The sequence below is a fragment of the Shewanella mangrovi genome (assembly GCF_000753795.1).
GTDB classification, from domain to species: Bacteria; Pseudomonadota; Gammaproteobacteria; order Enterobacterales; family Shewanellaceae; genus Shewanella; species Shewanella mangrovi.
In genome coordinates this window covers 1-54,810 of sequence record NZ_JPEO01000024.1, presented here as the reverse complement: position 1 = coordinate 54,810, position 54,810 = coordinate 1, and the positions used below count along the sequence as shown (strand labels likewise).

Here is a 54,810-nt window from a genome sequence, read left to right as displayed (position 1 = left end):
CTGTGGTTGATGGCACACCGTCAGTCACCGGCCAGCTCAGTGCTACCGATGTTGACCTGAATGATGCACAGAACTGGAGTGTTGAGGTGCAAGATCCGGCCAACATCTACGGCACCTTTGGTGTGGATGCAAATGGTCTGTGGACCTACGCCCTCGATAACTCGCTGGCCGCCACCCAAGCTTTGAATGAAGGTGACACCATCAATTTAACCTTTACTGTACGGGTGACGGATAACTATGGTGCCTATGTGGACCAAGATGTAATCGTCACTATTACGGGAACTGATGATGCAACGATAGTAGAGTCTGCTCGTCAGGTATGGGTTCCAGCTGATAGTACTTATGCGAATCCTGACTACACTGACGGCTACCCGCTCTATATCACCGCACCTACGGACATAGATAATGCGCTGCACATACAGGTAACAGGGGTACCAGCCTCGGGGACCGTAGGTTACTACGATGGAGGCGTTTTTGTTGAACTTCAGCCAAATGATATTCTGACGACGGAGCAATTAACGACCGTTGTGTATATTCCTGCTGACGGGCAGAATTCTGATGCTGACTATTCATTTACATACAATGTGTTGAATGAAAATGATGAAGTTACAGGTCAAAGCACCGTCACAATCAACACTGTCGATAATGTTAGCGAGCCATCACAGTCTGAACAGATAGGAGATGGTTCATCACCGTTAACATCAGGAAATGATCAAACTCAAGACATTGTTGTAAGCCAAACTTTAGCACAAGATTTAGCCCTACATTCAGATGCCTATATACATCTGCTCACTGATTTTAATCAGCGAAGTAACCAAGGCAATCCGCAACGAGCCAACGATATTGCCGCGTTAGAAGCTGAAGTGTCAGCCAAACTTAGAATTGCAGTGAAGGATGCACAGGGAAATATCACTTCCTACGTTACCTTCATGATCCTTGCCGCCAATAACGGAGTTAACGATTGGACCTATGCAGGCAGTGATTTAATGGAAACCACTGTAAGTTATAGCAACATCTATATGCTAGATAGCAATGGCAATCAGACCTCAACGACATTAGAAGCCTATTTGTTGAGCAATCCAGCTGTTGCTGGTGATTCTTGGACAATTGTTTACGAAGATAACAACGGCGGTAACTATCAAGCGCGTTTCGTTCAATTTGAATTCTCTACAAACGTTCCAGGCGATCCATCAGTATACGTGGTAGGTAATGATGCCACTGTCAACACCATATTTGGTTCCGAATACAACGACACCCTGTTTGGTGGCAGCCAAGACGATATTATCTATGCTCGAGAAGGCAATGATACGATCAATGGCGGTAGTGGTAACGATGAAATCCATGCTGGTAGTGGTGATGACACGGTTTATGGTGGAGATGGAGACGATACCATATACGGTGAAGACGGTAACGACACCATTTATGCCGGTAATGGCAACGATACTATCTACGGTGGTAGCGGTGCAGACACGATAGATGGTGGTGATGGTGATGATACGATCTATGGTGGGGATGGGAACGACACTCTTATTGGAGGAATCGGCAACGACCTCTTGATTGGTGGAGCGGGTAATGACCTGCTAACCGGTGGTGCTGGCATTGACACCTTTATCTGGCAGGCTGGAGATACGGGAACAGATATAATAGCTGACTTCTCCGCTTCCGATGGCGATAAACTTGATATCAGTGAGTTGCTATCAGGATGGGATAGCACAACTACTACGCTGGATAGCTACTTAAGTTTTAGCGTGGATCAAGTTGACGGTACAGTCACTATCAGCATTGACACAGATGCCAATGGCACGGTTGAGCAAGAAATCGTGTTGAATGGTGTTGATATGAGCAGTGGTAATGACAATCAAATCATTAACAGTCTATTGGGAACCGATGGCCCACTCATAGTCCAAACAGATGCCTCAGATGGTTCAGCATCTGCGACGGCTGGTGATTTCAGCCTGGCGTACCAACAAAATGACTTTCATCCATAATAGGTAAGCTACTAAAACTTCAAAGATTCTCCGGTTGCAGCTTTGCTACCGGGGCGTCTTTGTACAATACTTTACCTATCAATTCATGTTTAAGGGATTAATCATTTCGTGAGTAGTAACTCTGCTTCGCCGAAAACAGAGCAATGGACTATACCCGCGTCTCAGCGCGTCACTGTCGATCCGTTACTTGACTGCCTAGTACTGATGACAGAGTACTACGGGAGCCCATGCTCTGTTGAATCTTTGGTAGCGGGTCTGCCTCTATCAACGGCATTATTGTCTCCAGAACTTCTGCCACAGGCTGCATCACGAGCCGGCTTAACCGCGAAATTAATACGCAAAGGGCTAGATCAAGTATCTGCAATTCAGCTTCCGTGCATTCTGTTACTTAAAGATAAAAAAGCCTGCATTTTGCGAGAGTTAGACTTCGATAAGCAAACGGCAGTGATTCAACTTCCCGAAACTGGTGGAGAACAACGACTCTCTATCGAAGAGTTAGAAGCAAGTTATGTGGGTTATCTGTTCTTAGTGAAACAGCAATATCGTGGTGATATGGGCTTTGACGTCTATCAACACGACCACAGCACACACTGGCTAATGCAGACCTTGAAAGACGCAGCGCCTATCTACCGCGATGCCTTAATCGCCTCGGTGTTGGTGAATATTTTTGCGCTTGTTTCTCCGCTGTTTGTCATGAACGTGTATGACAAAGTTGTGCCTAATCTCGCGTTTGAATCTTTATGGGTGCTGGCTGCGGGTGCAGGCATTGCCTATATTTTTGACTTTGTAATGCGCCACCTACGAGCTTACTTGATTGATATTGCAGGTAAAAAAGTCGATATCATCGTATCGTCGCGGCTGTTTTATAAAGCGATTGGGCTACCACTAGAAAAACGTTCCAGTAGTGTCGGCGGTATGGCGCGGCAGCTTGGAGAGTTTGATAGCATTCGTGATTTTCTTACCTCTGCGACGGTCACAGCGCTGATCGATTTACCGTTCGCACTGCTCTTTATTGTGATCATCTATTTGGTCTCTGGAGATCTGGCCATTATTCCTGTGCTAGCTGGCGTTGCAATTTTGCTATTTACCTTAAGTGTGCAACCGCGTTTAAAGCTCGCGATTGAAGAGAGCAATAAGTTTTCCAGCCTCAAGCATGGCCATCTTGTTGAAAGTTTGGCCGCATTAGAATCGATCAAAGCCTATGGTGCCGAAGGTCTGGTACAGAAATCATGGCAACAAATGATTGGCCATACGGCTAACTGGCAGTTGAAGACTAAGAAATTGTCTAATGCGGTATCGCACTTTGCTACTTTTATCGTGCAATTAACGACTGTATGCGTAGTTATTCTTGGTGTTTATCGGGTTTCTGATAACGCGATTTCAATGGGCGGAATTATCGCTGCAGTGATGCTGTCAAGCCGCGCGGTTTCACCTATGGCACAGCTTGCAAACTTGATGACACGAGCCAATCAAATGATCAGCGCTTTGCGTCAGCTCGATGGCATCATGACTCAAGAAGATGAATTTGAAAACAAAGGTCATCTGGTGACTAAGCAGCGCCTGATGGGCAAGATTGAAGCCGACAACATCACCTTTAGTTACCCTGGAACTGAGCAACCAGTGTTGCATCCGCTCTCTGCACGTATTCAACCCGGCGAAAAGATTGCCATCATTGGCCGCAATGGCAGTGGCAAGAGTACCTTGGCGAAGATGTTAGTAGGCTTGTACCAACCAGCCAATGGCAGCTTACGTTATGACGGCGTCGATTCCGCACAAATACATCCCAGCGATTTGCGCCGTAATTTCGGTTATTTACCGCAAGACGTCACCCTGTTTCATGGCACCATTCGTGACAATATTCTCTTTGGTACACGTTCGGTTACTGAGCATCAGCTTATGCGCGCTGTGCAGTTAGCCGGGGTCAGTCTTTTTACCGATATGGAAGCTGAAGGCCTTGATCGCCAGGTCGGTGAAAAAGGCGAATCCCTCTCCAGAGGTCAGAGGCAGACCGTTGCGCTTGCACGGGCCATCTTAAATGATCCGCCAGTGTTATTGATGGACGAACCTACCGCCAGTCTCGACGCTCGTGCCGAAAAGCAATTTATGCGCTCGATGGGGCATGTCAGTAAGGACCGCACATTAATTATCATCACACATAAAATGGATCTTCTGCGCTTAGTCGATCGCATTATCGTCCTCGACCGTGGCCGCATTCTTGCCGATGGCCCGAAAAATAAGGTGTTAGAGCTACTCAACCAAGGGCTTATGGCAGGAGGTAACCGTGGCTAAGAATCTCACCGCACAAGATCTGGAAATGGTCGATGACGTTTATGGCGCTATGCTGACCGAAGCGCCCACTAGCCACAAACTGATTATTTGGGCAATGGCGGCAATGTTGCTGTGCTTCTTGGGCTGGGCTGCGTTAGCCAAGCTCGATCGCGTCACTACGGGAATGGGTAAAGTCATTCCCTCAAGTCAGGTACAGGTGATTCAGAGTCTCGATGGCGGCATCTTAAAAGAGATGTACGTACAAGAAGGTATGTTAGTCCGCAAAGGCCAACCATTAGTTCGCATCGATGATACACGTTTCCGCTCTGATGCCGCACAACAGCAGCAAGAAGTTGATTCTCTTAATGCCAACGTTATCCGTTTAAAGGCTGAACTGAACAGTATTCAGATCTCCGACACATCACAAGATTGGCGTGAACAAATCAAAATCGTCAAACATTCGCCAGTGTTTCCCGACAAATTACATCAGACTCAGCCTGAGTTAGTTAGGCGCCAGCAAGAGGAGTTTGACGGTCGGCTTGATAACCTCACAAACCAGCTTGAAATTCTTGCGCGACAAATTACGCAACGTCAGCAGGAAAATGAAGAATTAGCGTCTAAAATTAATACGTTAACAACGAGTTTCCAATTGGTCACTCGCGAGCTCGAACTGACACGACCATTGGCAACAAAAGGCATTGTACCGGAAGTCGAACTGTTGAAGCTGGAACGCAACGTTAATGACATCAAAGGTGAGTTGTCAGGGTTGCGCGTCAACCGGCCAAAAGTGAAAGCTGCAATGGATGAAGCCATTTTGAAACGTCGAGATGCTTTATTGAGTTACGCAGCAGATGCTCGAGCGCAGCTTAACGATATGCAAGCCAAACTTTCGCGCATGAACGAAGCACAAGTCGGCGCAATGGATAAAGTGGATAAAGCCATTATCACCTCGCCAGTGAACGGCACAGTAAAGTCCATCGAAATCAATACCCTTGGCGGTGTGGTTCAACCTGCGATCAATATTATGGAAATTGTGCCATCTGAAGACCAATTACTGGTAGAGACTAAAATCCTGCCAAAAGATATCGCCTTTCTCCACCCTGGCTTGCCAGCGGTGGTCAAAGTCACTGCTTACGATTTCACTCGGTATGGTGGACTGCACGGTACCGTGGAACAGATTAGCGCTGATACCACTCAGGATGAGGAAGGTAATAGTTTTTATCTGGTGAAAGTCAGGACCGACGAATCCAGTTTAAGTAAGAAAGATGGCACAAAGATGCCGATAATACCCGGTATGCTGACCAGCGTAGATGTAATAACTGGGAAACGCACAGTCCTTGAGTACATTCTTAATCCGATACTGCGAGCCAAAGAAAATGCGTTAAGGGAACGCTAGGCTTTAAGTGATTGAACCTTGGAGGGGTTTAATATGAAAACACTAACTAATCGGCGTATGAAAACCAGTGCTCTGGCATTGGTTGTTTCAGCGTTGATGTTTCCAGGCGCTGCTTTAGCTCAAACACTGGAGCAAGCAGTGGCTTCTACTCTGGACACAAATCCCGATATTAGAGTCGCTTTTAATCGTTTCAAGCAACGCGAAGAACAAGTTAACCAAGCGTTTGCTGGTTACCTGCCGTCTACCTCGCTCACCGCTGGCTATGGCTATGAAAAAACGGACTCACCGACAACCCGTCGCAGAGGCGTTAATGACATGGAATTGGGACGCGGAGAGTTCGGTGTCAGCATTCGCCAAATGTTGTTTGATGGCTTCTATACGTCCAGCGAAGTTGCGCGTACCAAGTATGAAGCAAGTGCCGATCAATGGACGCTGTTTGCAACGGCAGAAGACACAGCCCTTGATGTAGCGCGTGTTTATATTGGCTATATTCGCGCCGAGCAAGTGCTGACATTGGCCGAAAAAAATCTGAAAACACACCAAGATATTTTCGATCAGATTAAACAACGAACTGATTCTGGTTTAGGGTCTACTGCAGATTTATCACAAATTAGTGGTCGTTTGGCGCGAGCCAACGCTAACGTTGTTTCTGCCCGTAATAACTTTATGGATGCGAAGAGCCAGTTCTTCCGTATCACCCACCAGCAACCTGATAGCCTGATTATTCCAGTACCTGACGCCGACATGCTACCTAAAGATCTGCCTGAAGGTATCGAAATGGCGAAAAAGAACCATCCAGTACTGAAGTCTGCTGGCAGCGATATTCTGGCGGCTGAATCAGAACGTTCCACCGCACAATCGACTTACTATCCAACGTTCACGCTGGAGCTATCAGCCAACTGGAACAACGACCTCAATGGTGAAGATGGATTTAGCGCTATTGCTAATCAAGATGTAGGCGGTTACTACAATGACGTGCAAGCCATGGTGCGTATGCGCTACAACATCGCTAATGGCGGTCGTGATTTAGCGCGTGAAAAAGAAACCGCTTATAAGCTCAGTGAAGCAAAAGAGATCCGTGAGCGCGCTTACCGCGAGGTAGTGGAAGGGGTCGATTTGGCTTGGCATGCCTATCAATATCTCGAGCCACAAAAGCAGTACATTCGCGAACATGTGGTAGCAGCAAAAGAAACCCAGGTAGCTTATTCACAACAGTTCAATTTAGGACAGCGCACCTTGCTCGACTTATTGGATACTGAAAATGAACTGTTTGAAGCAAGAAGAGATTATCTCACTGCCGAGTTTGATGAAATTATCGCAAAATACCGCGTGCTCAATGCAACAGGGAAATTGCTCGATTCACTAAGGGTTACTCGTCCTGCCGTTTGGCAAGGTGAAATGGACCATAATGAGGAAGGAGTAGAATAATGAAACTCTTACTGACCCTACTGCCTATTGTCCTGCTCGCAGGCTGTTCAATGCGGGATACTGTGTCTATGGATGGCGACACACAGCAAGTGTATAACCTGAACGATGAAGATCGTGATGGTGTTATCGAAGCCCGTGAAAAATGTTCCGGCACCGTCACCGGCGCAAACATTGACAATTATGGCTGCGGTACAGTCAAGCCTATTAAGGAACGTTCTGAACTTAAGGTATTGTTCCCGAACGATTCTTACTATATTGACCCACAGTACTATAGCCAAATCCAAACCATCGCTGACTTTATGAAGCAGTACCCTCATACCAAGGTAACCATTGAAGGCCACTGTAGTCGTACAGGTTCTTACGATCACAACTTGGAATTGTCACAAAATCGCGCTAATGCGGTGACCGATGTGCTCAATAAAGAGTTTGGTATCGAAAAAGACCGGTTAACAGCAGTAGGTTATAGCTTTGATCGTCCGGTAGATCTCAGCGGTACAAAAGAAGCGCAGCGTCGAAATCGTCGTGTGATTGCAGAAGTTACTGGCGAAGATACAATGGCTGACATGAAGTGGAACATTTACACAGTAGATGAAGTTGTTAAATAGGAAATGCTTTGACCACCTTGGCTTTTGGCAAACGACCGCTGCGCGCTTTTTTTAGGCGGGTTTGCCATTGCGCCATTGTAACGGCTTTAGTGGTGGTAATCGCCCCACAAGCTGACAATGTTAAACCATTGGATGAAGGCCATATTGTCTCTGTACTGTCAGATAAATATGGCCCACGCGCGGGCTTACGCGCGAAGGCTTGGTTTAAGATTTTGGACAATAGCCAACAGCTTAGCGAGCTGGATAAGCTAAAAGCGGTCAATAATTTTTTTAACCTATTTAGATTTGTTGATGACATTAAACTCTGGGGTGACAGCAACTATTGGGCGACACCGCTGGAGTTTATTGGTGTCAACGGTGGCGATTGTGAAGACTTTTCTATCGCCAAATATTTCACGTTGCTGCAGCTCGGCATCGCAGACGAGAAAATGCGGATCACTATGGTAAAGGCCACCAGCGTAAACCAATACCATATGGTATTAGCCTATTATGCAAAGCCCTCCTCCATCCCGCTTATTCTGGATAATCTCGACCCCATGCTCAAACCTGCAACCCAACGTGGCGACTTGATTCCTGTCTACAGTTTCAACGGTCAACAGTTGTGGCTGAACAAAGAACGCGGCCGAGGTGAACTTGCGGGCTCATCGTCTCGGCTCGAAAAATGGAATGATCTTAAATACAGACTCGGGGTAGACCGTTTGCGTAAACCTCGATTGGTACTGGAGTAGCGATAACAATGACCTTGTTCAGACAGTTATATTCATTGCTCTTTGGGCTGTTTTTGCTAGTTGTCGCTAGCTTGGGCTATGTGCAATTTAATGAAACCCGCAGCTTTCTGACCAAACAAATGGAGTCTGATTTAAATAACACTAGTCACTCATTAGGTTTGATGCTCGTTCCTGCGCTCGAAGCTGGTGATATGGCCACCGTAGAAACGATGGTCAACGTCATCTTTGAAGGTGGCTACTATCAACAGGTGCAACTCACCTGGATGGTTGATGGTAAACAGCAAACTTGGAACAACGCCATTCGCGTTCAGGGCGTACCGCAGTGGTTTATCGATCTCCAATTATTTCCTACCATCGCTAAAGAAAGCACCATTACCTCGGGCTGGATCCAACTGGCACAGCTAAAAATTACAGCTCATCCCGGCTACGGATATAACGAGTTGTGGCGCATTATGAGCAACACCATCATCGTGTTCTCTATTCTGTTTTTGGTCGCCATTCTGACCGCGAGATTTGGGCTCAGCTGGATCTTAAAACCGCTGCACGACATTGCCGAGCATGCCAAAAGTGTTGCCAAACGGGAATTCGGCCCGGATATGGTGCCGCCCAAAACGCGTGAACTTAAAGATGTGGTCGAGGCGTTCAACAGCATGTCGGCGCAATTGAAGCAAATCTTTAATTCGCTCGATCAGGAAGTGTCTGAACTACGTAAAAAGAATCTGGTCGACGCAGTTTCCAATTTGCCTAACCGCCAATACATGACTGGCCGCCTTAATAGCTGGTTGAGTGAGCCTGACAGCGGTGCACTCTTAATGGCACGTTTGTCTTGGTTAGAAGAGGTTCATAGTAAATATGGCTATCAGGTACGTGATGAAACCATCAAGCTGCTCGCAGAAAAACTGCAGCAACAACTCAAAGACGTCGCCGACTCGGTTATTGCCCGTATTTCTGCCTACGAATTTGCATTTTTAATTACCAATGTCGAACGCGAACAGACCAGTAAATACCTGCAAACGTTAATTCGCACCATTAACCAAGAGATGATCAAAGCTGGCAGTAAGCCAAACGAGGATTACGCTATCGGTATTGCCGAGCGCATTGGCCAGTCGTCAGTTTCCAGTATCTTGGCGCAAGCGGACAATGCCCTGCAGCACGCCTTGCAGCAAGGTCGAATTTTCCATTGGTATGAATCACAGCAACAGCAGTTATTCACGCGTGAACAGTGGCGTGTGAAACTGACCGAAGCGATTAACAGCAAGCAATTCCGCTTCCGTTGGCAACCAATTCAACAAGTCGGCAGCAGCAAACTGCTGCAACGTGAGATTTTCTGTCAGCTGCAAATGGAAGATAAGGTAGTGCATGCGGGACAGTTTATGCCGTATGTGGAGTTGTTGTCCTTGGGGAGTCTGATGGATCGCTGCCTAATCGAGAAAATTTTCGAGGACGGCATTATTGAACGTATCGAGCAGCCACTCGCAGTCAACTTAACCCATCAGAGTATTACGGATGTAAACTTCCATGATTGGCTCGCTAAATTCCTCAAAGACAATAATCATCAAGGCTTGCTCACCTTTGAAATTCAGGAAGCCACAATCTACGGCGATACTGAGGCCTGTGAATCATTGTGCCGAATCATTAAGGAATATGGCGCCAGCTTTGGCATTGACCACTTCGGTCGTCAATTTGGTTCCATGACCTACCTTCAGAGCTTCCGCCCGGCCTACGTGAAACTCGATCAGTCCTTCGCCCAGTTTGAAGACAACCTGCATAATGCCGAGCTGTGTCGTGCGCTGGTTAACGTCGCCAAAGGGCTGGATATCAGCGTAATTGTTACGGGTATTCAAGAGCAAACGCAGCTCGCTCGCTTTGATAGTTTCAAAGTACAAGGCTACCAAGGCTTTATCGCACCGCCGGAGAATATTGACTAAGCCAAACAACTCGACATGTCGCGTCCGCTGCAGCATCGGCGCTAGCGGGCGCTGACGTGCTAAGTATGGTGACAAAGACGTCGAATGAGATTAATCGTTCAGAAAGCAGAAAAGCCTCTGCATTGCAGAGGCTTTTCTAGAATTTGGTCGGTGATAAAGGATTCGAACCTTTGACCCTCTGGTCCCAAACCAGATGCGCTACCGGGCTGCGCTAATCACCGAAGGGGTTGTCTTGCGACATGACGTTATACGTTCGTCAACGTTGAAAAGTTCAAAAGTGGTCGGTGATAAAGGATTCGAACCTTTGACCCTCTGGTCCCAAACCAGATGCGCTACCGGGCTGCGCTAATCACCGACATTTTTGACTTTCTTACATTTCGCCATCATTGTATAACGATGGAAAAATGGGGTGGCTGATGGGGCTCGAACCCACGACAACTGGAATCACAATCCAGGGCTCTACCAACTGAGCTACAGCCACCACTGAATTTTGCTAACATTGACTGAGCTACCCTAAACCTAGATGGTGCGCCCAGAAGGATTCGAACCCTCGGCCTCACCCTCCGGAGGGGTGCGCTCTATCCAACTGAGCTATGGGCGCCCTGCCGTGTCAGCGCCGCATATAGTAGGAGTATTTCATCGCCGCGTCTACGGTTATTTTGAATTTTTTGGTTTAGTTGTTCAACTTTTAGCTTAATAGCAATAAACAGATTACTGACGCTCGCCAACAATTTGGCTTGGCACTAAGATGCATTAATGATATTACTAATCAGTTTAGTCAATAAATCAACAATTCCTTTACAAGACGTTACCGCTAAATTGTTCAATGGAATGGCAATATGTCGAACACAGAAGTTCAGAGAGGTAATGTCCGGACGTTAAACTCGGGCATAAAATTGAATAACAAAGATCAATTAGAAGCTGAATTTAAACGCATCGAGTCTGCCCAACAGGCATTGCTCGGTATTTCCGATCTTGCTAACACAGTCAATACTATGCAGGAGTTTTACTACGGCCTGCATCGTCACCTTAAACAATTGATCCCTGCCGATAACTTCTATATTGCGCTGAAAAATCAAGATCGACTGGAATTGCCTTTTTTTGCTGATGAGAAGGACGCTCATCCATCCGAACTCTATCCTGATGAAAGTTTGTCAGACACCTTGAAACGTGGTCTTACAGGCTATGTCATCCGCTCGCAAAAGCCACTGTTGTGCGACGAAGAAATGGCGGAGCACTTAGAAGAACTAGGTGAAATAGATAATCTAGGCTCACCCAGCCACCAGTGGTTTGGCGTTCCGATTACTCACCATGAGATTGTCGTGGGTGTGCTGGTCGTTCAAAGTTACCGGACTGAAATCTCTTATGGCAGCCGCGACCAAGAGTTGATGGTGTTTATCAGCCACCATATTGCCGGGGTGCTCGAACGCCTACGTCACCAGCAACAACTCGAATTAGCAATCGATCAACGCACGCAAGAACTCAGCCATGCCTATGAAAAGCTCAAGCTGGAAGTTTACGAACGCCGCCGCGCCGAAAGATTGCAACGTTCGCTGTTTGAGATTGCCGATTTAGCCACCTCCAACTTGGAAGGCTCTGAATTCTACGCCGAACTCCATCGCGTTATCGGCCATCTGCTACCTGCACAAAACTGCTATATCGCACTGTTGTCAGAAGACAATACGCAGCTAGAGTTTCCGTTCTACGTTTCTCAGCTCAGCAAAGTCCCACCTAAGCCACGGGCGTTAAAAGATGGCTTGGTGGAGTATTTGATCCGCAGCCAACGGCCAATGTTGTTAGATCAAAACGGCCTGCAGAAACTGATCCATCAGGGGGAAATCTACAGTCGCGCGCCAGATCTTAACCAAACCCAGCAGATGAAGCAGTGGATTGGTATTCCGTTGATGATCCAAGGCAGCGTAGGCGGTGCGCTGGCGGTCTATTCGTTCAGTAATGACCAGAAATACCAGTTTAAGGATATGGATCTGCTGACTTTTGTGTCACAGCATATCGCTACCGCCATCGAGCGTAAGTACGCCACTGAAACCTTGAAACGTTCTAATGAAGAGTTGGAAGAAAAGGTTATCGAGCGCACCCGCGAGCTCGCAAGAGCCAACAAAGATTTACAACGGGAAATTTCGCAGCGGCGAAAAGTAGAACTGCAGCTGAAACATGATGCCAGCCACGATGCGCTCACGGGCTTACCAAACCGCATGATGTTTATGGCGCGCTTGCAAGACACGCTGTCCATTCACCAGCGAAGCACCGTCGGCCAGTTCGCCTTACTCTTTATTGACCTCGATCGCTTTAAGCTGGTCAATGACACCTTAGGTCACTTAGAAGGTGATCACTTTCTGGTCGAGACCTCTAAACGACTCGGTTTATGCATTCGCGAACAAGATACACTCGCGCGCCTAGGTGGCGATGAATTCGTAATCCTACTCGATCACCTGCATAGCATTGATGATGCGAAGGATGTAGCCGAACGCATTCTGGCAGAGCTGGCGAAACCCTTTAATCTCAATGGCAAAATGTTCAATTCCGGTGCCAGTATCGGTATCGCCATGAGTGGTCGCCACAACAATGAAACCAGCGAGTCGCTGCTGCGCGACGCCGACACGGCGATGTATATGGCGAAAACCCGCGGCAAAGGCTGTTATGTGGTATTTGATGAGCAATCGCATCAACAGTTACTGCGCAATATTTCCTTAGAAAACGAACTGCGCGCCGCCTTAGAAAACTGTCAAATTCAGTTGAGTTTTGCCAAAGTTGAGTCGCTGCACAACAGCAAAGAAATCGCCCGCGATGTAAAACTCTACTGGCAACATGCGGAATACGGCTTGATTAGTCATGAACATCTGCTCAATCTGGCCGAGCAAGCCAACATGTTGCTCGATTTAGATCGCTATACCATTGAGATGCTTAGTAGCCAATTTAGCTCACTGGCACTGCCGAGCTACACCAGCTTGCATTTGACTATCTCCAGCCAACATCTAACCCACAAACATGCGCTACGTAGCCTGAAAAACTGCCTGCGTAATTGCCAGTTCCCTCTGGATAAATTGTGCCTGTTCTTTAGTGAATTAGCGTTGGCGCGTGATAACGAAAACCATGCCAATGGCTTTGAAGAGTTACGCGAGCTAGATGTGAACTTGGGGATCAGCAGTTTTGGTAGTGGCTATAGCTCTATGGTAACGCTGAGCTTTTTGCCAATTAGTCAGCTGAAACTTGAGCCTGAGTTAGCGCATGGCATTCGTAGCACACGTCACCAGCGGCTGCTTAATGCACTGCGCTTGAGTGCAGAATCGCTCAAGATTGAACTCATCGTCGATGGTGTCAACAGCCAAACACAGGTGAACACTCTGAAGCAGATGGGCTTTGTGGCAGTGCAACACCAGTTGCAGCTCGAACACTTCATCGCCGCAGAACCGCAACTAAACTAAGCGCTATTTCTTAAACATCGCCCGCAGATTGGCAATATTGGCTTTGCCAGTCTGCATCCGTTCTTGCTCGGTTTTCTTCTCCGGTTTGCGATTATCCCAGTGCAGATCGTCTTGTGGCAGTTCGTCGACAAAGCGGCTCACTTGGCTCTGAATCGTTTCACCAAACTGGCGCCGCTCGCGGCATACCACAAAAAAGAGTTCCTGCTGTGCACGGGTAATGCCGACATATGCCAGACGGCGCTCTTCTTCAATATTGTCTTCATCAATGCTGCTTTGATGCGGCAATAAGCCCTCTTCCATGCCGACGATGAACACATAAGGAAACTCCAATCCCTTGGAGGCATGCAGCGTCATCAACTGCACTTGATCGCCAGCTTCATCTTCGTTGTTACGCTCCATCATGTCGCGCAATGTTAACCGGGTCACCACTTCTGGCAGCGTCATTGGCTCGTCGAGATCATCGCCCGCCAGCATTTCAGTCACCCAACGATACAGCTCAGAGATGTTTTTCATGCGCATCTCGGCAGCTTTGGCACTAGGGCTAGATTCGTAGAGATAATCTTCGTAGTTAATGTTACGGATCAGTTGCTTAATGGCATCCACGCCTTCACCGCGCTCAGCAATTTCGCCAGTATCGACAATAAAACGGCCAAATTTAAACAGGCTTTCAATCGCGCCCGGCGCCAAATGCTGCTGCAAACCGGCATCAAAAATCGCCTCAAACATGGAGATATGTTTGCTGTTGGCAAAGTTACCCAGTTTCTCAAGCGTTGCAGGGCCAATACCGCGTTTTGGCAGATTCACCACACGCAGAAATGCATTATCGTCATCCGGGTTCACCACCAAACGTAGGTAAGCCATGATGTCTTTGATTTCCGCTCGCGCAAAAAACGAGGTGCCGCCACTTAAACGATAAGGAATACGGTTGGTCATCAAGGCCCGCTCTAATAAGCGCGACTGATGGTTACCGCGGTACAAAATGGCGTAATCACCAAAGTTAGTTTTGCCCATAAACTTGTGGCGAATAATCTCGGCCACTACCCGCTCGGCTTCCTGCTCTTCGTTGGCGGCATTCAAAATCCGCAGCGGTTCACCGTAAGGTAACTCACTGAACAGCGACTTATCGTAAACGTGTGGATTATTGGCAATGAGAATATTGGCCGCGTGCAAAATCCGCTGACTAGAGCGATAGTTTTGCTCCAGCTTGATCAGCTTCAATTCGGGGAAATCTTTACCCAGCAGCACCAAGTTTTGTGGTTTGGCACCACGCCATGAGTAGATCGATTGGTCATCATCACCCACGACAGTAAATCTTGCACGTTCACCCACCAGCAGTTTTACCAGCTCGTATTGGCTGGTATTGGTGTCTTGGTATTCGTCCACCAGCAGATATTGGATCCGCTTTTGCCAGCGTTTACGCACCTCTTCGTTGAACTGCAGCAGCAAGGTTGGCAGCAAAATCAGGTCGTCAAAATCCAGCGCGTTATAGGCTTTCATATGCTGGGCGTAGCGTTGATACAGCAGCGCAAACAGCTGCTCTTGCTCACCTTTGGCTATTTTACGGGCGCGGTCAGGAATGATCAGTCCGCCTTTCCAGTTGGAAATCGCAGTGGCTAACGCCCGCAGCAAGTCTTTATCTTCTTGCAGCTCTTTCTCGGTTAGCTCTTTCAGCAGTGCCATTGAGTCTTGGTCATCGAACAGCGAAAAGCCCGGCTTTAACCCCAACGCTTTGTGTTCACGCTTGATGATTTCCAGCCCTAGAGTATGAAAGGTAGAAATCCACAGCCCGCGCGCTTCTTTGCGACCAATCGATTGCGATACCCGCTCTTTCATCTCCCGCGCCGCTTTATTGGTAAAGGTCACCGCCGCAATATGGCGCGCCTTATAGCCACAAGTTTGGATCAGATAACCAATCTTGTTGACGATAACGCGCGTTTTGCCACTACCTGCACCAGCAAGTACCAAGCAAGGACCAGAAATGTAATGAACGGCTTCGTTCTGTGCGGGGTTTAACTTCATCAATAACACAAGGCGACAACTATCAGACCGGCAATCATAGCAGACAACCTACCGCCGCGGCGATATCAGCAATGCCTGGCCAGCATCAGTTCGTCACCTGCGCATAACCCCACAACAAAAGCGCGGCAATTATTGGGAGAACCGCAAGGCTTGGGTTACAATTCACCCAAATGGCGTCAACGATGGAAGTATCACTATGATTAACGCGAAAAAGATTGAAGATCTCGCTAAGCAATTGAGCGACAACCTGCCTGCTGGAGTTAAACAGTTTGCCGGTGAATTTGAAGAACGCAGCAAGAGCGTACTGCAGCAGCAACTGCTGAAACTGGATATGGTCTCTCGTGAAGAGTTTGAAGTGCAGCAGCACGTATTGCTGAAAACCCGCGAAAAGCTGGAAGCATTACAAGCCAAAGTGGCTGAACTGGAAGCAAAGTTGAGCCAAGATGCATAAGCATCTGCGCTAACGAAAAAGGCCGCATCAGCGGCCTTTTCTATTTCCAACAATCGCGTTACACATGTGCCACGGGTGTTGGATGCTGTTCCGCTTTACGCAGCAACATCAACAGATACACCAAGGACACACTGGCAATCATAATAAACAGCAGACCGTCGGAAAAACTCTCCATCAAGGCGCCTGTCAAGGTGGGGCCAACTAAGCTGCCCACAGTATAACTGAGTAACAGCGCTTGGTTCATTGGCACCAGTTGATGGTGTTCAACTTTCTCACAAGCCCACGCCATGGCAACGGGATACAAGGTAAAACCGGCCGCCCCCAGGATAAACAAGGCCGGGGTAAGCGCCGCATGCGCCAACATCGCAATACAACCGACAATGACCACAAACACTTGCACACGCAGCACCAGCAAACGCCCAAAACGATCAGCTAATTTGCCGACCGGCCACTGCCCAAAAATACCCGCACTGACCAATAACGCCATCCAAAAGCCCACTGTCGCGTCATCCATCTCTAAATGGTTGAGATACAGTGGCATCAAGCCGTACATGGAGCCGAGCACAATGCCAGAAATCACACAGCCATGAATGCCCAAACGCGCCTTGCGTAATCTCAGCATCGACCATAAATGGGTTTGCTGCTGAGGTGCTGGCTCGCTATTTACAATGCGGGTAAACAGCAGTGGCAACATCGAACTCAACACTAAGGCCACCGCCCATGGTAAAACGTTCATCAGCTCAGTCGACAGCTCGGTCAGTAGCAGTTGTCCGGCGACAGTGCCGAAGTAATACACCATCATATAGGCTGCCAACAGACGGCCACGGTTGCGTGAATGACCACTACACATCAGTGCGCTTTCGACGACCACCCAGATCATGGCGCAGCCAACACCTGCAACAAAGCGCCACAAACACCAGCTGTAAAAACCGATCATAAATCCGAGCCCAATACAGCCCACGGCAAACAGCAGTGACGCCACATAATAACTGCGGTTAAATCCAAGTCGCGTAATCATGCGTCCAGCCAGTAACGTGCCAAGCAAATTACCCGCAAAGTAAGCCGAACTCACCATGCCAACCTGCCAGGTTGCCATGCTTTCACGCGCCAGCCACAGCGGCACTAACGTATTTAAAACTGCGATCGACAGGGTCAACAGCAGTAGACCGCTGAGCAGTAATAGCACCGGTCGAGTGTAAGTAGACATCGATAAATAGGGGTAGGTACATCGAAAAGTGAGCGCATTATTCCACCGGAATAAAGACAGTCAATTGGGGCAAAATAGCCGTTGTGCGCCAACGCAAGCTGATGGTTTAAAAATCTCGCCGATGTTTCGCTAGACAAAAGACATCATATTGAAAAATAAAAATTATTCATTATTCACAATAACTGATTTAGTCATTACGTGATAAAAAAATTCACCAATACTATTTTTTATGTGAAACCGATAAAACGCTGTTAACTCAGACAGATGTCGTCTTTTGGGCTGAGATTGGTAATAACACCACTGACTGCACTCTTCACCCCATCTCGCCGTCCAGTTCCCTTTGAGCAAAAGCTTTACAGCTGATTACCGAGTCTGCGACCATTAACACAGCCAAATTATCTTCGTGTGGAGTGCAATGCCGATTAACCGTGCCAACAAAATCTATTGGTTGTGCAGTTGGCTGTTATTGCTACTGCCACCGCTGCTGATCACCCTTTCGGGCAGACAGCTGTTTCCCTTGCTGGATCTCTCCAGTGGCTTTGCCGAACTTAATTACGCGCTGACAATGACCGGCACCCGCCCTTGGGGCGCCGTCACTAGCGCTATAGTACTGATGCTGGTACTCAGCCAACTGCCAAGACGACAGCGACTACAGATCGGCTGCACCATATTGCTCGCATTGGGGCTGAATATGCTGGTCAGTCACGGCCTGAAACAACTATTCGCCGAACCTCGCCCTTATGTAGAATATCTGGCACAACGCGGTTTACTCAATCTTGAGCAGTTTTATCACACCGATGGCGCCGGGCGAGCGGCCATCTTAGCTGCGCTCTCCAGCAATCAACTCCCCATGCCAATTTCTGCCAACGTCTGGAGCCAATGGCAGTTTGAAACGGGCTACTCCTTTCCTTCAGGTCATACGCTGTTCAGCTGTACGCTGGCGCTCAGTAGCTGCGTGGCCCTCATTCCTCGTAAACGCATAGGGTTACCCTTGCTGTTAGTTTGCTGGGCGTGCTGGGTCAGTCTCAGCCGGCTACTACTTGGTATGCACTGGCCGATTGATGTTTTAGCATCGGCGTTGTTGTCAGGCATCATCTGCGGTGTAAGTTACATGGCAGTGGCCTGCATTACACAGCGTCTCACGCCCGATTCGCCGACGAAATAGCCAGCCAGCTGCTATTGCCATAATTTCGCCACAATTGATCGCCAGATTGCCACAGCACTTGGCCGTCACTCTGCGCTAAGTTATCTCTTCAATGAAACACCGATGAGCCGCGTAACACTCAACGTCAGTAATCAACGCGGCGAAATCGCCTGACTCAGTACCTTGGTAACCCACATTGGACAGGGACGTCCTTATTTTTTAAGAGCAACAATACGTGAAACAAGCAACACATCTATACGCCCATACCAACAGCCTCATTTATGGCAATGCCAGCTACTGGTCACTCTCAGGCGAACACAGTGCGGCGCCAACGAGCCAACGCCACATCGATCTCGACATTATTGGTGATACTGAGCAGGGCTATTTGCTGCTGATCAGCCCCAAAGGGCTCTATACTGCCGAGATGTGGTGCGCCAGCCTGGAAGAAGCCAAACAACACGCTCAACAATGGTTTGCCATTCAAACTGCAGACTGGCGTGACGCCCACCCACTCGCCGCAGCCAGCTAATCGTTAAGAACCTTTGTATCTGACTGATACCCCATGCAACTTTGCAAAATTTGCGACAAAGCGCACAATATGTGGCATATCGCTTAATAAGGAGGTTATCCATGTCGCGTAAGTCTAATCTGAGTCATTATTTGGTTGCCGCAGCATGTACTGCCGCATTACTGCAAGCTCCGCTGAGCTTTGCTAAAAACACCCCACAATACGCACCTCAATTGGTGACCCAACAAGCAGGCGGTTACACCATAAAAGTGGGTGATGTGCGTGTCACTGCATTGAACGATGGCACCGTACCGCAAGATGCCAAAAACTTACTGCGCAATATCAGCCAAGCGCAAATTGATAAGCAACTGGCACACAACTTTCAAAGCAATCCTGTAGAAGGTTCCATCAACGCCTATCTGATCCAACTGCCAGATCACACAGTGTTAGTCGACACCGGTGCTGGCCATATGTTCGGCCCAGATAAAGGCGGCAATGTTGTACCAGATTTGGCAGCATTGGGTATTCAACCAAGTGACATCACCGATATTTTGATCACCCATTCGCACGCAGACCACACCGGCGGTTTACTCAGCGATGGTAAACGCACCTTCCCCAACGCCACAGTGTATGTGGGCAAAGCGGATATCGACTTCTTCTTTGATGACGCCAAAATGAAGGCTTCAAAATACGGCCAAGGCTACTTTGATGGTGCCCGCAACACGCTGAAACCTTATCTGGATGCCAACAAAGTCAAAACCTTTAGCGGCAGTGAACAGGTTCTGCCGGGCATTACTGCCACCGTGCATCCGGGGCATACTCCTGGAGCCGCGTTTTATCGCTTAGACAGCCAAGGCGAAAGCATCACCTTTATCGGCGACATTATTCACATTGCTGCCGTGCAATTTGCCAACCCGAAAGTCACCATCATTTATGACCAAGACCAGAACAAAGCCCAAGCGGTACGCGAACAGGCTTTCGCTGAGTTTGCTAAAGAAGGCGAGCTAGTTGCTGGGCCACACTTGTCATTCCCGGGGATTGGTCATCTACGCCAGAATGGTAGTGGCTATGATTGGGTGCCAGTGGATTATGTGAACCGTGCGGCTAACGGTAAATAGCGTTTACTGAAGAGTGAAGCCGAAAATTGGCTTCACTCTTTATAGATAGGTGGTGTTGCTTAACACAGTGCTTTTCTGCATGTTTCTACTGTGCTGAGAAATTACTTGGTGTTAATCGCCTGCAGCGGGCTTATGCACACGCATCCCAGTGGCACGCTGTAAACTCATCCCTGAGCGCTCGGCCTCGGCATCCATGCCTCGGACGGCCACTCGTCTGCATGTGCTAGGTATTTTGAAGTTGCCTAACAGATATACGCTTTTTAATCGGAGATAACTTTGCTTATGAAAACTACGTATTAATAGTTCATATTATGTCTTTGCTAACTTATTCAAAACCTTCTTATATTTTTGAATAAACTCATCTGGAGGAGTTTCAGTTCCATAAAATAGTGCAGAATCGACACCATCACTATAAGTAAGGTTTGCCTGTTTTCTGATAGATTTTACCAAATTCTTACCGACAGTCCGTCCTGGCCAATATGGGATATGAGCAACTTTGTGGGCAACTCTAACAGTCTCAAAATGGAAAAAGTTTCTTCTTCTGATTTCTTCAACATATTTAACTACATCAACATAATTATTATTATGATTCTCAAAATAAACATTATGTGCTCTTAGAATTCTTTCCAGTTCAGTATATGAAACATTCCTCTCTCCTTTTTCGATTTTTCTAGTCCTTTTCCGTATCCATTCAGTCATCACTTCCACTTCAATATCAGATTGATCATGTCTGATATGTTTATCTTTACGTGCTTTCTTACTACTAACTAAACGATGAGAAGCAACTTTTAACATAAAAGAATAAAGACTGTCCTGATCTGTTCGGTTATTAAATGTAAATCCATTTTTATCTAGATGACATAAAAGAGACACTAGAGCAGTGCGTTTATTTCCATTATGCAATGGATGATTACTACAGATTCCATAACATAAAGAAGCTGCATTACTAATAGGCTCACTATATTTCAACTTCCCGCTAAATCCAGATTGTTGTCTTGCTACCGCAGACTCTAATAACCCCTCATTTTTTATCCCCGGAGGACAAATTGGATCATCAGATTCAGCAGCATCGATTACCAATCTATTGTGAATTTCAATCACATCATCTTTAGTTAAGGTTTCTATTCCCATACATTTATATTCCTTTATTTTGACAGGCCTATGTAAAAATATAGAAAATGCTTAACAGCTGAGTAGATATTGATCAAAAAGCTAGGAGATATACACTTGAAATAGTAAGCAACACCAGCCCCTCGGCGCGGCGGAGAAGCGATGGTGAGGAATGGATTCCGAATCAGAGCGATTTGCGAAGATGGCAAACCAGAAGCGCCGTAGCGTTTCGCGACGTCGGGGCGGCAGGGGGATTGATAAGGGCGAATACTCATCAACGATGAGTATATTCATGAGCGCGAGCCAAGGATGGCGAGCTGGCCGTTAGACATGGATGTCATTCGAAGCCGTCTAGCCCCCTTATCCTCTGGTGTGGAGCGAGTAGCTCCACGACGTTCGCAAGCGCAGCTTGCTATGGCTGCAGAGCCAAACACAAGCCATGCTTCGTACTCAAAAAGATGACAGTGCACATATGTCACCGCGTTAAATAATCCAGCAGGCTTGCGGGCTACCATGACCCTTCAAAAAAATCCAAACTTCAGTTTGGATTTTTCATTTACAACCCCATGTTATAGATGCGAACATCAAACCATCAGCGGCCAAAGGGATAGTGAATGTTGACAGCAAACGAACTTGAGCACGTACTGCGAGTATTACACGCCAACTCGTCAAAGGGCTTGAGCCTACAACAGCTTGCCGACACCACCGAGATTAGCGTTACTCACCTGCAAGAGTTCATCAAACGCCATCGCGAGTACTTTGTCATTATGCCGGATAGCGACTGCTATCAAATCAACCGCTTTGGCCAGCTTAAAGGCGATATTGCCGCTATGGTACAACACTATCAGCAACGTAGCCTGAAGGGCAAAACCAAACCAAGCAATTGGCTATGGCTGGCGCTGATTTTTACCACTAGCATGACCTTATTTACCGCACTGCATAATCAATAATTGCCAGCGACGGTAGGTGTTTTGCCATTAAAAAAGCAGCTCAATGAGCTGCTTTTTCAGTTTTCAGGGTACAAGCAAATTAGCTCAGCACCTCTTCTAACGCGCGTAAACACAGTGCGACATTCTCACGACGGGCGCCATAGCCCATCAAACCGATGCGCCATGCTTTGCCTGCTAAGTCACCAAGACCTGCACCGATTTCAAGATTGTAGTCATTCAGTAAGCGGCTACGTACCGCAGCGTCGTCAACACCTTCCGGAATATACACAGCGTTCAATTGCGGCAGGCGCGAGGCTTCATCCACCACAAACTTGATGCCGAGTTTTTCCAAGCCGGCTTTCAGCAGTTGGTGCATCTGTTGGTGACGCTGCCAAGCGTTTTCTAAACCTTCATCGGCCAGTTTGCGCAGTGATTCATGTAGCGCGTACAAGGCATTCACTGGCGCAGTATGGTGATAGCTGCGTTTGCCGTTACCGCTCCAATAACCCATCACCAAAGATTGGTCGAGGAACCAGCTTTGTACTGCAGTTTTCCGCGCTTTGAGTTTTTCCACTGCCGCCTCAGAGAACGACACTGGCGACAAGCCCGGCACACATGACAAACATTTTTGGCTACCAGAATAGATGGCATCAATGCCCCACTCGTCTACTAGCAGTTCAACGCCACCGAGCGAAGTTACTGAGTCAACAATACTGAGGCAACCGTGTTGTTTCGCCAGCGCGCACAGGGTTTTGGCATCTGACAGCGCACCAGTAGAAGTTTCGGCATGCACGAAGGCGAGGAACTTGGCATCAGGGTTGGCTTCGAGTGCTTGCTTAACGTCTTCGACATTTACTGGCTCACCCCATGGGGTATCGACCACTACTGCCGTGGCACCAATGCGCTCAACGTTTTGGCGCATACGTTCACCAAACACGCCGTTGCGACACACAATCACCTTCTCGCCCGGCTCCACCAAGTTAACAAAGCACGTTTCCATACCTGCGCTACCGGGCGCTGATACCGCAATCGTCATTTGGTTTTTGGTTTGAAACGCATATTGGATCAGCGCTTTTAGCTCATCCATCATGCCGATAAACAGTGGATCTAGGTGGCCAACCGTTGGCCGCGATTGCGCCGCAAGCACTTCAGGATAGATGTCTGAAGGGCCAGGTCCCATCAAAATACGACGAGGTGGATTAAACGCGTTAGTTTGCGGTGCGGCAATCATGCTGAGTCTCCTTGCTGCGTTATCGATACGGATGCTCATGTTTGAGCGAAAAACTGAATTGACCTTATCACAGTTAGCACGCTGACTCTGCTCGGCTTTTGGCTAACGCTGCACTTTTATTGGTAATGACAGCGTGCAGAAAACAAATCCCCCACGCCAGTGAAAACCGTCCGCGGGGGATATGGAGCGCGCCAGTTATGCGTCGCTATTTATGGGCAACTATTTATGCGCCATTACTAGTGAGCAGCTACTTATGTGCTAAAAACAGCTGATACGCCGGGCTGTTGGTTTCATCTTGGTAGGCAAAACCTAATTCATCTAGGAAAGTCGCAAATGCCGCGTCATCGGCTTCTGGCACTTCAAAGCCTGCTAGCACTTGTCCAAAGGCCGCACCGTGGTTGCGATAGTGGAACAAACTGATATTCCACTTACTTTGCAGCGTTTGCAGAAACTTCAGCAGTGCACCGGGATGCTCAGGGAATTCAAAACTGAACAAGCGCTCCTGCAGGGATTCAGGCGGCAAACCGCCGACCATATAGCGCACGTGCAACTTGGCGGTCTCATCTTCAGTCAGATCTTGCACTGCAAAACCGTTGCTGACCAAAGAGCTGATCAATTCATCGAGCTCCGGCTGGCCTTGATTCACTCGAATACCGGCAAACACCACAGCACGGTCGCGACCACTGAAGCGATAGTTGAATTCTGTAATTGCCCGTTTGCCCAAGGTTTCACAGAACTGCAAAAACGCGCCCGGACGTTCCGGAATGGTGACTGCCAAAACCGCTTCTTTGTGCTCACCTAATTCGCAGCGCTCAGACACATAACGCAGGCTGTGGAAATTCACATTAGCGCCACTGAGAATGGCCGCCACTTTGCGCTCTTCGCCTTGGTGCTGCGTCATGTACTTTTTCAGTCCTGCCAATGACAGCGCACCGGCGGGCTCGGCAATCGCACGAGTGTCTTCAAAGATGTCTTTGATGGCAGCGCAGATTTCATCTGAAGTCACCGTAATCACTTCATCGACATAATCTTTTGCCAGACGGAATGGTTCAGCGCCAATACGCTTTACCGCCACACCATCAGCAAACAGGCCGACCTGATCCAAGGTTACCGCTTCACCCGCTTCCATCGCGGCTTTTAAGCAGGCGGCGTCGACAGGTTCGACACCGACGATGGTGACTTCCGGTTTCACGGCTTTGTAGTAAGCGGCGATACCCGCAATTAATCCACCACCGCCAACAGGAACGAACACCACATCGAGATCGCGTTGCTGCTGCAACATCTCTTGGGCGATCGTACCCTGTCCAGCGATAACGGCTTCATCGTCAAATGGCGCGATATACACACGACCTTCATCGCGCGCCAATGACATAGCATATTCGTTAGCTTGGTCAAAAGCCTGACCGTGCAGTACCACGTTGCCGCCGAGGCGGCGCACCGCATCGACTTTAATATCGGGTGTGGTACTCGGCATGACAATCACGGCGCTGATACCACGGCTGGCCGCCGACATCGCAACACCTTGGGCATGGTTACCAGCCGAAGCACAGACCACACCGCATTCAGCTTCTTCAACGCTAAGCTCAGCGATGCGGTTATAGGCGCCACGCAGCTTGAACGAGTGCACTGGCTGCATATCTTCCCGCTTGAGGAACACATCACAGCCGAGCCGTGCCGACAGTTTTTTGAGGTTAGACAGCGGCGTCACCTTAGCAACGTCATAGACGCTAGACAGCAAAATCCGCTGTAAATAATAGTTGGCCAGTGACAGTTGCGACTGGGACGCGAGCGCTAACATATTAATCCTCCAGCATGCTGCGATCGCGTACGGCACCTTTGTCAGCGCTAGTCGCCATCAGGGCGTAGGCTTTCAGCGCCATCGATACTGGGCGTTGACGTGCTACTGGTTTCCACGCTTGGGCGCCTTTGGCTTCCATGGCGGCACGGCGGCTCGCCAATTCCTCAGCGCTAACTTGCAGTGAGATACCGCGTGTTGGAATATCGATTTCGATGATGTCGCCGGTTTCAATCAAGCCAATATCACCGCCAGCGGCTGCTTCTGGAGACACGTGACCGATAGATAAACCTGAAGTACCACCAGAGAAACGACCATCGGTGATCAGCGCACAGGCTTTACCTAAGCCACGTGATTTCAGGTAGCTGGTTGGGTACAACATCTCTTGCATGCCGGGGCCGCCTTTCGGACCTTCGTAGCGAATCACCACCACGTCGCCTGCAACCACTTCGCCGCCGAGAATGCCCGCCACCGAATCTTCTTGGCTTTCATACACACGGGCTTTACCGGTGAATTTCAAAATCGATTCATCCACGCCGGCAGTTTTCACAATACAGCCATTGGCAGCGATGTTACCGAACAGTACCGCCAAACCACCTTCTTGACTGAAAGCGTGTTCACGGCTGCGAATACAACCACTTTCGCGGTTATCGTCCAGCGATTCCCAACGGCAATCTTGGCTAAACGCTACTGTGGTAGGAATACCGGCAGGGCCTGCACGGAAGAACTGTTTGACCGCTTCATCTTGCGTCACGACCACATCGTATTTAGCCAATACTTCAGCCAGGGTGCCGCCGTTGGCCGCAACATGTGGCACGTCAGTATGCAGCAAACCAGCGCGCGCTAACTCACCCAAAATACCCATCACACCACCGGCGCGGTGCACATCTTCCATGTGGTACAGTGGCGTCGATGGCGCCACTTTACACAGGTGTGGCACTTTACGGCTCAGCTGGTCGATGTTTTCCATGGTGAAGTCGACTTCCGCTTCCTGCGCAGCTGCTAATAAGTGCAGTACGGTGTTGGATGAACCGCCCATGGCGATATCCAGCGTCATGGCATTTTCAAACGCTTTGAATGAAGCAATATTGCGCGGCAGTACGCTAGCGTCATCTTGTTGATAGTAACGTTGCGCCAACGCCATTACGCGACGGCCGGCTTCTAGGAACAACTCGCGACGATCGGCGTGAGTCGCTACCAGTGAACCGTTACCCGGCAGTGACAGCCCCAAAGCTTCAGTCAGGCAGTTCATCGAGTTGGCAGTAAACATACCAGAACAAGAACCACAGGTTGGGCAGGCGCTACGTTCAATTTTTTCACTGTCTTCATCTGATACGCGATCATCGGCGGCTGCGACCATGGCATCCACCAAGTCGAGCTTGATGATTTTATCCGACAGCTTGGTTTTACCCGCTTCCATCGGGCCGCCGGAGACAAACACCACGGGGATATTGAGGCGCAACGCGGCCATCAGCATCCCTGGGGTGATTTTGTCGCAGTTGGAGATACACACCAGAGCGTCGGCGCAGTGGGCGTTCACCATATATTCGACGCTATCGGCGATCAGCTCACGTGATGGCAGCGAATAGAGCATGCCGCCATGGCCCATGGCGATACCATCATCCACGGCGATGGTGTTGAATTCTTTGGCGATACCGCCTGCTTCTTCAATGGCAGAAGCCACCAGTGCGCCCATGTCTTTCAGGTGCACGTGGCCTGGCACAAATTGGGTAAAAGAGTTAGCGATGGCGATGATCGGCTTACCAAAATCATTGTCTTTAACTCCGGTGGCACGCCATAAGGCGCGGGCTCCAGCCATATTGCGGCCTTCGGTACTGGTGGCAGAACGTAACTTTGGCATTGCTAACTTCCTTTCTTTCTTAATACGTTTGCGTCACGGCGGCGCTTACTTGCGTCTCAGCCATTGACTGTTTGTGACATGGCGGATGGCGTGGTCACCACGCATTGCGTCACATCTAATAATTTGTCCAGTTGGCGGCTCAGTAACTCTACTGCTTTATCACTATCGACCGCCATATTCAGTTGCAGGAATTTGTCATCCTGCTCGGTCATATTCATGTTGCAGATACGGAAACCACGATGCCGCACTACGCGTAACACACGCTCTAATACTTCTGGGCGTTGTTCTAAGGTCAGGGCCAGATGATGGATCATGGTTACGCCTCCAAATCTTCAATCATGTCACTGTTGGCGGCGCCCGGTGGTACCAGCGGCCAAACGTTAAACGCTTCATCGATGCGCACATGCAGCAGATACGCGCCCGGCGCGTTAAGCATCTCGTCCAGCGCGCCTTCGACTTCGGCGCTTTGAGTGATAGTGCGCCCCGGAATATCAAACGCCGATGCTAGGGTAACGAAGTCAGGATTATCTGACAGGTTGGTTTCACTATAGCGCTCATCAAAGAATAGCTGTTGCCATTGCTTCACCATTCCCAGCCGTTGGTTATCGATCAGCAGGATTTTCACCGGTAGCTTACGGCGCTTAATAGTAGTCAGCTCTTGCACATTCATCATAAATGAGCCATCGCCTGACACGGTCACAACGGTAGCTTCTGGGCGTGAAATCTGAGCGCCAATCGCCGCTGGCAGACCAAAGCCCATTGTGCCAAAGCCTGCACTCGACAGGTGATCTTCAGGTTTGCGGAACCACATATGTTGTGCCACCCACATCTGGTGTTGGCCAACATCGCAGCTCACTACGCTGTCGTTAGGTAACTTGTCTGCCAGTTGCTTGAGCATTCTGGGCGCATAAATCAATTCACCGGGGCGGTCATAACGCCAGGCGTATTGTTCCGCTAACTCAGCAACATGCTGCTGCCAAGGCGCGATATCGAGCATCTGACCTAATTGCGGTAGCAGTTGTTGCAGTTCGCCAGTCAATGCCACTTCGGGCTGGCGCAGTTTACCTTGCTCCGCCGCGTCGATATCTAAGTGAATCACTTTGGCATTTGGGGCAAAGGTATTGAGTTTACCGGTGACGCGGTCATCAAAGCGGGCACCGACCACCAGCAGTAAATCACATTCTTGTACCGCGTGGTTGGCGGCTTGGTTACCGTGCATACCCAGCATGCCCAAGTAACCTGCAGTGGTTGGCTCTACCGCGCCCAAAGCTTTTAGGGTGCATACCGAAGGCATGCCAGTACGGGCGATAAAGTCGCGTAGCTCCGACACCGCACCCGCCATGCCGACACCGCCGCCAGCGTATAACATTGGTTGTTTAGCGTTGCGGATAAGCGTGTTAGCGGCGGCAACAGCGTCGCTGTCTATAGCCATTTCTACCGCCACTGCTTGCAGCGGCGTTTTGTATTCTAACTGGCCCACTTGAATATCTTTGGGAATATCCACCAGCACAGGGCCTGGACGACCCGATGCTGCGATTTCAAAGGCACGATACAAGGTCGGGATCAGTTCATCTAAACTGCCGACCATAAAGCTATGTTTAGTACAGGAAAGGCTCAGCCCCAGCACATCCATTTCTTGGAACGCGTCGGTCCCGATAACGGCAGAGGAGACTTGCCCTGTGATGGCAACGACAGGAATGGAGTCCATCATGGCATCAGCGAGGCCAGTGATCAGGTTAGTCGCACCGGGGCCAGAAGTAGCAAAACAAACACCGACTTTACCGCTTGCGCGCGCATAACCCACGGCGGCAAAAGCAGCGCCTTGTTCGTGACGACAGAGGAGGTGCTTGACCGAACTGCCATAGATTGCATCGTAAATCGGCATGATGGCACCACCTGGATAACCAAATACCGTATCAACTCCGTGGGCTGCCAGAACTTCAATTACCGCCTGACTACCGCTGATTGTCTGCCCTTGTTCCATTGTTTACGTTCTCGTTTTGCCCGTTACTCGCCCCAGAAATGAAAAACCCCCGGTCCTTGCGGAGCGGGGGTTTCGATGATTCTCAGGACCTTTAGGTCATCTTTCGCGCCATGAGCCACCCCCGCTGTGACCCAATAATCACTGCGATAATAATCACGAGGAGGAGGTTGAGGCTGAAGTTCATCGTTAGAAGACCGATTCCTGTCGATATAAAAATTGTTTATTTGCTCGCGCTCAGCATGCCCAGCGCGGTTCAGTAAATAAGCAATATCACAAAGGCTTTTATGATCACAATAAAAAATTTGCGAATTTATTAAATTTTTTATTGCTATGACTCCCCGTTCACAAAAAAATCGTCAACGGGTGCCGCGAACGGCACCGCGTTGACCTAAACGTCAAGAGTCCAAGCTAATGCGTTTCATATCAGTCATATAGCCACGCAGTTCTTCACCGATATATTCCACATCGGTATTGCGGATGGCACCGTTAACTTCAATCAGACGTTGGTTGTCGACTTCGTTAGAAGTTTCTTTCAAACCCGCACCCAAGAATTCTGGTGACATTGCATTGACATAGTCACGCAGCATTGGGATAGCAGCATGGTTAAACAGATAGCAACCGTATTCTGCGGTATCAGAAATCACCACATTCATTTCGTACAGACGCTTACGGGCGATAGTATTGGCGATCAGCGGTGTTTCATGCAGTGATTCGTAATAAGCAGACTCTTCAATGATGCCTGATGCCACCATGGTATCGAATGCCAGTTCAACACCCGCTTTGATCATCGCTACCAAGAAGATGGCTTTGTCGAAGTATTCTTGCTCGTCGATATGCTCATCTGACTCAGGCGCTTTTTCAAAACCTGCGTTATTGGTGTCTTCACGCCAGCCCAACAGGTTCTTATCATCGTTAGCCCAGTCTTCCATCATTACGCGTGAGAATTCACCGCTGATGATGTCGTCCATATGTTTTTCAAACAGTGGTTGCAGAATGCCTTTCAGCTCTTCAGCAATTTCAAATGCTTTGATTTTCGCAGGGTTGCTCAGGCGATCCATCATGTTGGTGATACCACCGTGCTTCAGCGCTTCGGTGATAGTCTCGTAACCTTGTTGGATCAATTTCGCGGCATAACCTGACTCAACACCGTCTGCTACCATTTTGTCGTAACCCAAGATTGCGCCAGTCTGCAGCATGCCGCACAGAATGGTTTGCTCGCCCATCAGGTCAGACTTAACTTCGGCGATGAATGATGATTGCAGTACGCCGGCACGGTCACCACCAGTAGCGCTTGCGTAGGCTTTAGCGATTTCCCAGCCATCACCGTTCGGGTCATTTTCTGGATGAACGGCGATCAGTGTTGGTACGCCGAAACCACGCTTGTACTCTTCACGTACTTCAGTGCCTGGACACTTAGGCGCCACCATCACTACTGTGATATCTGGACGTACTTGCATACCTTCTTCAACGATGTTGAAACCGTGTGAGTATGACAATACTGAGCCTTGTTTCATCAGTGGCATTACAGTGCCAACAACCTTGCTGTGTTGCTTGTCTGGCGTCAGGTTCAAAACCATATCCGCCGTTGGGATCAGTTCTTCAAAAGTGCCCACTTTAAAACCGTTTTCAGATGCGCGCTTGAATGAAGCACGCTTTTCTGCAATCGCTTCTGGACGCAGGGCATAAGAGATATTCAGCCCTGAATCGCGCATGTTCAGACCTTGGTTCAGACCTTGAGCACCACAACCGAGAATGACGATGTTCCAGTCCTTGATATATTCACAGCCATTAACGAACTCGCTGCGATCCATAAAACGACATTGTCCCAATTGCGCCAATTTTTCGCGCAAACTCAGTGTATTAAAGTAATTTGCCATTGTGCTCACCTGTCTTGCTAAATTCTGTGGCCGTATCCCCCAAGGACACAGCGATGGAGCTAATATAGACGATGATTATGATTGCGAAAATTGATATATTCGGCATACTACGTTGCAAAATATGCAACATAATACCTAGGTCTTAGGAACGAGTTTCGATGGATATTCGTGCGATACGGCTTTACCTCGATCTGTGTGAAACCCTGCATTTTGGTCAAACAGCGGCAAATCTGCATGTGAGTCCATCAACCTTGAGCCGTGTATTGCAGCGCCTAGAGGAGGAAGTGGGCAGCAAACTACTGGAGCGCGACAACCGCACAGTATCGCTCACCCACGCCGGTAAACTGTTTCGCCAGTACGCGCAGGATACGCAAAACCGCTGGTACCAGCTTAAGCAAGAACTCGATTCCGACAAAAACCTACTACGCGGTACCCTGCAGCTCTATTGCTCGGTGACTGCGGCTTATAGTCATCTGCCAGCGCTGATCGATAAGTTTCGGCGCCAACAGCCATTGGTGGATATCAGCCTCACCACCGGCGATGCCGCCAATGCGGTGCGGGTGGTGCAAAATCAGCAAGCAGATATTGCCATTACCGCATTACCGGAAGACTTTCCTAGCCACATGTTTTTTTCGCCGATTGGCAAGGTATCGCTCTCGGTTATCGCGCCGGCAATCCAATGTCAGCTGCAGAGCTTGTTAGATCAGACGCCGATCCCGTGGGAGAAACTACCCTACATTGTGCCGGATCACGGCCCAGGACGACTGCGGATGGAGCGCTGGTTTCGCGCCATGGGAATTAACGCCAATATCTATGCTCAGGTGGGCGGGCATGAGGCCATTTTGCCAATGGTGGCCTTGGGCTGTGGCGTCAGCATTACGCCGCATGTTGTGGTAAGTAACAGCCCGATGATGGACAGGATCCGCCTATTGGAATCACCAGTGGCGATTTCGCCGTTTGAGTTGGGCTGTTGCTGTAAGAAAAAACGTCTGGAAGACCCGTTAATTAAGGCCTTCCTCGACGTTTTATAACTGACGATTACAGTTTCTGTTCGATTTTTACTGGCACAATGTCATCGGCATTGATGCGCGTGACCAGCAGTTGGTCGACTTTGTAACTATCAACATCCACCACCTCAAACTTGTAACCCGCAAAGTTAACCGAGTCGGTGCGCTTGGGAAATTTACGCAGCATATACATCATAAAGCCAGCGACAGTTTCATAGTTCTGGCTTTGCGGAAATTCATCGATATTAAAGGCGCGCATCACATCGCTAATGGGCGTTACGCCCTCCACCAGCCACGAATTGGCATCACGCGCTACAATCTGTTCTTCAATTTCATGTAGCGACCAAGCGCCCATCACTGCACTTTGCAAGTCGTTGGAGGTGACGATACCGACCACCAGCGCATATTCGTTCATCACAATGGCGAAGTCAGTGCGTTGTTGACGGAAATACTCCATTGCTTCCGAGATGCTCAGGGTATCGGGCACAATTAAACAAGGGTGCACTAATGAGGTATCGCTGAGATCGATCGGCTTACCATTAATGACCCGTACCAACAGCTCTTTAGCATCGACATAGCCTTTGATGTTATCAAGTGGACCATCACAGACTAAAAACTTGCTGTACGGGTGCTCACTGATCTTGGCTTTAATATCTTGTTCAGTTTCTTGCAGACGAAAGAAAATCAACCCCTCGCGCGCCGTCATGGCAGAGGTGACACTGAGCGATTGCATCTCAAACACGTTCTCAATCATCTGCTGCTCTTCTTTATCGAGCACGCCGGCCTCAGCACCTGCATCCATAATGGCATAGATGTCGTCAGAGGTGATTTCATCATTACGCACCATAGGCACATGCAGCAGTTTCATGACCCCGCTTGCGAGACTATTAAAGGCCCACACAAAGGGACGTAGCAACTTAATACACACCAACATAGGTCCGACTAAGTTGACCGCAATACGCTCCGGCATCACCATTGCCACTCGTTTTGGCATTAAATCCGCCAGCAGAATAAACAGACTGGTGACCATCACAAACGACAGGGTAAAGCTCACTTGGTGCAGCCATGCCGCTGGCACAATAGCGTCGAGCAGATTTTTAAAATAAGGCGTAAACGCAGATTCACCGACGATACCGCCCATGATGGCGACCGCATTGAGCCCAATCTGCACCGCAGTGAAAAAGCTCCCCGGCATCGCCTGCAAACTCAATACTTTTTCGGCACGCGTATCACCTTCATCGGCGAGTTGCCTGAGCCGAATTTTTCGCGAGGCGGCCAGTGCAATTTCCGACATCGAAAAAAAGCAGCTCACTGCGATTAACACAATGACGACTAAAAGATTTTCAAACACACTCATACATCACCCGAAACAGCGCAGACTCCGTTTGGTGGAAGTTGCGCTGCTCTTATTCGAAACTGGCACAGGTTCTTGCAGTCCTAACCCATCGCAATGAACAGGCCTTGCTTACTATTGAAGGAGGGAAACAATTAAAAAACGTACATATTATAATCGGTTACTCACCAAAAGACAGCATCCAATCATGTACGCAGTAAGCATAAAGGTGAAAGATGAAGCTGAAATGTCAAAACCTTATGGTTAGGATTTTGGTAAGGACTCAAGTCGACGGTAGCCCATTTCATTCAGCTGATCATTAACACAATCAAGCAGATACTCTGGAAGCTCTTCTTTGAGGATCTCATCTTCCACCGCCATCTGTTTGCAGACTTGCAGCAGTTGCTTCACGTCCGCAGCGCTTGCCTCTGGCAGCGGCTCATCATCAGCCAATACCAGCGGGGAAGCCAGCAACAACACACTTAACAGCGCCAACGCTTTCATATTTTCTCCTTGCATCGACACACACATTAGCTGACGCTCAAGGTCAGCCCTCATTTGCGCACAATCTATCACTGCCCTAAGCGCAGCGATAACGAAAAATTTTCACCGTCAGTGACAGCAAATTTGCTCGTCAGCATCACCACTAATCAACTGAATTACCGATAGAATTTACTGTGAACGTCGAACGCATATCAGTCATAAAATTGATTGTGGTCAGCGCCATTATTCGCTCCAGAAAAACGCTGTGCAGAATTTACTGCTACACTGAATCGATAAGGAAAATCTCTAAGAATCATAGACAAAGGGAATTGTCATGGCGATAGCTCGTGTCGCAACCCGCGCAGCCAAAGGTGTAGATGCCCCGCAAGTGTGGGTGGAAGCTCATCTATCAAACGGCTTACCAGCATTCACGCTGGTGGGCTTACCTGAAACCTCAGTCCGAGAAGCGCGCGAACGGGTCCGCAGTGCCATTATTAATGCCGGCTTTGAATTCCCAATGCGCCGCATCACCATTAACCTCGCCCCAGCTGATCTGCCTAAACAGGGTGGCCGCTACGATCTACCTATCGCCATCGGAATATTAGCGGCCTCTGGCCAATTGCCGATCAAGTCATTAGCAGGCGTTGAATTTGTCGGCGAACTGGCGCTAAGTGGCGAAATACGCGGTTGCAGTGGCCTGTTGCCCGTGATTATTGAGGCGCGCAAGTTAGGCACTCAACTGATCATGCCGCAAGATAACCGCACCGATGCGGAGCTGGTCGGCTATCCGCAAGTGCAATTGGCTGCCCATCTGCAGCATATCGTCGCCTTTTTGCATGGACAGCAACAACTACCAGGTATTAATGCGTCCCCCGAGTGGATTACACCGCCACCCGCAGGCGTGGGTTGCCTCAGTGAGGTCATTGGCCAGTTCCAAGCTAAGCAAGCGCTAGAAATCGCGGCTGCGGGTAATCACAATCTGCTGTTTTTGGGTCCTCCCGGCACGGGCAAATCAATGCTCGCCAGTCGCATTCTTTCTTTGCTGCCAACATTGGATTACGAAGAAGCACTACAGGTGTCGGCCATTCATTCGGTAGCGGGCATGCCATTGGTGCCGCAACAGTTCTTCCAACGTCCGTTTCGTTCGCCACACCATACCAGCTCTGCCATTTCGTTAGTGGGCGGTGGCAGCGTGCCCAAACCGGGGGAAATTTCATTGGCCCATTTAGGCGTATTATTTTTAGATGAAGTGGCGGAGTTTCCCCGCAAGGTACTTGACTGCTTGCGTGAACCAATGGAAACCGGTGAAGTGGTGATTTCACGCGCTGCTGCAAAACTCAGCTTTAACGCTAAATTTCAATTGATTGCGGCAATGAACCCCAGTCCATGCGGCGATTCAGGGCCAGAAAGCCGCGCTACGCCAGAGCAAATCCGCCGCTACTTATCGCGTTTATCGGGACCATTTATCGACCGCTTCGATCTCACCGTTGAAGTGCCGAAGCTACCACCGGGTACGCTTACCGCCGACAGCGGTGATGGTGAAACCAGTCAAACCATTGCAGCCCGCGTTGCTGATGCAAGGCTACAACAGTTACAGCGCGCTGGCAAACTCAATAGTGAATTGTCTGGTAGTGACTTAAAACAGGCAGGATTTGCAGCAGCAGACTTAGTGTTTTTAGAGCAGAGCGTGACTAAATTAGGATTGTCGGTACGTAGCTTTCATCGACTGCAACGGGTCGCGCGCACGATTGCGGACCTTGCTCAATCGCCAGTGGTGGAACGACGCCATATCGCGCAAGCCTTAGGATATCGCGCCATGGACAGGTTGCTCACCAACCTGTCCCGGCAATAAGCTTATGCCGTTAGCAACTTACGCGCGGCTTCCACCACCACGGTAACCGCTTTTTGCTCAGTGGCTTTAATCACCGCGTCGTCAGGGATCTCTTGCTGAGTCCGGTTCACAATCACCCCGGCAACACAGGCCGCACGCCAACCTTGGCTGGCACACATAGTAAACAGGGTGGCCGATTCCATCTCATAGTTGAGTACACCTAACTCTTGCCAATGCTTAAGTGAACCTTGGAAGCGCTGAGTCACGCGACCGGATACAGTGTCATAGCGCTCCTGACCAGGATAAAAAGTATCTGACGAGGCAGTAATACCGACGTGCGGCTCAACGCCTTGCTCACGGGCTGCAGCCACCAGCGCAGAGGTACAGCTAAAGTCTGCCACCGCAGGATATTCCAGTGGCGCAAAATGTTGGCTTGCTCCGTCTAAACGCACTGAAGCTTGCGACACAATCAAATCACCGACATTCACTTTGGTTTGAATCGCGCCGGTAGTACCAATACGCAAGAAAGTTCGAATTCCCAATTGCGCCAGCTCTTCTACCGCAATTGAGGTTGATGGGCCGCCAATACCGGTAGAGCAGATCACTACCGCTTGGCCATCTAGCTTGCCCACATAAGAGGTAAATTCACGATGACTGGCAAGAAACTGCGGCTCTTCTAATAACTTGGCAATGCGCTTAACGCGCTCTGGGTCGCCGGGAATAATTGCCAATGTGGCGCCATGCAGCATGTCGCGGGTTAAGCCCAAATGAAACACATCTGCCATAAATCCAACCTTTTCAATAAATTAAATTAACACTTTGTCGAAAAAAGCGTGATAAACACCAAGATTACCCGATCCATTGGCGGAACTCCATTGGTCACAGATAAAAACAGGCGTTTACATGATAAAACAATAAACAATGCGGCGCTTTTTTGGATTTGAGTGATTAAAACGCGCTAATATTAAATTCTTGCTGTTTTTGGTCGGGCTGATCTCTACAGCCTTAAAAATAGCGAAAACAGTAAGCGTTACTTCCATTCAACGTAAGGAGTTGCCTATGTTTTCAGAGTACAGCACGTTGGTTGATCAACTAAAAGCCGACGATAGCCAGTTCCTCAAGTTGTTCAACGAACATGAACTGCTTGATAAAGAGATTCAGAAAAAGGAACGACAACCTTCCAGCGAATTTACTTCCGAACTAAAACAGCTGAAGAAACGCAAGCTGGAACTGAAAGAACAACTCTTTGATATTTTGAAGGAACAACCCGCATACAAGCATTAAACAACAAGGGCGCCAACAGGCGCCCTTGTTCATTACCGCACTACAAATTACAGATAGTAAGCTTGCAGCGGTGGGAAACCGTTAAAGCAAACGGCTGAATAGGTGGTGGTATAGGCACCCGTAGTCAACCAGTACATACGGTCACCGATTTCCAAATCGTTTGGTAACCCATACGCGTACTGCTCATACATAATGTCAGCGCTATCGCAGGTTGGGCCAGCAATCACACAACGATCCAATTCACCTTGTTTCTCGGTAAAGATCGGGAACTTAATGGCTTCATCCATGGTTTCAATCAAACCACTGAACTTACCCACATCGGTAAATACCCAACGTTCTAATGCTGTGTTTGATTTACGGCTGATCAGCACCACTTCAGAAACCAATACACCGGCATTGGAAATCAACGAGCGGCCTGGTTCCAACACGATGCGAGGTAACTCTTCACCAAAATCTTCCACCAAGAAGCGCAAGATCTGATCAGCGTAAGTCTGCAAACTGTTGGTTGGGTCAATGTAGTTGGCCGGGAAGCCACCGCCCATGTTGATCATCTGCAGCACGATTCCGTGTTCATCACGCAGACGGTCAAAAATCATTTTCACTTTGGCAATAGCCGCATCCCAAGCACCGATATCACGTTGCTGCGAACCCACGTGGAACGAAATACCATAAGGTTCCAAGCCAAGTTCTTTCGCCAATACCAGCAGTTCATACGCCATTTCATTTTGACAACCAAACTTACGTGACAGTGGCCAGTCCGCAGTTTCAGTACCTTCGGTCAAAATACGCACATAAACGCGAGCACCGGGAGCTTCTTCAGCAATCATGCGCAGATCTGGCTCAGAGTCTGAGGCAAACATGCGTACGCCGCGCTTGTAAAATTCACGCACGTCCTGACGCTTTTTAATGGTGTTGCCATAACTGACACGGTCAGGCGTCACACCGATATCCATCACCATATCCAGCTCATAGATAGAGGCGATATCAAAGTTAGCGCCTTTGTCGCGCAACAGTGACAAGATCTCTTTTGCTGGGTTGGCTTTAACAGCATAGAACACGTCTGCCTGTGGAAATGCACCCACCATATCATCGTACTGTTTAGAGATAATATTGGTATCAATCACCACAAATGGCGTTGGCTTGCTGTCGGCAAACGCCTTAATTTTGCTAAAAGTTTCGCTGTCGTAGTAATCAGCTACGTCAATAGCATGGAACTGGCTCATTAGCCTTCAGTCTCCTTAAGTGATGCGGCAAAAATTGCTAGCCGTGTCAGGTTGAAAAACGTGCGAAGTAGACGACATTTTTAGCTCTGATGCAATGAATTTTTGCCTTCAATGAGTAAATTTTTATGCAGTCTGGCAAATGATTTTTACGAGGCGATAAAACCATATAAAAATCATTGTGATATAACGTCAGTCACGGCATTATTCTTCAAAGAGTTATGCAATATTGCACCACATTTATGTCACCAATTAACAACAACTGTCGCATTCATAAATTGCGGCGTTCTAACACGCAATAGCCGTCATTATAGTTGATATCTGCAGGCTGTAAGCGGCGAAGATAAGCAATGCCTTAACAAGGGGGAAATAGGAAGATATGGGAAGAATCATATTCTTCGCGGGCTCAGTAAAGGTACGCTGAGCCACGCGAGGCAGCTGATGTAGGTTATTTCATCAAGTCGGCCAGTACGCTCTTTAGCGCTTCAGCCTTGTCGAAATAACGGATTTGAGTGATTTGCAGGTTATCAACATCCAATAGCGCGGCGGTATCTTTCGCCGTTGGGAAGAGTTTGGTGGCCTCACCTTCTTTATCCAACGCAATGGCGTAAGCTAAATCTTTCATTTTGGGCTGCGCCACAAACTTTAAAATTAGCGACGGCATCCCACTTACATCAGCAACATAGACGATGCCATATTGTTGCAGCTGTGTAGTAGTCATGCCATCCAGCGCGGTCTTGGCCACATCGGCACCATCCATCGAACGGGTAAACAGGACCCAATGTGTTTTATTATCCACCGCAATTGGTTGGTCAAATTGATCTTGTAGCGACACCACAGATAAATGGTCGCCAATTGCGTATTCACTAGCAGCCGCCAGTGAACACTGCAACACACTCAGAAAAAACACCAGCCACTTAATAGATTTCATCTCGTACCTTTGTCGTTCGTTGTATATTGATCTGGCCAACAGGCAAAATAGCACCATATCACAATCTAAATTACTTAACTGCGGCTTAAGGAGCAAAGCATGGCAGAAAATGGAATAGGCAGCGAGATTGCCCAGTTACAGCAAGTTTATCAGGTAGTTGTCGAATTTTTAGTGAACTATAGCTTCCAGATTGTCGGCGCGCTGATCATCTTTTTGCTGGGGTTATGGGTTGCCAATAAAGTCGCTGCAGTCGTGCGTAAGCAGATGGATGCCCACGAGATTGACACTACCCTTACCAACTTTGTCAGCAATCTGGTTCGGCTGCTTGTCATCATCATGGTGGCGATTATTTGTCTAGGGAAACTGGGCATTAGTGTAACGCCTATGGTCGCTGCAATAGGTGCCGCTTCTCTTGGCGCAGGTTTAGCCGTTCAAGGCATGCTGTCGAACTACGCCGCGGGCATTACCATCATTGTGACCCGGCCATTTGTCATTGGTAACACCATCACCATCAAAGAGATCACCGGACAAGTTGAAGATATCCACCTCGGCGTGACCACGCTGACCAATGAAGAAGGCGAATTAATCAGCATTCCGAACAAACATATCGTCGGCGAAATTCTCCATAACTCATTCGAAAACAAACTCGTCGAATTATCCATCAATATCGATTTCAGCAGCGAACCGAATCAGGCAATTGCAGTGATTGAACAAGTGCTGGCGGAATTTAAGCAGGTCGACAAAAAACAGGCATCTCAGGTGGGGATTAACAACTTTACTGACGCAGGTCTACAAATAGGCGTACGTTATTGGGTACCGACTGCACGCTATTTTCAAGATAAGTACCGAATAAATCTGGCAATTTGGAATTCGCTAAAAGCAGCGGGTATTCAAATTTCCAACCCGGTCAGAACGGTCAAACTGCTCGGAAATTCGCCGCAAAAATTTGACTAAGTTCAACATATTGACGTTTTGTTGCACTTTTCCGTATGAATGACGCAATAACTTTGGGATAAATTGTCTTAGGTCAAGAAATCGCTAAAGCACTTTGGGCAATCTTGGCTCTGTCTCACCGCGGTGTAAATACGCTAAAAATTCAACAAAACGGAAGACAATACAACATGGTCCACCCACAAGAAATATACCAAGAAAGGCGAGGGACCGCCGTGCCAACAGAGACTCTGTGGCATTCGCTCAATGCAGAGCAAAAAATGGCCTTTTACAGGCTGCAGGGATACGGCTATCGGCTACTGTTTATCAGGAAGATGTTCTCTGGTTCGTTGGCAATTATTGCCCAGAATCAGCAGTTGGCCACTATTAGCAGTGACGGCGAGGTTGATTTACAACCCAGCATTACCGTTCGACCTAGCTAATAGCGCCACCAGCGTTAACAAGAAAAAGGGAAGCTTATGCTTCCCTTTTTCTTTGCTCATTTACTGTTACTTTTTCGCTGCAATCGCCGCCTTGACTTGATTAACTGCGGTGCCACCTAAGACATCGCGTTTTTCCAAACAGGCTTCGATAGTGAGGTTCGGATAAACATCAGCACCGATCACTGCGGCAAATCCTTGCAGCTGTTCCAGCGGCAGCTCCTCAATCGCTTTACCTTCGCTGATGGCCTGCACTACTACTTCACCCACCACATGGTGCGCTTCACGGAACGGCATGCCTTTGCTCACCAAGTAATCGGCCAATTCAGTGGCGTTGGCGTAACCTTGTTGCGCCGCAGTACGGGCGTTATCGCGGTTCACTTGCACACCTTCAAGCACCAAAGCAGCCATCTTCAGACACAAGCTCCAGCTGTCGATCACATCAAACAGCCCTTCTTTGTCTTCCTGCATATCTTTGTTATAGGCCAGCGGCAATGCTTTCATGGTGGTGAGAATGCCCACCAGCGAACCATACACGCGCCCCGCTTTACCGCGGATGAGCTCCAGCGCATCCGGGTTTTTCTTCTGTGGCATCAAAGATGAACCCGAAGTGACGTTATCCGCCAATTCAATGAAGTTGGCTTCGCCAGAGTTAAAGAAGATCATATCTTCCGCCATGCGGCTCAGGTGCATCATGCTAATAGACGCGTTGGAGCACAGCTCCACTACATGGTCACGGTCCGATACGCTATCTAAGCTGTTCAGCGTTGGCGCGGCAAAATTGAGGCTTTGCGCTAACGCATAACGATCAATTGGGTAAGCGGTACCGGCCAAGGCACCACTGCCGAGTGGACAGGTATTAAGGCGGTTCATGGTATCTTCGAGGCGGGAAATATCGCGCTCAAACATCTCTACATAAGCCAATGCCCAATGACCAAAAGTCACAGGTTGTGCCCGTTGCAAATGGGTGTAGCCAGGCATCACTGCGTCCACTTCACGCTCAGCAACAGCCAGCATCTCTTGACGCAAACCTTGCAACAGCTCAAGTACCGCTGCGCCTTCCTCTTTGCACCAGAGTTTTAAGTCGGTCGCTACTTGGTCGTTACGTGAACGGCCAGTGTGCAGTTTCTTACCGAGATCGCCGACTTTCTCAATCAGCTTTTGCTCAACGAAGCTATGGATATCTTCTGCGCCAGATGCCACGATTTGCGCTGGCTCAGCGCGCACTTCATCCAGCAATTCCGCTAACGCTTTATGCAGTGCTGTCAGTTCATCACTGGTCAGAATGCCGACACTGGCAATTGCACTCGCCCATGCGACTGAGCCCTGAATATCTTGCTCTACCAGTCGATAATCCACTGGCAATGAGTCATTGAACAGTTGAAACAACTCGCTGCTAGGACCGCTGAATCTGCCACCCCATAACGCCATGATAAATCCCTCGTATTCGTTCAATAAAAAAGGGCGCCGCGGCGCCCTTGCGCTTTACTCGCTTACTTTTGGCTGTTCAGTGCGCGGATGCGGCTGGCCAGTGAGTACAGACGGATAAAGCCTTCAGCATGTTTCTGATCGTAAACGTCATCTGCACCAAAAGTGGCAAACGCTTCAGAATACAGGCTGTTAGGTGATTGTTTCTTAACGGCAGTAACTTGGCCTTTATAAAGCTTCAGTACCACTTCGCCGTTAACATCTTTGGCTAGAGCTTCAGATGCGGCAACCAGCGATTCGCACAATGGGGTAAACCAACGGCCGTCGTATACCAGATGTGACATTTGGCCGGCGATCTGTTCGCGCCAAGAACGGCTTGGTTTGTCCAACACCAGCTCTTCAATCGCACGCAGCGCTGCCATCATCACGGTGCCGCCCGGAGTTTCGTAGCAACCACGAGACTTCATGCCCACCAAACGGTTTTCGGTGATATCAACGCGACCAACACCGTGTGGTGACGCGATAGCATTCAGTTTCAGCAGCACTTGGTAAGGTGAAAGTGCTTCGCCGTTAACTTCAGTGACGCGGCAATTTTCTACTTTCAGCGTCACATATTCAGCTTCGTTTGGCGCATCTTCTGGCTCAGCAGTCCAAGTCCAAACCGCTTTAGATGGCTCGTTCCAAGTGCTTTCCAACTCACCACCTTCAGTAGAGATATGCCATGCGTTAGCGTCACGGCTATAGATCTTAGTGGCTGATGCAGTAGTTTTGATGTTGCGTTCAGCGAGATAAGCCAGCAGGTCTTCACGGCTTTCCATGGTCCATTCACGCCATGGGGCAATCACGGTCAGATCTGGTGCCAACGCGGCAAAACAGCCTTCGAAACGCACTTGGTCGTTACCTTTACCGGTACAACCGTGGCACAGCGCATCAGCGCCCACTTTACGCGCGACTTCTACCTGCGCTTTGGCAATGATAGGACGTGCCATTGAAGTACCCAGCAAGTAAGTACCTTCATATACTGCGCCGGTCGCAATCGTTGGATAGATGTAGTCTTTAACCAGCTCTTCTTTTAGGTCGACGATGTGGCATTCAGAAGCGCCTGATGCCAGCGCCTTCTCTTCCAAGCCGACCAACTCTTCTTCGCCCTGACCGACGTCAGCACAGAAAGCGACGATTTCGCAGTTGTTATAGTTTTCTTTCAGCCACGGGATAATGGCTGAGGTGTCCAAGCCGCCGGAATATGCCAATACGACTTTTTTCACTTCGGTATTTGTTTTTGCGATAGACATGATTATTTCCTGAATTCCAAGGCCGCAGCCATCAACTTAATAGAGTTACCAGCACCGCATTCTGCGCATGCATACGGTTTTGTGCTTGCTGAAGGATCAGCGAGCCTTCACCATCCATCACTTCATCGGTGACTTCAACGCCGCGGTGGGCTGGAAGACAGTGCATGAAGTATTTAACTTGATACTTATCCATCATTTCACGGGTCACTTGATATTGACCAAATTTTGCCGCGATATCAGACAGCTTGGTGTTATCACCCATGGAGATCCATGTATCGGTATACACAGCATCAACCTCTTCCAGCGCTGCCACATCAGACGTCAGCAATAAACTGCCGCCATGTGCAGCTGCTAACTGTTGCGCTTGGGTTACCACAAAGCCATCAGGGAAGTGACCTTCTGGACAGATAACGGTCATCTGCATGCCGAGCACTGCAGCACCGAACATCAGTGAGTGAGTCACGTTGTTACCGTCGCCCATGTACGCTAACTTAACGTTTTTCAGATCGCCTTCATTTTCAGCAAGCGTGAGCAAATCCGCCAGCGCCTGACAAGGGTGATATAAGTCTGACAAGGCATTGATTACTGGTACTGTGCCGTACTCAGCCAGCTCTTCAATGGTCACGTGGCTAAAGGTACGTGCCACAATGCCATCAGCCCATTGTGAAATATTGCCAGCAAAATCTGCCACCGACTCACGTTTACCTAAAGCACCATTTTGCTGATCCATGTAGACACAGTGGCCACCCAGCTTGTTGATCCCGATATCAAAGCTGACACGAGTACGCAGTGAGGGCTTTTCAAACAGCATCACCACACTTTTGCCATCGAGCGCAGTGCGATATTCCTCAGGTGCGGCTTTAATCTTCTTTGCCAACTCTAACAGAGCCAACAACTGCGATTGACTCAGTTCTTTCAGAGACAACAGGTGCTTCATAATTCGTCCTTTCTATGGTTGTATTTGAGTGCCGATGTGCTCCCCTCGGGCCAGTGCAGCCAACTGAGCTGCATCTCGCCATGAAGCAACCTGAACTGGTTGCCCCATCTGCTCGGCTACCTCCAAGGCAGCCTCCACCTTCACTTTCATGCCTTTAGCAATCACGCCCTGAGCCACTAGTTCGGCAATCTCGGCGCGATTTAAGCTATTCAGTAGTTCACCTTTGCCATCCAGTACACCAGGTACGTCCGACAACAGAATTAGCTGACCATGCACTAACTTAGCCAACACAGTCGCGGCATCGTCGGCATTGACGTTGAGTAACTCACCGTCAGCGGTCATCGCAATTGAGCTGACAATCGGTAACCAGCCCTGCGATAAAATAAATTTCAAATAGGTGCCGTCTTTTGGTGCGACTTGGCCGACCATGCCCAATCTTGGATCTTTAATCGTCGCGTCGACCAAATTACCGTCGGCGAGGCTCAAACCCACCACAGTAGCGCCAGCAGCGGTAGCTGCACCTTGCAAAATCTTATTCGATGTCCCAGCCAAAGCACCGACGACCACTGGCATATGTTCTTTTGGGCTAACGCGCAGGCCATCGACTTTCTCTGACACCATGCCATTGGCTTGTAACTGCTCATCTACCAGATATCCACCGCCGTGCACTAACACCACTTTACGACCCGCATTTACCATATTTGCTGCGGTTTGCATCAAGCCTTGTAAGCCTTCAGGGCTCTGCATCAATGCACCACCGACTTTGAGAACCAATACGGTTTCATTTGTACTCATGAGAATCTCCGTAGGTGTCACATTAAGCTAATTGGTAATGAATCTTTATGCATTGCAATGCTTGGCTGGCGGCGCCTTTCATCAAATTATCGATAGCGCTTGATACCACCAGATAACCACTCTGCTCATCATATTTCCAACCGAGGATGCAGTTAGGTGTCAGCACCACGTCATCCACTTTCGGAAAACGGTTATGCATCACTTTGACGATGTCAGAGTTGTCGTACACCGCATAAGCTTCGCTGATTTGCTCAGTGGTGGTACCCGGTTTGAGTTGTACTGTGATGGTAGCCAGAATACCGCGTTTGAAGTTGCCCAAATGTGGCGTAAAGATCACTTCCTGCCCCAACTGCGTGGCAATTTCAGGCTGATGACGATGGCCAAGCACGCCGTATGGCGTTAACGACACTTCACAGAAACTGGTATGCAACTGTGCCTTACGGCCAGCACCGGTAACCCCACTCACGGCATTAATCACTGGGTAAGCATCAGTCAGAAATGGCTTCAACGGTTTTAACGCAGTTAATGACGCAGTTGGATAACAACCAGGCACCGCAATCATACGCGTGTTCGCAATCGCTTCGGCATTCCATTCAGCCAAGCCATATATGGCTTTTTCCAAAGTAGCCAATTGGTTGTGCTCAAAGCCATACCATTTTGGATATTGTGCAGGGTCGCTAAAACGATACGCACCGCTCAGATCAAATACCGCTAAGCCTTGCTCATAGAAATAAGCCGCCAGCTCCAAACTGATCACGTGCTCCAATGCCAACACCACAGCATCGGCTTCATTCACAATTGCCGCTTTCGCTTCAGCCGTCAGCGGTTGCAAGCTATGTTTCACTTGCTGATAAACAGGGTACAGGTCTGATAAAGGCTTACCTTTGTCGAGACTGTTTTCAGATACATACAACCCTTGAATGGTGAGTTCAGCTTCCGCTTGAATAAGGGCTGTGATTTGGGCGCCGGTATAACCGCTGGCCCCGATAATGGCAATATTTTTCATCGCACTCGCATCGTAATCTGATCAATAAAAAATGGGCAGCATTGCAACCGCCCAATCAAACCGCTCGTTGTTTAGTTTAACGCCACTGGGATTATTCGCAGCTATTATTTTCAGCGTTGCCGCTTAGCGTTAATCAAGTGCCGTATCAGCTTTCTGATGACACCTGTCAGAATTGTTTGCTAGACTACCACAAAAGCCTATTTATGCAATATATATGAATATATATATTTGGAGTTTCGTCCTATATGAGCAATAAATTGCCAACTTTGCAGCAAAGCTTCGGCGCACTGCTTGCCGCTCCGTCAATCAGTGCCATCGAAATCGCACAAGATCAGTCCAATAAGCCAGTACTTGATTTGTTATGCAGTTGGTTTGGCGACTTAGGCTTCGACTGTCAACAGCAACCCGTGCCCAATACCCGTGATAAGCATAATTTTCTGGCAACACTCGGCCAAGGTAGCGGCGGGCTGCTGCTGGCGGGTCATACAGACACAGTGCCGTTTGATGACGGTCACTGGCAGGTTGACCCATTTAAGTTGACCGAAAAAGACGGCCGTTGGTATGGGTTAGGCAGCTGTGATATGAAGGGCTTCTTCGCGTTGATCCTAGAAGCGCTGAAGGAGATTCCGCTCGATAAACTGAAACGTCCGCTGCATATTCTGGCCAGTGCTGATGAAGAAACGACCATGAATGGCGCCAAGGCGTTCGCTGCCAACGCGGCGATTAAACCTGAGTACGCCATTATTGGTGAGCCGACAAACCTGCGCCCGGTGTATATGCATAAAGGCCATCTGGCGCAAGGCATTCGTATTGTCGGCCGTAGTGGCCATTCATCCGATCCCGCCAAAGGGTTAAATTCGATTGATATTATGCATCTGGTGATTGGCCAGTTGCTTAAGCTACGCCAGCATCTTGCAGATAACTATCGGGAAAACGCTTTTAGCGTGCCCTATCCCACTATGAATTTTGGCCATATTCACGGTGGTGACGCCGCCAACCGTATTTGTGGTTGCTGTGAACTGCACTTAGACATTCGGCCACTGCCCGGCATTGCGTTGCAAGATTTAGAGTTGATGCTGCACCAGTACCTACAACCCGTCGTGGCCCAATACCCCGGTACTATCACTATCTCCACACTGTACCCCGGAAATGAGCCCTTTGCTGACTCGCCCGACTCAGACTGGAGCAAGTTGGTTGCCGCAGTCGCTGGCAATGCGCCCGAGGTAGTTAACTATGCCACTGAAGCACCTTATATTCGCCAGTTGGGTTGCCACACCTTAGTGCTCGGTCCCGGCAGTATCGAACAGGCACACCAACCTGATGAATATATGGCGGAAAATCAGATAAAGCCGACCGTAGAGCTACTGCGAAAACTGATACAGCATGCCTGTATCAGTGACTAAACGACTATGGCGTCAGCGTAGAAAGGCGCTATAAATGCAATAGTGAACCCTAAACTTTTCCTAAAAAATGCAGATTCTGCAACGGCACTCGTCACATTTGTATTACAAGTTGACCAGAGGGCCATTGGATGGGTATTGTGATTGGTTCTGGTTTTTACTTACCAAAGCCCTTCTTAAATGGAGCGAGGAACAATGGCAGATATGTATGCATCGCTGCGATCTAACGTAAATATGTTGGGTCAAATGCTCGGTGAGACGATGAGCACCGATCTTGGGGAGTCTTTTTTAGATAAGGTCGAGCAAATCCGTGTGCTGGCAAAGCAATCCCGTCAAGGCGATACCCATGCCCGCGAGCAAATGCTGGCGCTGCTGACTGCACTACCGGATCACGAGCTGGTACCGGTTGCCAAAGCATTTAACCAATTTCTTAACTTGGCCAATATTGCCGAGCAGTTCCATACCATCAGCCGTAACTGTGACGAAATGGTATGCGTGCCAGATCCAGTAGAACAGCTATTGGGCAAGATGCTGGACGATGGCCCTGTTGAACAACAGCAGATGTTGGAATGTCTGCGCAATCTTGATATCGATTTAGTACTGACGGCGCATCCGACTGAAATCTCCCGTCGTACGCTAATTTATAAATATGCGGCCATCGTTGACTGTTTAGCCGCACTGGAAAACACCCAATTAAGCGAGCGTGAAAAAGGTCAGCTGCACCTGCGCCTGCGTCAGTTGATTGCACAGATTTGGCACACCAATGAAATTCGTGAGCAGCGGCCAACGCCAGTCGATGAAGCGCGTTGGGGATTATCAACCATTGAAGCGTCACTGTGGCAGGCTATCCCGGATTTTCTGCGTCAGCTCAACGATAAAGTGCAAGACCGCACAGGTGTTCAGCTCCCGATCGATTTTGCTCCGGTACGTTTTTCAAGTTGGATGGGCGGTGACCGCGATGGCAACCCATTTGTTACTGCAAAAGTGACCGCTGAAGTGTTGGATCGAAATCGTCATGCGGCAGCACGTCTGCACTTAAAAGACGTGGTATTGCTGGTTGATGAACTGTCGATGTCCAAAGCGAATGCTGAGCTGAAGGCATACACCAATAACAGCCCAGAGCCTTACCGTGTTGTGCTGCGCGATCTGCGCCAAAAACTGCGTAACACCATTGATTACCTCAACGCACGCATCGACGGCCATCATCCAGAGGTGGATGAAAGCAGCATCATCTGGCATGAAGAAGATCTGAAAAAGCCGCTGATGATGCTTTACACCAGCTTGTATGACTGCGGTATGCGCTTAATTGCTAACGGCTTATTGCTCGACATGCTGCGTCGCATCGCCAGTTTCGGGATTCACATGGTGCGCCTGGATATTCGTCAGGATTCAGCTCGTCATACCGAAGTGATTAGCGAACTGACGCAATATCTCGACATGGGCGACTATGCCGCCTGGAGTGAAGAAGACAAGCAAGCATTTCTGTTAAAAGAGCTGCGTGGCCGTCGACCATTAATCCCGAACACTTGGAAACCCTCGGATGATGTCAACGAGGTGTGGTCGACCTTTAAATTAATCGCGTCGCAACCGAGTCGCTCGTTGGGCTCATATGTGATTTCGATGGCAAGTAAGCCGTCTGATGTGTTGGCCGTATTACTGCTGTTGAAGAAGTGCGGCTGTAAGCATCCTATCCGCGTGGTGCCACTGTTTGAAACGTTGGAAGATCTGACCCATGCCGCTGATGCAATTCGCCAACTACTGAGCATCGACTGGTATAAAGAGTATACCCACGGCATGCAGGAAGTGATGATCGGTTATTCCGACTCGGCGAAAGACGCGGGCGTAATGGCGGCGGGCTGGGCGCAATATTCCGCGCAAGAGCAGTTGGTCAAGGTCTGCAAAGAAGCCGGTGTAAAACTGGTGCTGTTCCATGGCCGTGGCGGTACCGTTGGCCGAGGTGGAGCTCCGGCACATGATGCAATTTTGTCGCAACCACCAGGTTCGGTTGATGGTCGTATTCGTGTAACAGAGCAAGGTGAGATGATCCGCTTTAAGTTTGGTTTGCCCAAACAAGCAGTGCAGTCGCTAGCCTTGTATACCTCAGCCGTGATGGAAGCCACCTTGCTGCCGCCACCAGAGCCTAAAGCTGAATGGCGCGAGTGTATGAATCGCGTTGCCGCAGATTCGGTCACCGCTTATCGCGATGTGGTGCGTAACGAACCTGACTTTGTGCCCTACTTCCGTGCGGCCACGCCTGAAATCGAACTGGGTAAATTGCCATTGGGTAGTCGTCCAGCTAAACGCAGAGTCGATGGTGGCATCGAAAGTCTGCGCGCCATTCCGTGGATCTTTGCTTGGTCGCAAAACCGCTTAATGCTACCGGCTTGGTTGGGGGCGGGTGAATCGTTAAAACTGGCGATTGACCGCGGCGAAGAGGCCTTGCTAAAAGAGATGGAGCAAGAGTGGCCGTTCTTTAGCACGCGTATCTCCATGATGGAGATGGTGTTTGCCAAAGCAGAGCCCAACTTGGCCCGTTACTATGAAAAGTGCTTAGTCCCCGAATCTCTGCATCATCTGGGAGATAAGTTGATTGAACGTCTGCAATTAGGCATCGATGTCGTCAAACAACTTACCGAATCCGATAGTTTGATGTCGCATACACCTTGGAACCGCGAATCGGTGCAACTGCGGAATCCTTACATCGATCCACTAAACTTCTTACAAGCAGAGTTATTAGGTCGTACTCGCAAGGAAGATCAACCCAGTGCTAAACTAGAGCTGGCACTGATGTTAACAATCGCCGGTGTTGCCGCTGGCATGAGGAATACAGGTTGATCAAACGGTTACTTTTATTACCGCTGATACTGTGGCTGGCCGGTTGCGCCAGCCAATACAGCATTTCGGAACAACAAGTTCAGCAATATCTCAACGATAAGGTCGTCAAGCAGGTAAAACTCGATAGCGACGGTATGAAGATACAGTCGGGCATTACCCGTTTGGACGTTAAATTAGGCGAGCAGCCCGAGCGCATTTCGGTCACCGCATTTGGCGAACTCAAGATTGATACGCCATTGTTTCCGCTTTATGCCAGCATGCAGGCAAAATTTAACGCCAAGCCGCGCTACCAAGCGAGTAACCATGGTTTGTATCTTGACGATCTGCAGCTAGAAGATGTGTCACTGACCCCGGAAAAGTTGCAAACCTTAATTGGGCCAGTCGCTAGACAGATGGCGAATCAGGCGAAAAGCCTGCTTCAGCAACAGCCTATTTACGTGCTAAATAGCGATAAGCCCAAAGAGGCGACCATCGCTGAAATGACCCAAAGTATTAAGGTTGAGCCAGGTAAACTGACGCTGCTATTTAAATGATAGTGAACTAAATGGCACAACAAAAAGGGCACGCTAGTGCCCTTTTCGCTATGTAAATTTACTACTTATTTGGCGTAACGACGAATAGAACTGTAATCGACCACTACGGCTTCATTATCCAGCTCACGGCGCAGCATGTCATAGGCAACAGCCGCACTCAACGAGCGTACTAAGTCACGGGAACGACCTGAGATTTTCACCATCTGGCTATACACAGCATTGCGGGTGGCGAGGGCAATGGCCACAGTACCAACTGGCTTTTCCTCTGTGCCGCCATCAGGGCCGGCAATACCACTCGTTGCTAACGCATAGTCACAGTCCAGCAAACTGCGGGCGCCACGGGCCATCTCTTCAACCACTTGAATTGATACTGCGCCAAAATCGTCTAAGGTCTGAGGTTTAACGCCCAGGACTTTGACCTTACTTTCGTTGGAGTAAGTCACTAGCCCCTGCTGCAGATAAGAAGAGCTGCCAGCGAAAGCGACTAATTGGCTGGTAATCAAACCTCCAGTACAGGATTCTGCTGCACTCAAGGTTTTGCCAGAGCGGTAAAGCTTGTGATGGATCTCTTCTGCTAAGGTCGCTTTATTTTCGGCGACGACCGCTGTTCCGAGTGCCGCCTTTACTTGCTCGGCTACCTGAGGTAACTGCGCAATTGCTTCGTCTCCACGGGCGAATAATTTAATTTCGATATGCGGCATTGAAGAGCGGTAACCAAGCGTCATGCCAACCGGCAACGCCAACGGCTCAAGCTTAGATGCGAGTAAGGATTCTCCATGACCGAAGGTCAGAATTTTATGCAACGCCACATTTGCATTGATACCGAATTCCTGCTGCACGAACGGTAGAAACTGTTCGTTAACCATGTGCTTCAACTCAAATGGCACACCAGGAGTAAAGAACAACCAAGCACGATTGAGTTTGACGCGAAAGCCACAAGCGGTGCCAACCGGATTGTCGATCATCACTGCCGATGCTGGCAGCCAAGCCTGTTTTAGGTTGTTCGCCGACATCACCCGGTTATTGCGCGAGAACCAATCTTCTAGATGCGCACGCCACTCTTGGTTTTCAACTAACGGTTCACCTTTAGCTTGTGCCATCGCTTCAGCAGACAAATCGTCAGATGTTGGTCCTAAGCCGCCATTGACCAAAATGATATCAGCGTGAAGACTGCGCTCTTGAAACACCGCCACCAGATCTTCCATGCGATCACCTACAGTTACTCGTCGCTGTACTTCAATCCCATGTTCCATCATAAGATTCGCGAACCAAGCAGCGTTGGTATCTACTATCTGCCCAGATAAGACTTCTTCTCCGGTGCAAATCATTTCCAGCTTCATTCATGCTCCTGCGTGTAATCGATATTGCTTATAGAGAGTACGCCAAAAGCCCAGGAAAAGGTATGCTAGATGAGTATTAACCCGCTGCATTCGTGCATAAAAAAACGCCTGTTGGGCAGACGCTTATAATCGGCTGATTGAGTTAAAGCCCCAAGGAAGCCACTATGCCTTTAGCAGCACGGCGACCATCAGCCATTGCCGTAACGACCAAATCTGCACCACGCACAATATCACCGCCAGCGAAGATTTTTGGATGGCTGGTTTGGTAAGGGAATTCACTGGTTGCCTCAGCCTCGATTAATCCCCAACGATTAAGAGTCACGCCAACGTCACTCAACCATGGCATAGAATGTGCGCTAAAACCGAATGCGACAATCAGTGCATCAGCCGCTAAGGTAAACTCTGAGCCTGTGATGATTTGTGGTCGGCGGCGTCCAGAGGCATCAGCGTCTCCTAGCTCAGTCCTGACAAACTGCACGGACTCAAGCTTGCCATCAGCATCAAGATTGATCCCCGTCGGCTGCACGTTAAACAGAAACTCGGCACCTTCTTCGCGCGCGTTCTTCACTTCTTTTACCGAGCCCGGCATATTCGCTTCATCACGACGATAGGCACAAGTCACAGCTGAGGCACCCTGACGCACGGCGGTACGTAAGCAATCCATTGCGGTATCACCGCCACCCAGCACGACGACTCGCTTATTGGCTAAGTCGATATATGGTTCGTCCTGCTGCTCAGGTAAGCCCATTAAGTGTTTGGTGTTGGCAATCAGATAAGGCAGTGCCTCATAAACACCATTAGCGTCTTCATGATCCAAACCCGCTTTCATCGACTGATAGGTTCCTGCACCTACGAATACCGCATCAAACTCATGCAGTAACTCAGCAACGGAGAGATCACGACCAATTTCAGTATTAAGACGAAACTCAACCCCCATATCGCTAAACATCTCACGGCGATTGATCATGAGTTGCTTATCGAGCTTAAAGGAAGGAATACCAAAGGTCAGCATACCGCCAATCTCAGGCTGTTTTTCAAAAACGACCGGTTTAACACCGTGACGCGCCAACACATCGGCGCAGCCCAACCCAGCAGGACCAGCGCCGATAATTGCCACTTTTTTACCGGTATCTTCTACATCAGCGAGTTGCGGCTTCCAGCCCTGAGCAAAAGCGGTATCGTTAATATAGCGCTCAATATTGCCGATCGTCACCGCGCCATAGTTCTGCTTGAGAGTGCAACTTCCTTCGCACAGTCGATCTTGCGGACAAACACGCCCACAGATTTCGGGCAGCGAACTCGTGCTATTCGATAACTCCGCAGCTTCGATAATTTTACCCTGCTTAGCCAGTGCTACCCACGCAGGAATTTGGTTATGAACCGGGCAAGTCCACTCACACACGGCATGATCGCTACAACTAATACAGCGGCTGGCCTGAGACTCAGTCTGTTGAGCAGTAAAAGACTGGTAAGTCTCAACAAAGCTAGCTTTACGCTCAGCTAATGCGGTTTTGAGCGCCTCTTGACGAGGCTGACTGGCGACCCGCTGCATCACTTGTTGTAGCTGATTAAAACGAGGCGCCTTAGGTACAACTTTACCGCCTACGGTATTTAATTGCTTCACACGGCGAGAGAGAGCAAGCGAGGTCTCGCTCTGCAAATTAAGCGCTTTCGTCGGACAAGCAGACACACATGCGGGACCATGGTCAGTATCACTGCATAAATCGCACTTCTGGGCGAGCGAATGACCAAGTTCATGATTCACTGCCATCTCTATCGCACCAAATGGACAAGCCAATACACAGTTGCGACATCCGATACATCTATCCTCATTCAAGGCGACATGATCATCTTTCTGTTCGATGGCAGCAACCGGACAAGAAGCGATACAAGGTGCATTTTCACAGTGATGGCACGCTGCGGCTGCATTGTATGGCTGAGACTTGATGACATTGATCCGAGGGCGAAATAACGCAGGCGTCGCCGGATATTCCCCCTCATTATGCGATAGTACGCAAGCAACTTCACAGGCACGACACCCCAAACAGTCGCGAGCACTTGCAACGACAAAGTGATTCATACGCTCCGATGACCTCATTATCCTTATTTAATTGGCGTCATTCAGCATCATTACTCTCACACGCAAGCGTGCTCCCCAGGAGAGAAATTAGTGAATAAAGTCATTCTAGGAAGAAGTGTTAGTGGAAACGTTGATTTGAGTCAGAGTTGCTTATGAAAAGCTAATTTATAATACAATTAAATAGCGAATCTTTATTCGCCATTAATGCTTGCAGATTGGCAATATAGAACACATTAAGGCCTCGTCGTAAGACGAGGCCTTGATGTGTTGGCGGAGCGGACGGGACTCGAACCCGCGACCCCCGGCGTGACAGGCCGGTATTCTAACCAACTGAACTACCGCTCCAACGCTTTTTCCCACTAGCTGGTACTAAACTTTTTGATTTCACTTCCTTAAAAGTGGAAATCTAATTGGGCGTCTGGCGATGACCTACTCTCACATGGGGAAACCCCACACTACCATCGGCGCGATTGTGTTTCACTTCTGAGTTCGGGATGGGATCAGGTGGGACCACAATGCTATTGTCACCAGACAAATTCTTTATTTGTTCTCGCAGTTATCTGCAAAAACAGTAATTCGGAAAGCTGACTTATTCTGTAGTCGCTGTGTTCTCATACTTCAAATCAAGTATTTCTTTATTCTATCAAGGTTATCCAAAAACCCATCGGGGTTGTATGGTTAAGCCGC

The 54,810-nt window shown here is 48.9% G+C and carries 42 protein-coding genes, 5 tRNA genes and 1 rRNA gene; 21 read left to right on the top strand and 27 right to left on the bottom strand.

Annotation, left to right across the window (positions count from 1 at the left end; genetic code table 11):
• The 7 genes from HR45_RS19145 to HR45_RS17900 form a co-directional block, all read left to right on the top strand.
• A partial coding sequence (locus HR45_RS19145) for a VCBS domain-containing protein (protein ID WP_156104123.1) occupies positions 1-1,988 on the top strand: 1,988 nt, incomplete at its 5' end.
• 108 nt (positions 1,989-2,096) lie between these two features.
• Positions 2,097-4,277 carry a type I secretion system permease/ATPase gene (locus HR45_RS17925; protein WP_037445643.1) on the top strand — a complete coding sequence of 727 codons (2,181 nt, stop codon included), beginning with the start codon at positions 2,097-2,099 and terminating at the stop codon, positions 4,275-4,277.
• On the top strand, positions 4,270-5,652 hold the full coding sequence (locus tag HR45_RS17920) for an HlyD family type I secretion periplasmic adaptor subunit (protein WP_037445642.1): 1,383 nt from the start codon (positions 4,270-4,272) through the stop codon (positions 5,650-5,652). The genes HR45_RS17925 and HR45_RS17920 overlap by 8 nt, the downstream gene beginning before the upstream one ends.
• Positions 5,653-5,685: 33 nt before the next feature.
• Complete coding sequence (locus HR45_RS17915; protein ID WP_037445641.1) at positions 5,686-7,080, top strand: TolC family outer membrane protein; 1,395 nt, start codon at positions 5,686-5,688, stop codon at positions 7,078-7,080.
• Positions 7,080-7,685: an OmpA family protein gene (locus HR45_RS17910; RefSeq protein WP_037445640.1), complete on the top strand. Its 606-nt coding sequence runs from the start codon at positions 7,080-7,082 to the stop codon at positions 7,683-7,685. The genes HR45_RS17915 and HR45_RS17910 overlap by 1 nt, the downstream gene beginning before the upstream one ends.
• Positions 7,686-7,783: 98 nt before the next feature.
• The gene (locus HR45_RS17905) at positions 7,784-8,413 is read left to right on the top strand and encodes a transglutaminase-like cysteine peptidase (RefSeq protein WP_430742030.1); all 630 of its coding nucleotides are present in this window, start codon (positions 7,784-7,786) and stop codon (positions 8,411-8,413) included.
• An 8-nt stretch (positions 8,414-8,421) separates the two neighbouring features.
• Positions 8,422-10,341, top strand: coding sequence for a bifunctional diguanylate cyclase/phosphodiesterase (locus HR45_RS17900; RefSeq protein ID WP_037445639.1), 1,920 nt, complete (start codon positions 8,422-8,424; stop codon positions 10,339-10,341).
• Positions 10,342-10,485: 144 nt separating this feature from the next.
• On the opposite strand, the gene HR45_RS17895 is transcribed toward HR45_RS17900, so the two are convergent.
• From HR45_RS17895 to HR45_RS17880, 4 genes are all read right to left on the bottom strand, one after another.
• Positions 10,486-10,562, bottom strand: a tRNA-Pro gene (locus HR45_RS17895).
• A 57-nt stretch (positions 10,563-10,619) separates the two neighbouring features.
• Positions 10,620-10,696: transfer RNA gene (locus HR45_RS17890), tRNA-Pro, on the bottom strand.
• Between the two features lie 50 nt (positions 10,697-10,746).
• Positions 10,747-10,822 (bottom strand) — tRNA-His (locus HR45_RS17885).
• A 43-nt stretch (positions 10,823-10,865) separates the two neighbouring features.
• Positions 10,866-10,942 (bottom strand) — tRNA-Arg (locus HR45_RS17880).
• A 295-nt stretch (positions 10,943-11,237) separates the two neighbouring features.
• On the opposite strand from HR45_RS17880, the gene HR45_RS17875 reads away from it, so the two are divergent.
• The gene (locus tag HR45_RS17875) at positions 11,238-13,784 is read left to right on the top strand and encodes a bifunctional diguanylate cyclase/phosphodiesterase (protein ID WP_162180665.1); all 2,547 of its coding nucleotides are present in this window, start codon (positions 11,238-11,240) and stop codon (positions 13,782-13,784) included.
• 3 nt (positions 13,785-13,787) lie between these two features.
• On the opposite strand, the gene rep is transcribed toward HR45_RS17875, so the two are convergent.
• Positions 13,788-15,803 carry a DNA helicase Rep gene (gene rep / locus HR45_RS17870; RefSeq protein ID WP_037445635.1) on the bottom strand — a complete coding sequence of 672 codons (2,016 nt, stop codon included), beginning with the start codon at positions 15,801-15,803 and terminating at the stop codon, positions 13,788-13,790.
• A gap of 196 nt (positions 15,804-15,999) precedes the next feature.
• Between rep and ubiK the strand changes: the two genes are divergently transcribed.
• On the top strand, positions 16,000-16,254 hold the full coding sequence (gene ubiK / locus HR45_RS17865) for a ubiquinone biosynthesis accessory factor UbiK (RefSeq protein ID WP_037445633.1): 255 nt from the start codon (positions 16,000-16,002) through the stop codon (positions 16,252-16,254).
• 58 nt (positions 16,255-16,312) lie between these two features.
• On the opposite strand, the gene HR45_RS17860 is transcribed toward ubiK, so the two are convergent.
• Complete coding sequence (locus tag HR45_RS17860) at positions 16,313-17,461, bottom strand: MFS transporter (RefSeq protein ID WP_037445632.1); 1,149 nt, start codon at positions 17,459-17,461, stop codon at positions 16,313-16,315.
• Between the two features lie 415 nt (positions 17,462-17,876).
• On the opposite strand from HR45_RS17860, the gene HR45_RS17855 reads away from it, so the two are divergent.
• From HR45_RS17855 to HR45_RS17845, 3 genes are all read left to right on the top strand, one after another.
• The gene (locus HR45_RS17855) at positions 17,877-18,626 is read left to right on the top strand and encodes a phosphatase PAP2 family protein (RefSeq protein WP_052074826.1); all 750 of its coding nucleotides are present in this window, start codon (positions 17,877-17,879) and stop codon (positions 18,624-18,626) included.
• 214 nt (positions 18,627-18,840) lie between these two features.
• Positions 18,841-19,134: a hypothetical protein gene (locus HR45_RS17850; protein WP_037445631.1), complete on the top strand. Its 294-nt coding sequence runs from the start codon at positions 18,841-18,843 to the stop codon at positions 19,132-19,134.
• 101 nt (positions 19,135-19,235) lie between these two features.
• Complete coding sequence (locus HR45_RS17845; RefSeq protein ID WP_037445630.1) at positions 19,236-20,231, top strand: MBL fold metallo-hydrolase; 996 nt, start codon at positions 19,236-19,238, stop codon at positions 20,229-20,231.
• Between the two features lie 309 nt (positions 20,232-20,540).
• Here the strand turns inward: HR45_RS17845 and HR45_RS17840 are convergent, their stop codons facing one another.
• Positions 20,541-21,362 (bottom strand): type II toxin-antitoxin system death-on-curing family toxin, encoded by an 822-nt coding sequence (locus tag HR45_RS17840; RefSeq protein ID WP_052074825.1) that lies wholly within the window; start codon positions 21,360-21,362, stop codon positions 20,541-20,543.
• Between the two features lie 593 nt (positions 21,363-21,955).
• Here HR45_RS17840 and HR45_RS17835 point away from each other — a divergent pair.
• A complete protein-coding gene (locus tag HR45_RS17835; RefSeq protein WP_037445629.1) occupies positions 21,956-22,291 on the top strand; it encodes a hypothetical protein in 336 nt (111 codons plus the stop codon).
• A gap of 79 nt (positions 22,292-22,370) precedes the next feature.
• Here HR45_RS17835 and HR45_RS17830 read toward each other — a convergent pair whose 3' ends face one another.
• The 6 genes from HR45_RS17830 to ilvC form a co-directional block, all read right to left on the bottom strand.
• Positions 22,371-23,501 carry a pyridoxal-phosphate-dependent aminotransferase family protein gene (locus HR45_RS17830; protein WP_037445627.1) on the bottom strand — a complete coding sequence of 377 codons (1,131 nt, stop codon included), beginning with the start codon at positions 23,499-23,501 and terminating at the stop codon, positions 22,371-22,373.
• A gap of 247 nt (positions 23,502-23,748) precedes the next feature.
• The gene (gene ilvA, locus HR45_RS17825; protein ID WP_037445626.1) at positions 23,749-25,299 is read right to left on the bottom strand and encodes a threonine ammonia-lyase, biosynthetic; all 1,551 of its coding nucleotides are present in this window, start codon (positions 25,297-25,299) and stop codon (positions 23,749-23,751) included.
• Between the two features lies 1 nt (position 25,300).
• On the bottom strand, positions 25,301-27,157 hold the full coding sequence (gene ilvD, locus HR45_RS17820) for a dihydroxy-acid dehydratase (protein ID WP_037445625.1): 1,857 nt from the start codon (positions 27,155-27,157) through the stop codon (positions 25,301-25,303).
• Between the two features lie 56 nt (positions 27,158-27,213).
• Positions 27,214-27,471: an acetolactate synthase 2 small subunit gene (ilvM, locus tag HR45_RS17815; RefSeq protein WP_037445623.1), complete on the bottom strand. Its 258-nt coding sequence runs from the start codon at positions 27,469-27,471 to the stop codon at positions 27,214-27,216.
• A 2-nt stretch (positions 27,472-27,473) separates the two neighbouring features.
• A complete protein-coding gene (ilvG, locus tag HR45_RS17810) occupies positions 27,474-29,141 on the bottom strand; it encodes an acetolactate synthase 2 catalytic subunit (RefSeq protein WP_037445621.1) in 1,668 nt (555 codons plus the stop codon).
• A 395-nt stretch (positions 29,142-29,536) separates the two neighbouring features.
• Positions 29,537-31,018, bottom strand: a complete 1,482-nt coding sequence (ilvC, locus tag HR45_RS17805; RefSeq protein ID WP_037445620.1) for a ketol-acid reductoisomerase — start codon at positions 31,016-31,018, stop codon at positions 29,537-29,539.
• 158 nt (positions 31,019-31,176) lie between these two features.
• On the opposite strand from ilvC, the gene ilvY reads away from it, so the two are divergent.
• On the top strand, positions 31,177-32,049 hold the full coding sequence (ilvY, locus tag HR45_RS17800; protein WP_037445619.1) for an HTH-type transcriptional activator IlvY: 873 nt from the start codon (positions 31,177-31,179) through the stop codon (positions 32,047-32,049).
• A gap of 7 nt (positions 32,050-32,056) precedes the next feature.
• On the opposite strand, the gene paeA is transcribed toward ilvY, so the two are convergent.
• Both paeA and HR45_RS17790 read right to left on the bottom strand, forming a co-directional pair.
• A complete protein-coding gene (gene paeA / locus HR45_RS17795) occupies positions 32,057-33,382 on the bottom strand; it encodes a polyamine export protein PaeA (RefSeq protein ID WP_037445617.1) in 1,326 nt (441 codons plus the stop codon).
• A 240-nt stretch (positions 33,383-33,622) separates the two neighbouring features.
• Positions 33,623-33,862: a hypothetical protein gene (locus HR45_RS17790; protein ID WP_037445616.1), complete on the bottom strand. Its 240-nt coding sequence runs from the start codon at positions 33,860-33,862 to the stop codon at positions 33,623-33,625.
• 313 nt (positions 33,863-34,175) lie between these two features.
• Between HR45_RS17790 and HR45_RS17785 the strand changes: the two genes are divergently transcribed.
• On the top strand, positions 34,176-35,693 hold the full coding sequence (locus tag HR45_RS17785; RefSeq protein WP_037445615.1) for a YifB family Mg chelatase-like AAA ATPase: 1,518 nt from the start codon (positions 34,176-34,178) through the stop codon (positions 35,691-35,693).
• Between the two features lie 2 nt (positions 35,694-35,695).
• Here HR45_RS17785 and udp read toward each other — a convergent pair whose 3' ends face one another.
• Positions 35,696-36,457, bottom strand: a complete 762-nt coding sequence (gene udp / locus HR45_RS17780; protein ID WP_037445614.1) for a uridine phosphorylase — start codon at positions 36,455-36,457, stop codon at positions 35,696-35,698.
• A gap of 274 nt (positions 36,458-36,731) precedes the next feature.
• On the opposite strand from udp, the gene HR45_RS17775 reads away from it, so the two are divergent.
• The gene (locus tag HR45_RS17775) at positions 36,732-36,956 is read left to right on the top strand and encodes an HP1242/YdcH family protein (protein ID WP_037445612.1); all 225 of its coding nucleotides are present in this window, start codon (positions 36,732-36,734) and stop codon (positions 36,954-36,956) included.
• A 47-nt stretch (positions 36,957-37,003) separates the two neighbouring features.
• On the opposite strand, the gene HR45_RS17770 is transcribed toward HR45_RS17775, so the two are convergent.
• Together HR45_RS17770 and HR45_RS17765 are read right to left on the bottom strand one after the other, a co-directional pair.
• Positions 37,004-38,179 (bottom strand): type III PLP-dependent enzyme, encoded by a 1,176-nt coding sequence (locus HR45_RS17770; protein WP_037445609.1) that lies wholly within the window; start codon positions 38,177-38,179, stop codon positions 37,004-37,006.
• 445 nt (positions 38,180-38,624) lie between these two features.
• Positions 38,625-39,107, bottom strand: a complete 483-nt coding sequence (locus tag HR45_RS17765) for a hypothetical protein (RefSeq protein ID WP_063266202.1) — start codon at positions 39,105-39,107, stop codon at positions 38,625-38,627.
• 99 nt (positions 39,108-39,206) lie between these two features.
• Here HR45_RS17765 and HR45_RS17760 point away from each other — a divergent pair, with 99 nt between their 5' ends.
• Together HR45_RS17760 and HR45_RS17755 are read left to right on the top strand one after the other, a co-directional pair.
• The gene (locus HR45_RS17760) at positions 39,207-40,061 is read left to right on the top strand and encodes a mechanosensitive ion channel family protein (RefSeq protein ID WP_037445607.1); all 855 of its coding nucleotides are present in this window, start codon (positions 39,207-39,209) and stop codon (positions 40,059-40,061) included.
• 212 nt (positions 40,062-40,273) lie between these two features.
• On the top strand, positions 40,274-40,480 hold the full coding sequence (locus HR45_RS17755) for a hypothetical protein (protein ID WP_241461155.1): 207 nt from the start codon (positions 40,274-40,276) through the stop codon (positions 40,478-40,480).
• Between the two features lie 66 nt (positions 40,481-40,546).
• Here the strand turns inward: HR45_RS17755 and argH are convergent, their stop codons facing one another.
• The 5 genes from argH to argC form a co-directional block, all read right to left on the bottom strand.
• Positions 40,547-41,908 carry an argininosuccinate lyase gene (gene argH / locus HR45_RS17750; RefSeq protein ID WP_037445603.1) on the bottom strand — a complete coding sequence of 454 codons (1,362 nt, stop codon included), beginning with the start codon at positions 41,906-41,908 and terminating at the stop codon, positions 40,547-40,549.
• A gap of 62 nt (positions 41,909-41,970) precedes the next feature.
• A complete protein-coding gene (locus tag HR45_RS17745) occupies positions 41,971-43,197 on the bottom strand; it encodes an argininosuccinate synthase (RefSeq protein WP_037445601.1) in 1,227 nt (408 codons plus the stop codon).
• Positions 43,198-43,228: 31 nt separating this feature from the next.
• Positions 43,229-44,134: an ornithine carbamoyltransferase gene (locus HR45_RS17740; RefSeq protein WP_037445599.1), complete on the bottom strand. Its 906-nt coding sequence runs from the start codon at positions 44,132-44,134 to the stop codon at positions 43,229-43,231.
• Between the two features lie 12 nt (positions 44,135-44,146).
• Entirely contained in the window at positions 44,147-44,929 is a 783-nt protein-coding gene (gene argB, locus HR45_RS17735) for an acetylglutamate kinase (protein ID WP_037445598.1), read from the bottom strand.
• 22 nt (positions 44,930-44,951) lie between these two features.
• Positions 44,952-45,935, bottom strand: a complete 984-nt coding sequence (gene argC / locus HR45_RS17730) for an N-acetyl-gamma-glutamyl-phosphate reductase (protein ID WP_037445596.1) — start codon at positions 45,933-45,935, stop codon at positions 44,952-44,954.
• A 245-nt stretch (positions 45,936-46,180) separates the two neighbouring features.
• On the opposite strand from argC, the gene argE reads away from it, so the two are divergent.
• From argE to HR45_RS17715, 3 genes are all read left to right on the top strand, one after another.
• Complete coding sequence (argE, locus tag HR45_RS17725; RefSeq protein ID WP_037445594.1) at positions 46,181-47,338, top strand: acetylornithine deacetylase; 1,158 nt, start codon at positions 46,181-46,183, stop codon at positions 47,336-47,338.
• Between the two features lie 192 nt (positions 47,339-47,530).
• Positions 47,531-50,170 carry a phosphoenolpyruvate carboxylase gene (ppc, locus tag HR45_RS17720; protein ID WP_037445593.1) on the top strand — a complete coding sequence of 880 codons (2,640 nt, stop codon included), beginning with the start codon at positions 47,531-47,533 and terminating at the stop codon, positions 50,168-50,170.
• On the top strand, positions 50,167-50,703 hold the full coding sequence (locus tag HR45_RS17715; protein WP_052074824.1) for a YceB family lipoprotein: 537 nt from the start codon (positions 50,167-50,169) through the stop codon (positions 50,701-50,703). Before ppc ends, HR45_RS17715 begins: the two co-directional genes overlap by 4 nt.
• 65 nt (positions 50,704-50,768) lie before the next feature.
• Here HR45_RS17715 and HR45_RS17710 read toward each other — a convergent pair whose 3' ends face one another.
• The 4 genes from HR45_RS17710 to rrf all read right to left on the bottom strand — a co-directional run bounded on the left by HR45_RS17710 (position 50,769) and on the right by rrf (position 54,655).
• Entirely contained in the window at positions 50,769-52,043 is a 1,275-nt protein-coding gene (locus tag HR45_RS17710) for a CinA family nicotinamide mononucleotide deamidase-related protein (protein WP_037445591.1), read from the bottom strand.
• Positions 52,044-52,185: 142 nt separating this feature from the next.
• Complete coding sequence (gene aegA / locus HR45_RS17705) at positions 52,186-54,123, bottom strand: formate-dependent uric acid utilization protein AegA (RefSeq protein WP_037445589.1); 1,938 nt, start codon at positions 54,121-54,123, stop codon at positions 52,186-52,188.
• A 268-nt stretch (positions 54,124-54,391) separates the two neighbouring features.
• Positions 54,392-54,468, bottom strand: a tRNA-Asp gene (locus tag HR45_RS17700).
• 71 nt (positions 54,469-54,539) lie between these two features.
• A 5S ribosomal RNA gene (rrf, locus tag HR45_RS17695) occupies positions 54,540-54,655 on the bottom strand.
• Positions 54,656-54,810: the final 155 nt, after the last annotated feature.

Excerpts from the sequence above, each read along its gene's own strand:
- HR45_RS17915 (WP_037445641.1), top strand. The coding sequence starts at position 5,686 with ATGAAAACACTAACTAATCGGCGTATGAAAACCAGTGCTCTGGCATTG.
- HR45_RS17910 (WP_037445640.1), top strand. The coding sequence starts at position 7,080 with ATGAAACTCTTACTGACCCTACTGCCTATTGTCCTGCTCGCAGGCTGT.
- HR45_RS17900 (WP_037445639.1), top strand. The coding sequence starts at position 8,422 with ATGACCTTGTTCAGACAGTTATATTCATTGCTCTTTGGGCTGTTTTTG.
- rep (WP_037445635.1), bottom strand. The coding sequence starts at position 15,803 with ATGAAGTTAAACCCCGCACAGAACGAAGCCGTTCATTACATTTCTGGT.
- ubiK (WP_037445633.1), top strand. The coding sequence starts at position 16,000 with ATGATTAACGCGAAAAAGATTGAAGATCTCGCTAAGCAATTGAGCGAC.
- HR45_RS17860 (WP_037445632.1), bottom strand. The coding sequence starts at position 17,461 with ATGTCTACTTACACTCGACCGGTGCTATTACTGCTCAGCGGTCTACTG.
- HR45_RS17855 (WP_052074826.1), top strand. The coding sequence starts at position 17,877 with ATGCCGATTAACCGTGCCAACAAAATCTATTGGTTGTGCAGTTGGCTG.
- HR45_RS17845 (WP_037445630.1), top strand. The coding sequence starts at position 19,236 with ATGTCGCGTAAGTCTAATCTGAGTCATTATTTGGTTGCCGCAGCATGT.
- HR45_RS17840 (WP_052074825.1), bottom strand. The coding sequence starts at position 21,362 with ATGGGAATAGAAACCTTAACTAAAGATGATGTGATTGAAATTCACAAT.
- HR45_RS17835 (WP_037445629.1), top strand. The coding sequence starts at position 21,956 with ATGTTGACAGCAAACGAACTTGAGCACGTACTGCGAGTATTACACGCC.
- HR45_RS17830 (WP_037445627.1), bottom strand. The coding sequence starts at position 23,501 with ATGATTGCCGCACCGCAAACTAACGCGTTTAATCCACCTCGTCGTATT.
- ilvA (WP_037445626.1), bottom strand. The coding sequence starts at position 25,299 with ATGTTAGCGCTCGCGTCCCAGTCGCAACTGTCACTGGCCAACTATTAT.
- ilvD (WP_037445625.1), bottom strand. The coding sequence starts at position 27,157 with ATGCCAAAGTTACGTTCTGCCACCAGTACCGAAGGCCGCAATATGGCT.
- ilvM (WP_037445623.1), bottom strand. The coding sequence starts at position 27,471 with ATGATCCATCATCTGGCCCTGACCTTAGAACAACGCCCAGAAGTATTA.
- ilvG (WP_037445621.1), bottom strand. The coding sequence starts at position 29,141 with ATGGAACAAGGGCAGACAATCAGCGGTAGTCAGGCGGTAATTGAAGTT.
- ilvC (WP_037445620.1), bottom strand. The coding sequence starts at position 31,018 with ATGGCAAATTACTTTAATACACTGAGTTTGCGCGAAAAATTGGCGCAA.
- ilvY (WP_037445619.1), top strand. The coding sequence starts at position 31,177 with ATGGATATTCGTGCGATACGGCTTTACCTCGATCTGTGTGAAACCCTG.
- paeA (WP_037445617.1), bottom strand. The coding sequence starts at position 33,382 with ATGAGTGTGTTTGAAAATCTTTTAGTCGTCATTGTGTTAATCGCAGTG.
- HR45_RS17790 (WP_037445616.1), bottom strand. The coding sequence starts at position 33,862 with ATGAAAGCGTTGGCGCTGTTAAGTGTGTTGTTGCTGGCTTCCCCGCTG.
- HR45_RS17785 (WP_037445615.1), top strand. The coding sequence starts at position 34,176 with ATGGCGATAGCTCGTGTCGCAACCCGCGCAGCCAAAGGTGTAGATGCC.
- udp (WP_037445614.1), bottom strand. The coding sequence starts at position 36,457 with ATGGCAGATGTGTTTCATTTGGGCTTAACCCGCGACATGCTGCATGGC.
- HR45_RS17775 (WP_037445612.1), top strand. The coding sequence starts at position 36,732 with ATGTTTTCAGAGTACAGCACGTTGGTTGATCAACTAAAAGCCGACGAT.
- HR45_RS17770 (WP_037445609.1), bottom strand. The coding sequence starts at position 38,179 with ATGAGCCAGTTCCATGCTATTGACGTAGCTGATTACTACGACAGCGAA.
- HR45_RS17765 (WP_063266202.1), bottom strand. The coding sequence starts at position 39,107 with ATGAAATCTATTAAGTGGCTGGTGTTTTTTCTGAGTGTGTTGCAGTGT.
- HR45_RS17760 (WP_037445607.1), top strand. The coding sequence starts at position 39,207 with ATGGCAGAAAATGGAATAGGCAGCGAGATTGCCCAGTTACAGCAAGTT.
- argH (WP_037445603.1), bottom strand. The coding sequence starts at position 41,908 with ATGGCGTTATGGGGTGGCAGATTCAGCGGTCCTAGCAGCGAGTTGTTT.
- HR45_RS17745 (WP_037445601.1), bottom strand. The coding sequence starts at position 43,197 with ATGTCTATCGCAAAAACAAATACCGAAGTGAAAAAAGTCGTATTGGCA.
- HR45_RS17740 (WP_037445599.1), bottom strand. The coding sequence starts at position 44,134 with ATGAAGCACCTGTTGTCTCTGAAAGAACTGAGTCAATCGCAGTTGTTG.
- argB (WP_037445598.1), bottom strand. The coding sequence starts at position 44,929 with ATGAGTACAAATGAAACCGTATTGGTTCTCAAAGTCGGTGGTGCATTG.
- argC (WP_037445596.1), bottom strand. The coding sequence starts at position 45,935 with ATGAAAAATATTGCCATTATCGGGGCCAGCGGTTATACCGGCGCCCAA.
- argE (WP_037445594.1), top strand. The coding sequence starts at position 46,181 with ATGAGCAATAAATTGCCAACTTTGCAGCAAAGCTTCGGCGCACTGCTT.
- ppc (WP_037445593.1), top strand. The coding sequence starts at position 47,531 with ATGGCAGATATGTATGCATCGCTGCGATCTAACGTAAATATGTTGGGT.
- HR45_RS17710 (WP_037445591.1), bottom strand. The coding sequence starts at position 52,043 with ATGAAGCTGGAAATGATTTGCACCGGAGAAGAAGTCTTATCTGGGCAG.
- aegA (WP_037445589.1), bottom strand. The coding sequence starts at position 54,123 with ATGAATCACTTTGTCGTTGCAAGTGCTCGCGACTGTTTGGGGTGTCGT.